The 53,254-nt window shown below is 55.5% G+C and carries 49 protein-coding genes and 1 pseudogene; 20 read left to right on the top strand and 30 right to left on the bottom strand.

All coding sequences use genetic code 11. The features are described 5' to 3' along the window. The first annotated feature begins 850 nt into the window (after positions 1–850). On the top strand, positions 851–1,450 hold the full coding sequence (locus VNX88_24955) for a hypothetical protein (protein ID HWY71940.1): 600 nt from the start codon (positions 851–853) through the stop codon (positions 1,448–1,450). 134 nt (positions 1,451–1,584) lie between these two features. Here the strand turns inward: VNX88_24955 and VNX88_24950 are convergent, their stop codons facing one another. Then, positions 1,585–2,436 carry a pirin family protein gene (locus VNX88_24950; GenBank protein HWY71939.1) on the bottom strand — a complete coding sequence of 284 codons (852 nt, stop codon included), beginning with the start codon at positions 2,434–2,436 and terminating at the stop codon, positions 1,585–1,587. 68 nt (positions 2,437–2,504) lie between these two features. Next, positions 2,505–3,410 carry an NmrA/HSCARG family protein gene (locus VNX88_24945; protein ID HWY71938.1) on the bottom strand — a complete coding sequence of 302 codons (906 nt, stop codon included), beginning with the start codon at positions 3,408–3,410 and terminating at the stop codon, positions 2,505–2,507. A 183-nt stretch (positions 3,411–3,593) separates the two neighbouring features. On the opposite strand from VNX88_24945, the gene VNX88_24940 reads away from it, so the two are divergent. Then, positions 3,594–3,965 carry a MarR family transcriptional regulator gene (locus tag VNX88_24940; protein ID HWY71937.1) on the top strand — a complete coding sequence of 124 codons (372 nt, stop codon included), beginning with the start codon at positions 3,594–3,596 and terminating at the stop codon, positions 3,963–3,965. 73 nt (positions 3,966–4,038) lie between these two features. Here VNX88_24940 and VNX88_24935 read toward each other — a convergent pair whose 3' ends face one another. Then, positions 4,039–4,497, bottom strand: coding sequence for a hypothetical protein (locus VNX88_24935; GenBank protein HWY71936.1), 459 nt, complete (start codon positions 4,495–4,497; stop codon positions 4,039–4,041). 280 nt (positions 4,498–4,777) lie between these two features. Between VNX88_24935 and VNX88_24930 the strand changes: the two genes are divergently transcribed. Next, positions 4,778–6,811: an ATP-binding protein gene (locus VNX88_24930; GenBank protein ID HWY71935.1), complete on the top strand. Its 2,034-nt coding sequence runs from the start codon at positions 4,778–4,780 to the stop codon at positions 6,809–6,811. Positions 6,812–6,946: 135 nt separating this feature from the next. Here the strand turns inward: VNX88_24930 and VNX88_24925 are convergent, their stop codons facing one another. From VNX88_24925 to VNX88_24915, 3 genes are all read right to left on the bottom strand, one after another. Next, the gene (locus VNX88_24925; GenBank protein ID HWY71934.1) at positions 6,947–7,663 is read right to left on the bottom strand and encodes a hypothetical protein; all 717 of its coding nucleotides are present in this window, start codon (positions 7,661–7,663) and stop codon (positions 6,947–6,949) included. Beyond that, positions 7,663–8,754: a nucleotidyltransferase domain-containing protein gene (locus VNX88_24920; GenBank protein ID HWY71933.1), complete on the bottom strand. Its 1,092-nt coding sequence runs from the start codon at positions 8,752–8,754 to the stop codon at positions 7,663–7,665. Before VNX88_24920 ends, VNX88_24925 begins: the two co-directional genes overlap by 1 nt. A gap of 95 nt (positions 8,755–8,849) precedes the next feature. Next, the gene (locus tag VNX88_24915) at positions 8,850–9,815 is read right to left on the bottom strand and encodes a nucleoside hydrolase (protein HWY71932.1); all 966 of its coding nucleotides are present in this window, start codon (positions 9,813–9,815) and stop codon (positions 8,850–8,852) included. Between the two features lie 228 nt (positions 9,816–10,043). Here VNX88_24915 and rbsK point away from each other — a divergent pair, with 228 nt between their 5' ends. Next, positions 10,044–10,970, top strand: a complete 927-nt coding sequence (gene rbsK, locus VNX88_24910; protein HWY71931.1) for a ribokinase — start codon at positions 10,044–10,046, stop codon at positions 10,968–10,970. 132 nt (positions 10,971–11,102) lie between these two features. On the opposite strand, the gene VNX88_24905 is transcribed toward rbsK, so the two are convergent. Then, positions 11,103–11,447, bottom strand: a complete 345-nt coding sequence (locus VNX88_24905; GenBank protein HWY71930.1) for a hypothetical protein — start codon at positions 11,445–11,447, stop codon at positions 11,103–11,105. 381 nt (positions 11,448–11,828) lie between these two features. Next, complete coding sequence (locus VNX88_24900; protein HWY71929.1) at positions 11,829–13,472, bottom strand: MASE1 domain-containing protein; 1,644 nt, start codon at positions 13,470–13,472, stop codon at positions 11,829–11,831. Positions 13,473–13,833: 361 nt separating this feature from the next. Between VNX88_24900 and VNX88_24895 the strand changes: the two genes are divergently transcribed. Together VNX88_24895 and VNX88_24890 are read left to right on the top strand one after the other, a co-directional pair. Beyond that, the gene (locus VNX88_24895; GenBank protein HWY71928.1) at positions 13,834–14,580 is read left to right on the top strand and encodes an SDR family oxidoreductase; all 747 of its coding nucleotides are present in this window, start codon (positions 13,834–13,836) and stop codon (positions 14,578–14,580) included. 22 nt (positions 14,581–14,602) lie between these two features. After that, positions 14,603–15,202, top strand: coding sequence for a TetR/AcrR family transcriptional regulator (locus tag VNX88_24890; protein ID HWY71927.1), 600 nt, complete (start codon positions 14,603–14,605; stop codon positions 15,200–15,202). A gap of 333 nt (positions 15,203–15,535) precedes the next feature. Here VNX88_24890 and VNX88_24885 read toward each other — a convergent pair whose 3' ends face one another. Beyond that, positions 15,536–16,057: a DUF4136 domain-containing protein gene (locus VNX88_24885; GenBank protein ID HWY71926.1), complete on the bottom strand. Its 522-nt coding sequence runs from the start codon at positions 16,055–16,057 to the stop codon at positions 15,536–15,538. Positions 16,058–16,849: 792 nt separating this feature from the next. On the opposite strand from VNX88_24885, the gene VNX88_24880 reads away from it, so the two are divergent. The 3 genes and pseudogenes from VNX88_24880 (at position 16,850) to VNX88_24870 (ending at position 18,824) form a co-directional block, all read left to right on the top strand. After that, on the top strand, positions 16,850–17,962 hold the full coding sequence (locus VNX88_24880; GenBank protein HWY71925.1) for a DUF3300 domain-containing protein: 1,113 nt from the start codon (positions 16,850–16,852) through the stop codon (positions 17,960–17,962). A 277-nt stretch (positions 17,963–18,239) separates the two neighbouring features. After that, positions 18,240–18,557: pseudogene (locus tag VNX88_24875) on the top strand (DUF2950 family protein). A 99-nt stretch (positions 18,558–18,656) separates the two neighbouring features. Beyond that, complete coding sequence (locus VNX88_24870; GenBank protein ID HWY71924.1) at positions 18,657–18,824, top strand: DUF2950 family protein; 168 nt, start codon at positions 18,657–18,659, stop codon at positions 18,822–18,824. A gap of 52 nt (positions 18,825–18,876) precedes the next feature. On the opposite strand, the gene VNX88_24865 is transcribed toward VNX88_24870, so the two are convergent. The 9 genes from VNX88_24865 to VNX88_24825 all read right to left on the bottom strand — a co-directional run bounded on the left by VNX88_24865 (position 18,877) and on the right by VNX88_24825 (position 27,016). Next, the gene (locus VNX88_24865) at positions 18,877–19,926 is read right to left on the bottom strand and encodes a sigma 54-interacting transcriptional regulator (GenBank protein ID HWY71923.1); all 1,050 of its coding nucleotides are present in this window, start codon (positions 19,924–19,926) and stop codon (positions 18,877–18,879) included. Between the two features lie 62 nt (positions 19,927–19,988). Beyond that, on the bottom strand, positions 19,989–20,366 hold the full coding sequence (locus VNX88_24860) for a response regulator (protein ID HWY71922.1): 378 nt from the start codon (positions 20,364–20,366) through the stop codon (positions 19,989–19,991). A 155-nt stretch (positions 20,367–20,521) separates the two neighbouring features. Then, positions 20,522–21,148 carry a response regulator transcription factor gene (locus VNX88_24855; GenBank protein HWY71921.1) on the bottom strand — a complete coding sequence of 209 codons (627 nt, stop codon included), beginning with the start codon at positions 21,146–21,148 and terminating at the stop codon, positions 20,522–20,524. Next, the gene (locus VNX88_24850) at positions 21,148–22,668 is read right to left on the bottom strand and encodes an ATP-binding protein (GenBank protein ID HWY71920.1); all 1,521 of its coding nucleotides are present in this window, start codon (positions 22,666–22,668) and stop codon (positions 21,148–21,150) included. The genes VNX88_24855 and VNX88_24850 overlap by 1 nt, the downstream gene beginning before the upstream one ends. Then, positions 22,652–23,836, bottom strand: a complete 1,185-nt coding sequence (locus tag VNX88_24845) for an ATP-binding protein (protein HWY71919.1) — start codon at positions 23,834–23,836, stop codon at positions 22,652–22,654. Before VNX88_24845 ends, VNX88_24850 begins: the two co-directional genes overlap by 17 nt. Positions 23,837–23,880: 44 nt before the next feature. Then, positions 23,881–24,273 carry a hypothetical protein gene (locus VNX88_24840; protein HWY71918.1) on the bottom strand — a complete coding sequence of 131 codons (393 nt, stop codon included), beginning with the start codon at positions 24,271–24,273 and terminating at the stop codon, positions 23,881–23,883. Then, entirely contained in the window at positions 24,270–25,286 is a 1,017-nt protein-coding gene (locus tag VNX88_24835; protein HWY71917.1) for an NAD(P)-dependent oxidoreductase, read from the bottom strand. The genes VNX88_24840 and VNX88_24835 overlap by 4 nt, the downstream gene beginning before the upstream one ends. A 316-nt stretch (positions 25,287–25,602) precedes the next feature. After that, positions 25,603–26,568, bottom strand: coding sequence for an aldo/keto reductase (locus tag VNX88_24830; protein ID HWY71916.1), 966 nt, complete (start codon positions 26,566–26,568; stop codon positions 25,603–25,605). 1 nt (position 26,569) lies between these two features. After that, positions 26,570–27,016: a response regulator gene (locus tag VNX88_24825; protein ID HWY71915.1), complete on the bottom strand. Its 447-nt coding sequence runs from the start codon at positions 27,014–27,016 to the stop codon at positions 26,570–26,572. A 694-nt stretch (positions 27,017–27,710) separates the two neighbouring features. Between VNX88_24825 and VNX88_24820 the strand changes: the two genes are divergently transcribed. Continuing rightward, positions 27,711–28,007, top strand: a complete 297-nt coding sequence (locus tag VNX88_24820; protein ID HWY71914.1) for a hypothetical protein — start codon at positions 27,711–27,713, stop codon at positions 28,005–28,007. A gap of 332 nt (positions 28,008–28,339) precedes the next feature. After that, positions 28,340–29,815, top strand: a complete 1,476-nt coding sequence (locus tag VNX88_24815; GenBank protein HWY71913.1) for a multicopper oxidase domain-containing protein — start codon at positions 28,340–28,342, stop codon at positions 29,813–29,815. 471 nt (positions 29,816–30,286) lie between these two features. Here VNX88_24815 and VNX88_24810 read toward each other — a convergent pair whose 3' ends face one another. The 5 genes from VNX88_24810 to VNX88_24790 all read right to left on the bottom strand — a co-directional run bounded on the left by VNX88_24810 (position 30,287) and on the right by VNX88_24790 (position 38,000). Beyond that, entirely contained in the window at positions 30,287–31,168 is an 882-nt protein-coding gene (locus VNX88_24810; protein HWY71912.1) for an aldo/keto reductase, read from the bottom strand. A 197-nt stretch (positions 31,169–31,365) separates the two neighbouring features. Then, the gene (locus tag VNX88_24805; GenBank protein ID HWY71911.1) at positions 31,366–31,875 is read right to left on the bottom strand and encodes a hypothetical protein; all 510 of its coding nucleotides are present in this window, start codon (positions 31,873–31,875) and stop codon (positions 31,366–31,368) included. A gap of 184 nt (positions 31,876–32,059) precedes the next feature. Continuing rightward, the gene (locus VNX88_24800; GenBank protein HWY71910.1) at positions 32,060–33,592 is read right to left on the bottom strand and encodes an efflux transporter outer membrane subunit; all 1,533 of its coding nucleotides are present in this window, start codon (positions 33,590–33,592) and stop codon (positions 32,060–32,062) included. Next, entirely contained in the window at positions 33,589–34,812 is a 1,224-nt protein-coding gene (locus VNX88_24795) for an efflux RND transporter periplasmic adaptor subunit (protein ID HWY71909.1), read from the bottom strand. The genes VNX88_24800 and VNX88_24795 overlap by 4 nt, the downstream gene beginning before the upstream one ends. 29 nt (positions 34,813–34,841) lie before the next feature. Continuing rightward, positions 34,842–38,000 (bottom strand): efflux RND transporter permease subunit, encoded by a 3,159-nt coding sequence (locus VNX88_24790; GenBank protein ID HWY71908.1) that lies wholly within the window; start codon positions 37,998–38,000, stop codon positions 34,842–34,844. 320 nt (positions 38,001–38,320) lie between these two features. Here VNX88_24790 and VNX88_24785 point away from each other — a divergent pair, with 320 nt between their 5' ends. After that, positions 38,321–38,956 carry a hypothetical protein gene (locus VNX88_24785; protein ID HWY71907.1) on the top strand — a complete coding sequence of 212 codons (636 nt, stop codon included), beginning with the start codon at positions 38,321–38,323 and terminating at the stop codon, positions 38,954–38,956. Here the strand turns inward: VNX88_24785 and VNX88_24780 are convergent. Beyond that, on the bottom strand, positions 38,923–39,291 hold the full coding sequence (locus VNX88_24780; protein HWY71906.1) for a hypothetical protein: 369 nt from the start codon (positions 39,289–39,291) through the stop codon (positions 38,923–38,925). The genes VNX88_24785 and VNX88_24780 overlap by 34 nt on opposite strands. Positions 39,292–39,419: 128 nt before the next feature. On the opposite strand from VNX88_24780, the gene VNX88_24775 reads away from it, so the two are divergent. Next, positions 39,420–39,755 carry a hypothetical protein gene (locus VNX88_24775; GenBank protein HWY71905.1) on the top strand — a complete coding sequence of 112 codons (336 nt, stop codon included), beginning with the start codon at positions 39,420–39,422 and terminating at the stop codon, positions 39,753–39,755. 1,705 nt (positions 39,756–41,460) lie between these two features. Here the strand turns inward: VNX88_24775 and VNX88_24770 are convergent. Continuing rightward, on the bottom strand, positions 41,461–42,081 hold the full coding sequence (locus VNX88_24770; protein HWY71904.1) for a DNA starvation/stationary phase protection protein: 621 nt from the start codon (positions 42,079–42,081) through the stop codon (positions 41,461–41,463). A 295-nt stretch (positions 42,082–42,376) separates the two neighbouring features. Between VNX88_24770 and VNX88_24765 the strand changes: the two genes are divergently transcribed. The 5 genes from VNX88_24765 (at position 42,377) to VNX88_24745 (ending at position 44,989) form a co-directional block, all read left to right on the top strand. Continuing rightward, complete coding sequence (locus tag VNX88_24765; GenBank protein HWY71903.1) at positions 42,377–42,850, top strand: DoxX family protein; 474 nt, start codon at positions 42,377–42,379, stop codon at positions 42,848–42,850. 9 nt (positions 42,851–42,859) lie between these two features. Continuing rightward, on the top strand, positions 42,860–43,339 hold the full coding sequence (locus VNX88_24760) for a MarR family transcriptional regulator (GenBank protein HWY71902.1): 480 nt from the start codon (positions 42,860–42,862) through the stop codon (positions 43,337–43,339). Positions 43,340–43,353: 14 nt separating this feature from the next. Next, positions 43,354–44,058: a pirin family protein gene (locus tag VNX88_24755; GenBank protein ID HWY71901.1), complete on the top strand. Its 705-nt coding sequence runs from the start codon at positions 43,354–43,356 to the stop codon at positions 44,056–44,058. Positions 44,059–44,239: 181 nt separating this feature from the next. Further along, the gene (locus VNX88_24750) at positions 44,240–44,548 is read left to right on the top strand and encodes a type II toxin-antitoxin system prevent-host-death family antitoxin (protein ID HWY71900.1); all 309 of its coding nucleotides are present in this window, start codon (positions 44,240–44,242) and stop codon (positions 44,546–44,548) included. 3 nt (positions 44,549–44,551) lie between these two features. After that, positions 44,552–44,989, top strand: coding sequence for a putative toxin-antitoxin system toxin component, PIN family (locus tag VNX88_24745; GenBank protein ID HWY71899.1), 438 nt, complete (start codon positions 44,552–44,554; stop codon positions 44,987–44,989). Here the strand turns inward: VNX88_24745 and VNX88_24740 are convergent. From VNX88_24740 to VNX88_24720, 5 genes are read right to left on the bottom strand one after another with little or no spacing between them, the layout of a single operon-like run. Then, the gene (locus tag VNX88_24740; GenBank protein ID HWY71898.1) at positions 44,986–45,801 is read right to left on the bottom strand and encodes a formate dehydrogenase accessory protein FdhE; all 816 of its coding nucleotides are present in this window, start codon (positions 45,799–45,801) and stop codon (positions 44,986–44,988) included. The genes VNX88_24745 and VNX88_24740 overlap by 4 nt on opposite strands. Continuing rightward, positions 45,798–46,466, bottom strand: coding sequence for a formate dehydrogenase subunit gamma (locus VNX88_24735; protein HWY71897.1), 669 nt, complete (start codon positions 46,464–46,466; stop codon positions 45,798–45,800). The genes VNX88_24740 and VNX88_24735 overlap by 4 nt, the downstream gene beginning before the upstream one ends. Beyond that, positions 46,463–47,356, bottom strand: a complete 894-nt coding sequence (gene fdxH / locus VNX88_24730; GenBank protein HWY71896.1) for a formate dehydrogenase subunit beta — start codon at positions 47,354–47,356, stop codon at positions 46,463–46,465. Before fdxH ends, VNX88_24735 begins: the two co-directional genes overlap by 4 nt. A 10-nt stretch (positions 47,357–47,366) precedes the next feature. Then, entirely contained in the window at positions 47,367–50,039 is a 2,673-nt protein-coding gene (gene fdnG, locus VNX88_24725; GenBank protein HWY71895.1) for a formate dehydrogenase-N subunit alpha, read from the bottom strand. A gap of 48 nt (positions 50,040–50,087) precedes the next feature. Beyond that, a complete protein-coding gene (locus VNX88_24720) occupies positions 50,088–50,669 on the bottom strand; it encodes a twin-arginine translocation signal domain-containing protein (GenBank protein HWY71894.1) in 582 nt (193 codons plus the stop codon). A gap of 397 nt (positions 50,670–51,066) precedes the next feature. Here VNX88_24720 and VNX88_24715 point away from each other — a divergent pair, with 397 nt between their 5' ends. Both VNX88_24715 and VNX88_24710 read left to right on the top strand, forming a co-directional pair. After that, the gene (locus tag VNX88_24715) at positions 51,067–52,131 is read left to right on the top strand and encodes a multiheme c-type cytochrome (GenBank protein HWY71893.1); all 1,065 of its coding nucleotides are present in this window, start codon (positions 51,067–51,069) and stop codon (positions 52,129–52,131) included. 491 nt (positions 52,132–52,622) lie between these two features. Continuing rightward, positions 52,623–53,254: hypothetical protein (locus tag VNX88_24710; protein ID HWY71892.1), on the top strand; the 632-nt coding region annotated here is incomplete at its 3' end.

Below are 53,254 nucleotides of genomic sequence, written 5' to 3'. Positions count from 1 at the left end.
ACCTGCTGAAACTGTTCCGTCATCGAACCAGCCTCATGCCGGCCTGAGGCCATCTGTACACAGGATGGAAGCTGATTCCCGTTCCGACACTCCCAGACAGTCGATTACGTCTCAGCTATGGAGTTTCTCTCCGACAGGCTCCAAGAGTGTCCCCAGCAACGGTTTGAATCTCTCAGATAGGCGCAGGCTGATCACGTGAGTCTCAGTCGACGCCGTCGGTCGATTCTTTGTCGGGGAGTAATAGCTCTAAGTCTTGAATGAATGTAACTACGATCACCACGAACGATCCCACAATTCCCAAAAGGAAAAGAGTAACGAGGAACCCGGCCAGAAGTGATACAAGACCGCTCACAACATCTTTATTGTAGGTATGAAGGCATAAGGAGTTCGTAAAGCAGAACCGCATGCGGTAGCGGGCGGGTGCCGTTGATGTTGCGGTAGCAGGCGGGTGCTTGTCACGAGCCTCCGCTGCGGTAGGAGACTCCGGAGAAAAAGCGCTTACCCCGCCCCGCGAACCCCGAGCGGAACGGGGCACCCGAATTCTGTAAGTCTTTAGCAAAAAGAGGAAAGGCCGGGGCACCCGTGCATCTAGGAATCCCAAAACAGAAACCAAACAAGCGAAATGAGAAAAAAGGGTGCGCCACCTGTCACTGCGGCTTGGTGGCTCGCAAGCACTTATGAAAATTCAAACTGAGACACTACCGTTTGGCTTGTGTCCTTTCTTCGCAGGAGAAGGCAGGTGTAGAATGGCCACCGTTTTCGGAGCTACAACACGAGGCTGGTGCTTGAGCGCGGCTCGTTGATCTTGCGCTCTGATCGCTGAGCAAGAATCATCCTGCAGGAGGCACTTATGGCTGCCATACCTTCTCCGGCGCCTGGCGGATCCCAGAAGCTCTATTACTTTCTTGTTCTCGAACCCATGTGGCGGGGCCAATTAGATGCGCTGGCTACCGCGGAACGGGAATTTCGATGGCATCTGCTAGCCGTGGAATGCCTGCGAATTGCCAAGGGGCCAGGCTCAGACCCATTGGATATCGCCGAATTCTGTCGCAAGTGGCAAATTCCGCTTACTCTTCCCATGCTTGGCCCCACTAGCCTGCTTAGGAAGATTGGCAAACTCGTTGGCGGCTGGCCGTCGACTGCCGCTGTTTTCGATCCAACCGGCGCAATCAACATGGGAATCAAGGTGATCGGAAGGATGGGACCACTAATCGGCCAGATTCAGATGCGCAATGCCATGCTCGTCGGTTTGGATGAGGATGTGATCTCCAAAGCAGATCAGAGTTCTGTTCTGTCGATCCTGGAGTCATCGGCGACACCGCAGAACCTGATGAATCGTGTTGCCGAATCTAAAGCCAGGCTGGAGAAAGTCTGGAAGGAGACCACAACCTTGGCGGAAAAGATGAATGCTGTGCGGAACGAACTGGGTTTACCTGACACAGGCTTTTGATCTCATTCGGCTGGGTGGCCATCCTACTCTTTTTTAGTGTTTCAATCTGAAACTCCAGAAAAGCGGGGTGGCGGTGGGGCAAAAGACTGACGTTCTATAATGGGAAACGGTGGGCCACTCGTCCCTCCTGTTGTTCAAGGTCTGTCGTGCTGAATCAGGCGTGTCTCGATTTCCGAGATCCGTGCCTCAGCCTCGCGCAGCGCCTCTGTGCTTGTGTGCACGGAGTGGGAGCCTAAGACAAGGTTGTGATCATGCGGTACGGCCGAACCAAGGACGAACTCTGCATCGGATTGGGCCTCGAATTCGATCGCGGCGTTCGACGAGTTGAAGGCCACCAGTTCGCCCTGCAGCAGCTCGTTTGGGACCAGAACGGAACCCACGCCCACCGCGGTCCACAGGACAGTGTGTCCGGCGGGCGGCTGGTAGCTCCAGCGCTCTCCGGCCTTCAAATGCACTGCGAGATAGTTCATCGGCGACGGAGCTTTGATCGAACTGGTCGCGGTTCCGTAGCTGCCGAGGAGAATACGCGCGGGCCCGTCGTGGGGAATGACCTCCGGTGACAAATAGACGCTCTCCGATGGTCCCAGCTCAAGATCGGGCGGCAAGGCGATCCAAAGCTGGAAGCCCCGCGTCCGTCCCGATTCGCCGAAGCCGCCACCATGCCAGACACCGCCGCCGGCCCGCATCCATTCGATACCGCCGGCACGCAACAGGCCCGTCGCTCCGTTGGTGTCTTCATACCTAACGCTGCCCTGCGCAACGTAGGTAACGGTCGCGATTCCCGAATGTGGATGGAGCCCAAGACCGGAAAAAGGTCTTCCGTGAGTATCGAAGATGTCAAGGAATACGAAGGGTTTCAAAATACGGCCAAAGTCGGAGGGAGACATCAGGCGTGTGATAGGCCCGTGACTCTGTCCACTTGTGCGTTTGGCGATGCGGGAAAGAGGACGAGTAGCGCTTATGTCGTGTGATTTCAGGTTAGACATTGGATTGGCCTTTCTTAGTTCAATTGTTATGACTTCGCAGGAGCAAAGTTCGACGGGCGTAAGCGCATTTAAGGTTTCTGAATCGGGACATTCAGTCGCGCCCACGTCGAAAACTTGGTCGGTTGCCGGCCTGCCATCTTGTTTGCGAGCGCAATCCGGTCGGACGAATCCGAGCCTAAGTAGGTATGAGCCTGGAAGTAGCTGAGCATCTCTGCTACCTCGGCGGCCCCAGGAAAGAGCGTAGCGAAAACTTTCTTTGGGACTTGCATAAATGAAAATTTATGTCCCAGTCGATTTAGCGTTTCAACGATTCCATTGAAGCTCATGAAATCTCCGACGAGAGGCAGATACTCGCCATTGCCTGCCTCATCGGGGTGTGCAAACGCCCCAGCAACGATGTTGCCAAGTTCGCTGATGTCGCCCATGTGGATGCAGCGTGCACCTGGATCGAGAGGAAGAGCCCAACCCACGGATCCATCCGCCTGCTTTTGCGGAGCAAGAACGCCCAGCAGGTTCTGGTAGTACATAGGCGCGATGACGAATGTGTGGTGGGCAAATCCGGCTTCCTTGACGATCCGATCGATCTTGGCCTTGCCGGTAAAGTGGGGAACGTTGAACTTGGCGCCGCTAATCGCTTCCACATCAGGCAGCGTTGACCAGATAAAGTGTTTGACACCGGCATCTTTGGCAGCACGTACGGCCGCGGTTGCCTGCTTGACCTCGTCGGTGCCACCTTCCCAAAAATTGGTGACCAGAAAAACGCCGTGTGCCCCATCCAATGCAGCTTTCAGGGTTTGCGGGTGGTCTAAGTCTGCTTGGACGACCTCGTCGGCGAGTTCGCGATCCTTGCCTGGATTGCGAGTCAGTGCGCGCACTTTGAATTGGCCGCTGGCTTGCAAGGCACGTACTACTCCGCCTCCCTGCTGTCCTGTGGCGCCGAATACTGCGGTGAGCTTTTTATTGTTGGATACCATGTTGATTCGCTTTTCTCCGAACGCTTTCGGGAAGTACATTGATATCGATATAATTGATATCAAGCAGTATGATGTCCAAGGATGCGGAAAGGACGCAGAGAAATGCAAGACACCTCTGGAGTTCATGTCTGGTGGGTGCTAGTAAGAGCTTTTCACGCCCTGAGGGCTCGCGCGGAAAAAAGCTTGAACTTGAGCCAGGCCGGGCTCGGCGACTCGGATTTTAGCGTCCTTGAAGTGCTACTCCACAAGGGACCTTTGCCGGTCAATACCATTGGTCCGAAGGTGTGGCTCACGCCGGGATCGATCAGTGTCGCGGTCGACCGGTTGGAGAAGAAAGCCCTTGTGAAACGTAAGAATACGGATGACCGGCGCGTACGCCTGGTGGAGCTTACGGCCAAGGGACGCGCGCTCATCACCAAGACTTTTCAAAAGCACGCGACCACGATGGAAGAGGCCGCCAGCGTCCTCTCAAAAGAGGAGCGACTGATCTTGCTGCGGCTGCTCAAGAAACTGGGAAAGGGCGAGAACGAGATGAAGGCTCCTGCTTCGCTGTAGCAAGGCCAATGACGCCTGAAAGGGTGGGCCACCCGTCTGCCGTTTGGGAAAAAGCGGGTCATCTGTCCAACATTCATTTCTGCTCGGCTCTATGGAGACTGATGTTCCGCCACAGCCTTCCATCACGGAGGGTGTACGTCCCTTCGATCGTGTCGCCTGTCACTTCAAGATGGAGGGAACTGCCATTGGGCAGAGAGCAAGCGATCACGTGAGTCTTGACGGTATAGGAGCATTCGCTGCTACCCATGCTCACTTCCTGGCCATCGACGATCTTACCTGCCGAGACCATCAGAGGATCTTGGGCGCGTGCGTTCGCGGCGATGCGGTACAGCGCGGTCTCGTCATTACAGGCACTCGGCCTAACCACGCATCTGGACTCACCACGCCAGATCCCAACCGGCCCCTTGTCTGATTTTGGATTGGCTCCACTCTGGCCGAACAGTGAAAGCGGGGGTATCGCTAGAGAACCGACCATAAATGCGATGGAAACCAGCGTGTATTTCGCATTGATCGAGGCTGATTGCGCAATCATCGTGACGCGCTCCTGGTCCGCAAAGGATAGCACTGTACTAGGGAAATCGGGCGGGCCACCCGCCAGTTTCGGGTCGAGCCATGGAGCCAATCTGAGAGACGCGTCGCGGAATTATGCCGCGAATTCCATAACTGCTCCTTGACAGCAGTGCCTATCATAGATGTAACGCAAATCGGGACGAGTAAGAGCTAGGCGGGCACATTTGCCTGACCGGTTCTAATTTTCCTGAAGCGGAATTTCACTGACGGCTCGATCGAGATCGAGACCGAGGAGAAACCGAATGAACCGCAAAGGCACATCTGTGTCTGCGTCCCCTTCTTTCCACTTGGGGGACAACCCTGTAAACGCCTATCAAGCGCGAATCTACGCACAAGAATCCTCACCAAGCAGCGTCGCTGTCATTTTGGAGCTAACCGAAAACGCGCGAGACAACGCGACTGAAGTAACTCTCACCTTAGACGTCGATAGTTCGACATATAAGGATGGAACTCACGTACTCGTACCTAAGCGACTCATCTGCGAGGACAACGGGACAGGTCTTACCCACTCGGAATTCCTTAATAGTTTTTGCGGAGCCTTCTCCGACTCCGACGTTCATCGGGATGTAGATCGTGCTGGCAGAAACGGCGTCGGCACAAAAACTTACACGTCGATTGCAGATCGAGTCATTGTGCTCACCACCACGGGTCGGCCATCCGAAGGATTGGATGAACATTCAACCCAGCTTTCCTCTACCTTACCGAAGGGACTCGAATTGCCCAAAGACGGGGATGCCGACTCGGTGTGGCGCGCTTATGAGTTTCGCTTGCATTCGCGTAGTGCGCTGCCACCTCTGTGGACGAAGGCGAGTCCAATGGAAATGGGCACGAGAGTGGAATTAGTAGACATCCGCGAGGGAACCGAGATTTCTTTCGAGATGCTGCTTGAACGTCTGTCCTACGCTCGTGAGTGGCTGCAGAACAGTGCGCACACCTTTGTTCTTCAACTCTCCGGCAGTGTTCCACAAGGACTAAGTGGAAGCAGGCGAATCAATCTGCGGCCTTGGGCACCTCCCGTGAAGAATTGGCTCGTCGAAGCGAAAGGCCGATCAGATCAGAACCTGCCGATCTTTGATCCGACTAGTAAGGAGTCTGAAGTTGTTGCGGCGAGTTCCCGATTATCAGAAGCAGTGGAGTTCGACTTCAGGGTGGTTGGTCGCAACAACGAAGGCCAGATGCAGAATTTGGACAAGCCTGCCCTTCTCTTGGAGGTTTGTGGCGCGCTTCCATATGCACCGAACTTGGAGGGAGTTCAAAGCGCGCGTACCTTGCCGCTTTTGACGTTTCTTGGACTAGAACACGCCTCCTCCATTGGTGCCTTCTGCAATGCCGTCTGCGGTTACGCGCGGGTCAATTCTCTTGGTTTAAAGAATGCACTTCGGAACAACAAGACAACCTTAGCTTCAGGGCCGGGTACCGCGGAGGTCGAAGCTCTCCGGGAATATCTCCACTCCGTCTTTCGTGTACTTCATCGCGCTTGGTATAACGCAACGCGGTCCAGTCAAGATGAGGCAGCCAAGGATGCATTGAGGGAGGCAGAGGTCGAAGTCAACCTGGCCCTTAAGGGTGTCAACCGCAACCCCTTCAAGAGCGGTGATATTACACGTGGCATCCCTAAAGATAAGACGCATCCAGTCCCGCCACCTGCACGCCGGCATCGCTGGGAGTGCGGTGAGTGCGAAAGGCGCTGGCTTGCGGACGCTACATTTGTGCCCGCCGTGTGCGCACAATCATCTCCAATTTCAGGAATTGACGAAGGGTGTGGTTCGTCAAACATTGGTCTGGCGAAGAATCAACCGCGCGTTGGTGATTGTCGTATACGTATCGAGCAATTAGGAGATGCGAAAATTCCGGCTTCATTCCAGTTCGAACGAGAGGATATCGATCTGGATGTTCCGGTTGTCCGCGTTAATCTTGCAAGTCCGCGGTACATCGAACTACGGGGCAGTGGATCGATGTCTGGTCAGGCGCAGAAGCGGCTGAAGCAATATTTAGTCGACGTTGCTTTGGTGGCCATTGCGGAATACAACGCCGAAACGAGGGGAACGTCATTTTCTCAGGAACTCGGGGATCTCTACTACAACAGAATGCTGCGGTTCGTAGGCATCAAGGAATATGAGTCGCAACTGAGTAAGTTACTCGAAAATACGACGCCTGCCGTAGAGCAAACTGAGCTTATTGGGCCTCCAAGAGGCGCAGTCAATTCCTGCGTAGCCAACTTATTGAAGTGCCCGCGTCCCATTTTTCTTGGGACGCGGGATTCGCCACGACAATGACCGAGCAAGGTGAGCGGGGTAGTTCACTCTTGCCCACGTTTCAATGTTGACTTGCAAACGTCTAGCTGGCGGGCACGTGGCGCACCAAGTGCACGCAGTTCGCGCGTAAGTCTGCACCTGTACGGGCTAAGCGAGTCAATCGCCCGCTAACGCTATTCTCACAGCAGGGCGCAATGCGTTGATTGCATTCTCGACTTCGGCAAGAACGTGATCTTCTGTAACGCGACTCTCCAGAATGACAGGAACGTCTTCCGGAAGCAGATGCGCTACTTGCTGGAATGCGATCTTAGAAGCAAGCGAGAGAGGATCGTGTTTGCTTTGGCTATTTACTTCACTAACATGAAGCTCCGCGATCCGGGGGCCAAATCGTTCCAAAATGGCAGCAGCTTCGCTCATTGTGGGGTCGACTTGGCGGGCGTGGCCGATGTCGAAACACATTCGCGCATCTGGTAGACGCTCGAAAAACAATTGCAAATCTGGAGCCCGCTGACCGATGGGTTTACGCTTATCCATGTTCTCAACAAGCAGAAGCGGACCGAATTCTGTCCAACGTTCCAGGTTATGCATCGCATCGGGATGGACGATCACGGGCCACTCTCGTCTTGCAACTTCTCGCAAAAGAATTACAGCCTCAGGCTCGAATTCGGGATCAATTGCGCTGGGTGCGTGGAAAGAGATGTAGTCAAATTGACTCAGGTCAAGCATTTCCAGGCTTTCAATCAGCGGCCTAAGCTCATTCTGACGAAGAGCGGATAGCTCCACAGCGGCTAGATCTGTGTGTGAAAGCATCTCGAGTGCCCCGCGAACATTGGCGAGTGCCAACGCTCCGGTCGAGAAACCGATTGGACCCATCAGAAGACTCCGTACTTGCGAGTGAGCGGTTCAATTGACTTGTTCTCAAAGAACACATTGTCCAAGGCATGCTCGAACCGCTCACTCATCGAGCGAACACGATCAAACAACTTATCACTTCGCGAGTCTTCAGCGCGCAATTTGTCGAGGGCTTCGCGTTCCGAACTGCTATCAAGCATTGCAAGAAAATCTGCGTAGGAAGAGAGCAGATCGTCAGTGATCTTGTCCGGTACATCGTAAAGCCGCATCGCTTTGACCAAGACTTGAAGCGGAGTCAGGCTGACGTTTTCACGCAAGTGATTCACGAGAGCTAGTTTTATACCATCATTGTCTGTGCGAATCCTAGAACGCAATTCGGTATCCAATTGACATCCGAAGCAAATCAGTAAGCCAGCGGCAAAAATGAGTTTGCGCGACATGCGCAGCTTCGCATTGCGTGTGCCCCAGCCTTTGCCACCACGATCGCGTTGCTTGCTAGCGAAATCCACGGCCATGGTCCGCCAGAACCTTACGATGTCGTTCAGCAGAAACCTTGGAACCCGGTATGAGTTGCCGTCTGGGGTGAGAAGATGATTGTCTTCCTCCAAGTATCGATTAATTACTGCCTTCAAAACTCGTTCGTAAGCATCCGTCCTCTTACCGATCGCCTTCGATTCAAGCAGCAGCAAAATTCGCTGCGTCATGTTCCTGTTCGTGTCGTGCTGACCGCCAATTTGGTGAAGTAGTTCATGGCTGAAGGCGATGTTGCCAAACGTGCCGGTTTGTCCTGGTGGCTTGAACTTCGGGTTGTTGTGCTCGTCCTTTTGTTCTTCGATTACCGACTGAATTCTTTGTGTGATAAGCAGATGGGCAGGATCGGCTTGGCCGTCGATCAAGTACGTCCAATCCAAATCACTTCCTGACGTCCACTCATCACGGGCGAGGGAACCGAATACGACTAGGCTTGCATCTTCGCTGGTGTATTCACCCACTGCGTGGGAAAGAATGCCGTCGAGCTCTTTGCGTGTCTCGTTCGCTTTCTCGGCTGCAGCCCGAAGCTGTGGATATTTTGCGAGCCGATCCGTGGGGGGAGATACGTCTGTGGCTGACATGAACGTTGCATTCTAACAATCGCCCGGATTCTAGCCAAAGGCAATCGCCTGCGCCAGTCTTACGCAACGATTTGAATAACACTCACGCCAACCCCTTACTGCAGCGCCGCAAAGAGGGCTTGTTTCCAACGCTTGCTATCGATTGTCCAGAAGATTTTGGCTTTGGGTCCGGCTCGCACTACCGGACTCCAGACAGGCTGATTCCGTTCATCATTGGCCACATTGAGTCGATCCACAACCGTCATTCCGCGAGTCAACTCACTGCGTGTCTCTACATCCACATAGTGGAAGCTCGATTCAGTGGCAACGCTCGGATCCAGCGCGATGCACATGGCGACAGGGTCAGGGAGGGAAATGCCATCTTCTCCGGTCTGCAGTTTGTAAGCCCTGCGCGCGTGACTATTACATTCAATGGCAAAGTGAGCGACTTTGTTTTTGAAAGTCTGAATGTGAGCAATGTCGTCGTCACGAACAATCGCTTCTCCCCGTGAAAGATGCCAACCCACCAGTTCGATCGGAAGGCCGCTGCGCATCACGATCTGCGCCGCCTCAGGATCCACCCAAACGTTGTATTCAGCAGCCGGTGTCACGTTCCCTTCACAGCACGGCGCGCCTCCCATCACTACACACCGTCCTACGTTTGCGGCAATCGCAGGCTTCCTTGCCAGAGCCAGCGCAAGATTCGTGAGCGGCGCCAACGTGACGATCACCAGGCCAGGATTCGCTTCGATGGTTTCGATGATGGCATCCACCGCGTGTAATTCTCCGGCAGATCGACGTGGCCGCGGATAGTTGTGCTCTCCAAACCCGTCGCTCCCATGAAACCAGGCAGCGTTTTGATGCTCACGCAGAAGCGGCTTCGCGGCCCCTGCGTACACCGGAACATCGGCTCCACAGAGTTCAACCGTGTAGAGCGCGTTGCGAGTGGCTTGCTCGACGCCGACGTTGCCGGCGACCGTTGTAATCGCCGCTACGCGAACACCCGGAGCACGCAGCGCCATGATCAGAGCTACTGCGTCATCAGATGCGGTGTCAGTATCGATCAGAAAAGTAGCGTTCATATGGTTCTGACGGGTACTCGTTTAACAGGAGGGTTTCACAGAACGAAGAAACAGCCAAGTGGAGTCAGTACCGTTCGCGGTAGCGAATGGGTGCGGCTCTCGTCTAGTCTCAGCGGCTTACCCATCCGCTACCCTCACCCCATCCGCCGCAACACCAGCGGCGGCCGGGGACCCCGATCGCGGACGGTACTGACTTTGTGCGCCTGTTACAATCGGCAACTCGCTCGCATGATTTCTTCCCACATCACCATTATGGGAATCTTCGTTGCGGATCTGACCTTCCGCACGCCGCGGCTGCCGGTCTGGGGCGAGACCGTGCTGGGCTCTGAATTCCGGATGGGGCCGGGCGGCAAGGGATCGAATCAGGCGGTTGCGGCGGCGCGTCTTGGCGCGCAGGTCACCTTCATCAGCAAAGTCGGACGCGATGCTTTTGGCGATCTCGCACGCCGCACCTGCGCCGAGGAAGGCATCGACGCGCAGTTTCTTTTCGCCAGCGAAGACGCCGGTACCGGAGCCGCCAGCATTGTGGTGCACGAAGGCAAAGGCGAAAACGCCATCGTGGTAGTTCCGGGAGCGTGCAACCAGCTCACAGCAGAAGAAATCAACCGTGCGCGCAATCGCATTGCGGAATCAGCGGTGTTTCTCACCCAGCTCGAGCAACCTGTCGCGCTCGCGGAGCACGCCCTCAGGCTCGCGCGCAGCCTGGGAGTCACCACGATCCTCAATCCAGCCCCGGCGACCACGCTCCCGGCTTCTCTGTACGCGCTTTGCGACTACTTAACTCCCAACGAAAGCGAAGCGTCCCTGCTGACCGGATTGCCAATCGAAAGCCAGGATCAAGCGGAGCATGCAGCAGACTCGCTGCTCAATCGCGGCGTCCGCAACGTAATCGTCACACTTGGAGAACGCGGAGCGCTGGTTAGAAACAAAGAGATAACCATGCTTGTAGATGCAGTCCATGCCGGACCCGTAATCGAAACCACCGGCGCCGGCGATGCATTCGCCGGCGGCCTCGCAGTCGCCCTGGCTGAAGGCCGCGACATCGTTCAAGCAACGCGCTTCGCCTGTGCCGTTGCAGGCATCTCCGTCACGCGCCCGGGAACCGCGCCATCGATGCCGAAACGGGACGAGGTGGACCGGCTTTGTAGATTTTGAACTGGACGGGTGGCCCAGTCTCGCGTGCTGTTCGGCTGGGTGGCCCAGCCTTCTTTTGATTCGGCGTTTTTTAGAGATGTCCCATTACGGAACTGTGGTGCCCCGTCCTTCGCTGGCGTTGCGAAGGGTGGGTTAGCTGTACTGGTGGCTACACGATTTGACTTCTACGGCTGTTCCATTATCGAAATTCGGGAAAAGCGTATCGCCATCCTTTTCGTAGCCCCACCCTTCGAACGCGAAGGATGGGGCACGCACCGTCGACTTTGCTGCCAGATGAACGCCTTCCGCATCAGAAAGGCGCATCATTAATCCCCACCCGAAGAAGTTGTTCGCGATTGCTACCACGACCTCATTGTCGCCCGCTTCCAGAGGCAACGTGAAGGAACCATTCTCGAGCGAACATCGCCCGTCGGGAAATTTTCTCGCTCCTTCCTGATCGAACAGATTTCTATCGGCATACTGCAGTTTCCCGTTCACGAATACCCACAGTTCGCGCGTCCATCCAATATCTGCCTTCTTTGTCTGTTTCGTGTCGGAAGTTATCGTGGTCTTCAGCCACGCTACGGCTCGGTTCGGATGGTGATCGCGATCGGTTCCGCTGCCTGGGCAATCGGAAGTGCTGACAGGAAGAAGACTACGCAGAGCGCCATCCTGTTCAGCGCAGCTTTGCTACGCTTCATTGAAAACTGCTCCTTAGTTGATCCGCTTTAAGAATTCCGTAGGCGGTTAGACGTCGCGGTACTCCCAAAGTTTGAGCAAATTGCGGGATGAAAAAGTCGAACAACCTGGGGGCCGAGTGCCCCAGAAGGAAGCGAGGAAAACGGGCTGAGAGAACTGGTGGACCGGATCCTGAGTTTCTTACCCTGCTATTTCTACGTAATTACGAAATTGTTCCCCCAAATCGAGAGGGACGCGAGCGTGGATAGTCGTACCACGCTTGGGTTGTGATTCGATGGAAAACGTTCCGTTCAGAAGTTTCAACCGCTCTTGCATGCTAATGAGGCCAAGGCCTTCGGTTTGCTTCAACGCTGCCCCATCAAAGCCCACACCAGAGTCCGCGACCGTGAGATGAATGTCATGGGAAGTTCCCCACAGCCGCACCTCGAAGTGCCGTGCCCCACTGTGTTTTGCGGAATTGTGGAGGGCTTCCTGCAGAACTCGGAAGAGGCAAATAGAAATATTGAGATCCAAAGAGTCTGGTAAACCCTCGGATTTGAAATCGATTTCCACCTCCTGCTGCTTGCCGAATTCCTTGCAGAAGCTTCTCATGGCCGCAGTTATGCCCAGATATTCCAGTTTCGACGAGTGCAACTCGTGCGACAAGGATTGAAGATCATTCGCTATCTCGGACGTCCGCCCAAACAATTCGTTCAGAAGCGTACGCACTGGCGCAGGTACGTCGTCGGACTTTTTCTGGAGCTGATCTAGCTCGTTGGCAACTAGTGCAACCCGTTGACTGATGTCATCGTGAAGCTCCCTGGCGATCCGGGTACGTTCCTTCTCCTGTGCGTCTATCAACCTGCGGCTCACGCTTACGAGCGCTTCCGCGGCAAGCTTGCGATCCTCTGCGAGAGCAGCAAGAACCAGGAAAGGTGTCGCAGCGAAAAATAGAAATACCTGTAAAGACAATATGCTGCTGTGCGCCCCCTGCCCGTGAAAAGGACCCCGATCATGCACTGCACCCCAGATTGCCAACAGGGCAAGGACAAAGATCGAGCTGGTAATCCCGACTGATCCAAAACGCAAGGCGGACCACAGCAGAAATGGCAAGAGTGAATAAAGAAGTACCGGCGAGTTGCCCATTCCAGGAGCGATGAAGGTGATATACCCCAGGAGAACTGTTCCGGCAATCAGCGTAGCCGCTTCGAGATGATAGGAACGTGGTTTTCGTACGCAGGCAGTGCCTTCACTTATCCAACTCAAGATGGCCGGAGTCAGAGTGACGAAGGCGAGCACCTCGGAAAGGAAGCTAATTCTCCAACTGGTCCAGTAGGGGCCTGCGATGCCCCGCGCGCTGATAAACGCTGCCGTGAATGGCGCGAGAAACACCGCAAAGTAACAGTACTTGGCTAAGGAGTCTACGTTGTTCAGGCGGGGCACGCGGTCAAAGTAGTATCTGAGGCCAAGTGCGGCAATGAGGACTTGGACCGTGTCGGCCGGAATAAACCACGCAGTGGAAGAAACCGGCACGCCTGCGTGAAGATCGTAGAGAATGAAACCTGCGAACGAGGCAAGCATAAGTGCTGGCCAGACTTTCCTCCGTACCAGCACCATGACTGACACCAAGATCGCGCAGCCTGGCCACAGCGGCCATGCCGTCTGGGGATGGAGGATCAGAGCCCCTTCCATTCTCGGGACGAGATAGGAAAGAAGGCCGACCAGGCACACCAGCCCGATTGTCGAGACCGGAGAATCAATATCTGCTGTGGCGGACCGCACGCGGCTGGGAGTACTCCCCATTTGGTTCACTAGGGCAGCGCTAAGCAGGACAGCATTCGCCACGCACCAGTTTTTCGGACTCTATCTTAAGTTCAACCATTTGAGCAAATCAGCTTGTTGACGGAACCTCCTCTGGCCGGGTGTCACACCCTATTCTCCGTCATGGTTTTGACTTTTGTGAACGATACATCGCTGTGGGGCGCCGCACTCCGCGTTTGTTCGCGGGGTGCGTGTATCGAATAGTTACTGGATCGCTGGGTGCCCCGCCTTTGGTTCCTCAGCGAGAACCAAAATCAGAAAGTGCTGGGTCGAAGACGGGCACCCGGCGTTTCTCGTTATTGATCTGCAACGGAGAGAAGATCTGAATCTTATTCTGGATAATATAATCCAATAAGGCCGGGCGGGCTCGCTCCGGAGGATGGACATGACGGAAAAGTACGGTCGATCATTTGCAGGCAAGGTTGCTCTCGTCACAGGTGGTTCACGAGGGATTGGCGAAGGAATCGTGAGGCGGCTTGCTTCAGATGGCGCTGCCGTCGCATTTACCTATTTCAACTCGGAAGAGAGGGCAAAGCGACTCGCGAGCGAAATAGATGCTGCGGGAAGCAAGGTACTCCCGATCAAGGCGGATAGTGCCTCTGCTGGGGACATTCGCGCAACCGTGAATCAAGTCGTGAAAGAGTTGGGGGAAATAGATATTTTCGTTAACAACGCCGGAATTCTGATCCGGGGAACGATCGACAGCTACAGCATTGAGGACTTCGACCGCATGTTGGCCGTTAATGTCCGCGCAGCATTTGTCGGTATACAAGCTGCTTCCCAAGCCATGAAGGATGGAGGAAGGATCATCCTGATCGGCAGCAACACTGCCGTACGGGCAGCATTTCCCGGAGCGAGCGTTTACAGCATGACCAAAGCCGCCCTTACCGGATTGGTGCGAGGGGCCGCTATCGATCTCGCTCCTCGGACTATTACGGTCAATAATATTCAGCCTGGTCCCACGGCGACTGACATGAGTGCGCCTCACGCTGAGGCGGTGAAGACTTTGGTTCCACTGGCGCGAATGGCGGATGTGTCGGAGATTGCGGGTTTTGTTTCGTATCTTGCATCCGATGAGGCCGGATTCATCACAGGCGCCAGCCTCACAATCGATGGGGGATACATCGCATAATTGAGAGCGAGGAGAGTTGGATATGGCACGACCGAAGGAATTTGATCGAGAGAGAGCTCTTCATCGTGCCATATCCGCCTTCTCTCAAAAAGGCTTTGCCGCCACGTCGACCGACGAGCTGATGCGCGCAATGGAGGTGGGTCGGCAAAGCATGTATGACACTTTCGGGGACAAACGCGCCCTCTTCTTGAAGGCTCTCGAAGTCTATGTCTCGGAAAACGTTCGAGCCATGAATGTCGAGCTCCAAGCTCCAGGGTCACCGCTTGCTGCTATCCGGAGCGCATTGGTTCATTTTTCAGAACGCAAAGATCTTTCCAGTACAGATGGTTGCATGGGGATTAATGCCATCTGTGAGTTCGGGATGCGAGATGAAGACGTGACGCGAATTACACGCCGTGCCGCCAACGCACAGCGTCACACGTTCATGAACACATTGAGACGAGCTCAGAGGGAAGGCGAACTTGATGCTCAGGCGGACATTGAGAGTCTTGCCGATTTCTTTGAAAGCGCGCTGGCAGGAATAAGGATTGCTGCGAAAGCGGGAAAGACTCGGCCTGCCCTAAGACGAATCGCTGAGGTTGCGTCCGGCGCGTTTGCCGATGTTAAATCATCGGTCCTGTGAAGTCGGCCAGTGTTTACAAATCCACTCCACTTCGACGTAAGACCGGCTTGTCGGAGACTGACTCCAAACATCTCATCGCCGGGTTCTATAAAAGGGCGATGTCAAGAGCAAACACTTCTCTGGATCAGATCGGAGAGAGGAACTCGGCAATCAGCTAAACCAAATCGATTTGCTTTTTCATCCCATATTGGTGCTCCCCCGAAAGGCATTTGTATACTGCGATCAAAGTTGGACTCGCCGGAGAGGTAAAAGCGGGTGCAACGAAGCGCCAAATTTCAAGTCAATTCCTGACAGCTTCTGTGCTTGACGCAGTTCAGCGTCGCACCCGATTCATTACGCTTTTGGAGGATAGTTCTTGAACATCTTCTGCACGCCCTTATCCAGGTTCTTGATGTTCTTGTCGGACTTGTTGGAGAGCGTGTCGCTGGCAGAGCCCCGCCACAACAGTTCCTTCGTGCTGGAATCGAACATGTCGACGATGAGCGTACCGACCTGGTAGGTCTCAGTCGTCGTAGTGGCGTCCCCAAATCGTCCTCCCCAACGCCAACCGCCGCCGAAGCCGTTGTAGAAGGTGTCGAGTCTTTGCTGAGTGTTCGTCATCTCCACGGCCACGACGGAGATATCGCCGCCGGACTCAACCTGCGACAAGCCCTTGGCAGTCAGCGCGGTGCTAACCGCAGACTTGATGCGATCGACCAGGAGCGGGTCTTTCGTCTGGATCTTCTCAAACGAAAATGTTTTGTACTTACTGAAGTTTGCGTCGCGGTCATAGTCCGTCTTTACTTGCTGCGCAAGCGATGCCGCAGTAAGAACGAATACCAGTAGACTCGTTAAAATTGCTTTTCGTGTATTCATGATTTTCTCTTTCCTTTTTCTAGAATCCTGATGCGCGTTGTTCCCGGCCTCGCGCTGCCGCTCAGGCTGCAAGCGGACACGCAGGATGGCTGCAGTCGCAAGCGATCTCAACTTCGTCGCTTCCCGCATCCTGGCAAGCCTGTCCACAGTACTTGTTACCGTTCGTGATTTCACATCGACACGGGATGTGCGCACATTTCTTCGGTCTCTTGTTGGCCATTGGTGAACCTCCTTCCACCAAGCTCCGCACGTCTACAAGAGCAAGAGCAGTTGATCTGCCAAACGGGCGTTCCGCAGGAACTGCTAGATAGCCGATGTGCGGGGAGCCTGGAGTCTAAATGCGGACGTCCACGATCAATTTGTTGACAGGGTTGACAGGCCTTTTCGCCGATGTAGCTCGCAAGTGCGTTGAAAACCCTCCTGAAACGGCACGGCGAGGTTTGGTGATCTGCGTGCCATAAGCGAAGAGTTCGCGCCTGAGTTGTCGGCGAAGCTAGAAGGGTTGGATTGTTGATGAAGGAAGAAAAGAAGATGTGCGCTCGGATTGCTTGTTTTTGTGCAGTACCACTTTGGGAGGAGTTCTGCAGCGAGTTGTGTCGTCAGGCAGGAAGCGATGGTGTGGAAGTGGCGTGCGAATGCGACCATCCCGACTGTCCGATTACGGCTCGGCAGTTTATCCCCTCTATTGCCGCATGAGGGTAGCCGTTGCCGGCAAGAGATTGGGACTGGTCCGTGAAAGGCTGAGAGTGGTCGCTGCGGTAGGTGTAGTTACTCTCGGCAGGAGGTTCAATTATGAAATTCCTAAAGCAGTTTGTATCAATTGTTCTTTTCGGCGGCCTTGTATTTGCCGCGGCATTGCCGAGCTTCGCCTATCAAGCAGACGAATCTCTCACGACTGCGCCAACGGTGGCAGCGCAGCAAACTCCAGCGCAGTTGCAGCAACTTGTGGCGCCGATTGCGCTGTATCCGGATGCTCTGGTAGCGCAGATTCTGGCGGCCGCTACTTATCCCGACCAGGTTGTGGAAGCAGACCGATGGATGCAACAGCATCCTGACCTTAAAGGAGACCAACTTGGCCAGGAAGTCGACAAGCAATCTTGGGATCCGAGCGTAAAGGCGCTCGCTGAATTTCCTTCAGTGCTTGCCAACATGGATAAGAACCTTTCCTGGACTTCATCACTCGGCGACGCCTACATCAATCAGCAGCAGGACGTGATGAACGCTGTCCAGGCGTTGCGCAAGCAGGCAAAGAAAGCGGGGAATTTGAAGAGTACGGCGCAGGAGAACATCACTCAGCAGGGACAGACAATTGTGATCGCGCCAACCAACCCCGAAATTGTTTACGTTCCCGAATACAACCCGTGGGTTGTGTATGGGACACCGCTCGCGCCGTGGCCGGGATGGTATTGGTATCCCGGACTGTTCGTTCCCGCACCGGGAATCATGTTTGGCGTAGGTTATCCCATCGGATTCTTTGGCGGCTTCGGCTGGGGCTGGCATTACTGGGGATCTGACTGGCATCACCACACGATTATCTACAACCGCAACGTCTACATCTCTCACAGCAGAACGTTTGTAAATCGCAGCTACTACGCCGGTCGCGTGCACGACAACTTCAACCATGGCGGCGGATTTCATGGTGGAAACGCATTTCACGGAGGCGATGTTCACGGTAATGGCTTCGGCGGTCACTCGGCACCGCAGGGTGGATTCGCAGGCCATGGCCAGGCAGGCACGCATTCTGGCGCGTTCGGTGGCCTTGATCACGGTGGTGTAACCAGAAACTACTCAATGCGTGGGCAGTCGAGCTTCGGCGGCGGTTTTCATGGAGGCGGCGGCTTTCACGGTGGTGGCGGAGGCTTTCATGGCGGAGGTGGCGGTCACGGTGGCGGAGGTCATAGATGATTCGTTCCACTCTACAAAGGCTGCTGCTAAAACGGAGAGCAATCATGAATAAAACGAAGTTTGCGTCGGAAAACGCTTCCGAATTCGGGGTTGGTCGCAAGTTAATGCTGGGCGTGTCCATCCTGTTGCTTGTGATTTGGGCTCGATTCAGTCCTGCTCAGGCAATAAAACCGAAGACGTTCTCTTCGGAGGGGGCAGCCTCTCACGCCCTCTACTTAGCTGTTCGAAATGAAGATGAGCAGCCGGTGGGCGCGATTCTCGAGCGGGAAAGGAAGTCACCTCTTCGAACGACGATATTGAAGACAAGCTCGAGCGCGAGCGCTTCAGCCAGAAGTATCAGGAAATGCACCGTCTAGTTCGAGAGTCTGATGGAAAAACCATACTTTACATCGGCGCAGAAAACTGGCCGTTCCCGATCCCTCTGGTCTCAAAGAACGGTAAATGGCATTTCGATTCCGATGCCGGAACCCAAGAGATGCTGTTCCGAAGAGTGGGAGAGAACGAAACCAACGCAATCGACGTCTGCCGCGCATTTGCCGCGGCAAGAAAGCATGAGGCGCAAGCAATTGGGGATGACGAGATCAACCAATACGCACAAGGCCTTGTCACTCTTGGCCCTCCGGATCCGAAAAAAGATGCGTCTCCTTTCCATGGCTACTACTTGCGAATCGCTAGCGAGGAAACCCCAGATGTTGTGCTAGTGGCGTTTCCTGCGGAGTACAGACAATCGGGCGTCATGTCCTTCATCCTCACGCAGGATGGCGTAGTTTACGAGAAGGATCTTGGGACTGACACGCCAAGACTCGGGCCGGCGGTTTTGAAAGAACACAATGCCAAATCGACGTGGGACGTGGTGAAATGAGGATTGCCATCGAACGGCGGCGGTCAAAAAGTCTCTTTCTGACGCCGCCCATTCACTTAATTGGAAATGGACTCGGAGATGGCATCCGCGAACTGCCGTCATGCGATGCGTCCTCGGCCTCAGCCCCTTCTGATCGTTCGAGCCCAGGACGGGAAATCCCGAGCTTCTTCATCTTGTGAATCAGGGTAGTGCGTTTCAGGCCAAGTTTGGCAGCTGCGCCCTTTGGCCCGCCGATTACCCAACGCACCGCTTCAAGCGTGCGCAGAATCAGAGTGCGCTCCGAATCCTTCAGCGTAGTTCCAGCTGGAGCAGGAGTGACCTCCCGCGGTCCTGCGGCGGGCAAAGGATTGGGAAGCACTCCATCATTCGCCAGAATCACCGCGCGTTCGATCAGGTTCTGTAGCTCACGGATATTCCCCGGCCATTCGTACGAGCTGAGCGCGGCAAGTGTTTCTTCAGGAACGTGCTCGATTTCCTTCCCCATCCTACGGCTAAACTTCTCCACAAAATGGCTAACCAAAGCGGGAATGTCTTCGCGGCGTTGCCGCAGAGCGGGCAACTGGACTGGAAAAACATTTAGACGGTAATAAAGATCACTGCGATATTCGCGTCGCTTCACCATGTCTGCGAGATCACGATTCGTAGCGGCCACCAGCCGGACGTCTACCTGGTGAGTCCGAGTGCTACCCAAACGTTCAAATTCCTGCTCCTGCAGAACGCGGAGCAGTTTGGGCTGCAGGGCCGCCGGAATATCGCCTACTTCATCGAGGAAGAGTGTGCCCTTGTCGGCCAACTCGAAGCGGCCAATCTTTTGCGCTATGGCTCCGGTGAACGCGCCTTTCTCATGGCCGAAGAGTTCACTCTCCAGCAGATCCAGCGGAATAGCAGCGCAGTTGAGCTTTACGAACGAGTGTCCGCACCTTGAGCTGATATTGTGAATCGCGCGCGCGATCAGCTCCTTGCCAGTGCCGGTTTCTCCGTGAATTAAGACAGTGGAGTCGGTAGGCGCCACTCGTTCCACTTGTTCGAGCACCGATTCCAAAACAGGACTATTGCCTATAATCTGCTCGAACCTGCGGTCGTAAGAATCTTGTTGACTCATTCCGGGTCTTGCAAAAGCTCCCACTGAGAACCTCCTGGCGGGTGAATGCTTCGTTGTAAAGCTCAGCTCTCCAAAGCCGCTCGAACACTTTCGAGCAGGACCTCATCGTCGAACGGTTTTGCCAGGAACTCCACTGCGCCGGCTCTCAGCGCCTGCATTTTCATTCTTGCGTCCCCGTGTGCCGTAATGAAAATGGTCGGAATCCTGCAATGTTCAGCATTCAGCTTGGCCTGTAGTTCCAGACCGGACATTCCTGGCATGCGAATATCCGCGATCAGGCACGCGGTCTGGTGCTGGTGGCCAGACTTGAGGAATTCCTCGGCCGATGCATACGCATGTGCCGGAAACCCCTGCACTTTCATGAGACCCTGCAGTGCGCTCCGCATCGAGTCGTCATCGTCAACAATCGCAACTAGTTTTGTCTTACCCTGATTGGCCATATCAAGAACTTAGCAGTGGCAATAACAGCGGCACAATCATCCTTTGGTATGAGTGGTGTAATACCGTGGGGCCAGCTTGGCATTTTGGGAAGGAGTTGAGGAAGGGAGAACGAGAGCAGGCAAGGTCGCCTTCCGTAACAAAGCAGGGCTACAACTTACTTCTTGCCAGACGGAAGCTCGAGTTTCGCCGCCATTCTGACGAGTTCCGCTAGGGACTCAGCTTGCATCTTGCGCATCACATGTCCGCGCTGGATTTTCACCGTGATTTCACTGGTCCCGAGCTCAGCAGCTACTTGTTTATTAAGCATGCCGGAAACTACCAGGCTGATAACCTCGCGTTCGCGCGCGGTGAGCGACTCGTAGCGCCTTCGCAATTCGGCGAGCTCGCTCTGTGCCCGGCGAGTCACGCGATCACGATCCAAAGCCTGGTGGATCGCATCCAGCAAATCCTGATCCCGGAACGGTTTGGTCAGGAACTCGATGGCGCCGGATTTCATCGCCTTTACCGACATGGGAATATCTCCATGACCGGTAATAAAGATGATGGGAATTTGAATGCCCTTATCCGCAAGTTCGTGCTGAAACTCGAGACCGTTCATTCCGGGCAGCCTGACATCAAGGATCAGGCAACTCGGAACATTCAGCCTCCGAGCGCGCAGGAACTCGGGCGTTGTGCCGAAGGTTTCACAACGCAAGCCAACTGATTTCAGCAGCCCCTGGATCGACACACGCACGCCTGCATCGTCATCGATCACGAACACGATAGGCGCGTCGCCAGGCATTATGCACTAGCCTCATCTTTGACCGGCAGAGTGAAGCAAAAGCGCGCGCCTCGTGGAGAGTTGTTCTCTGCCCACAAGCGGCCACCATGTGATTCAACGATCGAACGGCTAATGGAAAGTCCCATTCCGGTTCCATTGGCTTTCGTGGTGAAAAACGCATTAAAGATCTGGTCTCTCTCTTGCGGGGGCAATCCTGTTCCGGTATCGGTGACCGAGATCTGAACATGATCGTTCCCAGCTGGCTCCGATTTGATCGTAAGCTGTCTCTGCAGGTTCACTGCCTTCATGGCGTCGATGGCATTCAGCATGAGGTTCATCAAAACCTGCTGCAATTGAACTCGATCTGCCACGATTTTCGGAAGATCTGAGGCACAATCGGCCTGGATGGAAATTGAATACCGGTTGGCTTCATTGCGTAGCAGCACGAACATCTCTTGAATGACTTCGTTTAGGTCAACTATTTCCTGGTGCGGACCGCTCTTCTTGAAGAGTAGGCGGATGTGGCTGATGATGTCGGCGGCTCTCCTGGCGTCTTTGGCCATTCTTAGCGCGGCTTCCTTCGCTTCCTCCATGTCAGGAGGGTTACGCGTCAGCCAGCGCAGGCAAGTGTTGGCATTGGTGATGGCGGCAGAAATCGGTTGATTCACTTCATGCGCCAAAGACGCGGTCAATTCTCCCATGGTGGTTACACGGCTTATATGCGCCAGGTCCGACTGGGCCTGGCGTAGTTTCTCCGTGTCCAGCACGTGATTGGTGAGGTCATGGACCATCACGAGCGCGGCCTCAACACGCTCGGAATCCGGACGCAGGGTCGAATAGCTCAGGGATAGATATCGCCGGCGTCCGAGTACGTCGCTGAACCAGTCGGCATATCTGAAATCCTCTCCCGCAAAACATCGATCCAGGTTCCGCTTCAGCTTCTGTTCGAACATCTCGCTTCCCACCAACTCCTCGACATGCATGCCGATTATTTTCTCGGCAGGCACTCCCCAATTTCGTTCATACACTGGGTTAACTCGGCGATACCTATAATCACGCCCAATAATGGAGATCCCATCTGGAGAGCACTCGAACACCTGACCGATCAAATACTCCACCTGCTTCCGTTCGGCAATCTGGAGCCTCAGATCCTCATTGGCCTGAGTCAGATCTGCGGTACGCTCGGCGACTCCCACTTCAAGCCGATCACGCGCTCTCGTAACCATTGACATCAGCAGTGCAAAGATCACGAATACGAGGTCATAAGCCGCGACTGCCAGGGCGCCCGCTCCTGGATCGAGGGAGTAGCGGACGATCGACGCGAGCAACGCTGCCAAAATTCCCGGCTTTGCGCCGCCGTACCAGAAAGTGATCGCGATTGCAGACAGGGCAAACGCGGCGAAGGGCTGTGGCAAATGGAAGTACAGAAATATCCGTGCCAGGCCGAGCGCCACGGCGATGGAGAGTAAGGCTAATCCGTAGCGCAGGGCGGGTGAGGCTACCGGCAGCGCGATCAATTTCGATTTACGTGCGGAGATCATATGTCGCAACGTCAGTGGAGAGGGTAAAACAAAACCTCGCGCCACGGGGAGAGTTGTCGACAGCCCACAAGCGCCCGCCATGCGATTCGATGATGGAGCGGCTGATCGACAGCCCCATCCCGGTCCCATGATCCTTCGTTGTAAAAAAAGCATCGAAGATCTGATCCAGCTGCTGCCGGGGCAGCCCTACTCCCGTGTCACTCACAGAGACCAGGAAGTGGTCGCTTTCCGGTTGCAAGCGGATCGTCAGTTCTCGAGGACCGTTCGCATCCTTCATGGCGTCGATACCATTCAGCATCAGGTTCATGAACACCTGCTGTAGTTGAACGCGATCTGCCATAACTTTGGGAACATCCGCTGCAATCTGCGTACGGATCGAAATCGAGTGACGGTTCGCCTCACTGCGAAGCAAGACCATCATCTCTCGAATCACGTTATTTATATCCACCAACTCTCGTTCCGGAGTCCCTTTTTTGAAGAGCAGTCGGACGCGGCCGATAATGTTTGCAGCACGCGTTGCGTCTTCCACAAGTCTCGATGCCGCCTGGCGTGCTTCGTCAATATTCGGGTGATCACGCGTAAGCCACCGCAGGCAGGTTTTGGCATTGGTGACTGCGGCGCCGATCGGTTGATTTACTTCATGTGCCAGAGAGGCGGTTAGCTCTCCCATAGTAGTCACCCGGCTGATGCGCGCCAGGTCAGCTTGGGCCTGGCGCAGCTTCTCCGAGTCCAGGATGTGGTCTGCGATCACACGCTTCAGTGCCTCGTTAGCTCGAGTCAGCTCAGCGGTTCGCTCCGCGACACTCAGTTCAAGCTTGTCGCGAGTTTGCGTAACCATGGTCATCAGCAGCGCAAAGATGACGAACACAAGGTCATAAAGAGCGAGAGACACCGCGCCGATTTCAGGGTCAAAGGAGCGCTGAGTTGCGAGATGGGAGTAGCGGACGAGCGATGCGAGCACCGTGGCCAGAATGCCGGGCCAAGTGCCGCCGTACCAGAATGTGATGCCGATTGCCGATAGCGCAAATGCGGTAAACGGCTGCGGTAAATGGAAGTATAGAAAAGTGCGCGCGAGGGCGAGGGCTACCGCAACAGAAGCAGGAGCTAATCCATAGCGCCAGAGAATCGACTCTGCTGGCGCAAGCGATTGTGTATTACTGGTCGCCACTCATGCACCTCGGCGTCGAACGGCTTTTGCTCGATGCAGATAGGTCAAGCCACCTCCCGCAATGAATCGCGCCGATGACGGTCCCCAACCACCGCCAAGGCCTGCAACACAGCGGAGGTGAGATTTGCGAGCGGCGGCGCCGTACTTACGCAGGCATCCACGTGTGACGGCAAGGGACTGATCGTTTTAGGAGACAGAAGAATGATCGGAACATCGTGGCAAATCGCACGCAGGTTTCGGGCTAAGTCAAGGCTGTTCTTTTCGCTCTCGCCGCGATCCAACAGGACGACAGCCGCGCAATGCATGATGAACAGTAAAGCGGCAGCTTGTGTTGAGGCGGTACTGACGACGCGATAACCAGTTGCCTTGACCGCAGCGAGTACCGAATTGCCGCTCATCTTCTGTGTGGATATGAAGAGAATCGTTTCGTGTTTCATTGTTTTCCCTCCGCGCCTTCTGGGCGGATCGGGGTGCCTAGTAGCGCTGCATAGTCCACAAACGTTGAGCGCGCTTCGTGCTCATCGGCCGCGTCTGTCTGGGCATGTTCCCGTAAGGAATGAAGACCCGCCAGTGTCTGCATGAACTCGACAACGCTTGAAAAGTCCGCATCGGCCTGGGTACGAAACTCGGCGGAATTGACCTCGAAGGCTGCTGCGGTCGCAGGCATTGGTACTTTCACTTGAGCTGCGGTCTTAAGGATCAAACGGAAATCCTTATTCATGAGTTGGACTGGGAATTGAGGGCTGTAGTCATTCTTTTCCACTCTCTCGAGCTTTCCCGCCAGAGCCGGAGCAATGACCGCCGTCTTCGCCAGAACGTCCAGGAGCAGACTGCGATCGAGGCCGGCTTTTTCCCCGAAGGCCACTGCTTCTGCCACGGCTTGCATACCCACACCGAGCAGCGTATTCACGACAAGCTTCATCGTGGTTCCTGAACCGCTCGCGCCGAGGTAGAAGTATTGCCGCGCGATGACCCGCAGAATGGACGAAACAGAATGGAAGGTCTCTTCATCGCCGCCGGCCAGCAATGTGAGCGTCCCTTGTTCGGCTGCCGGAGTGCTTCCCGAAATGGCAATGTCCAATATGTCCAGGCCGCGATCGTTTCCAAGACGCGAGAGTTCGCGGGACGTATTTGGGGAGATAGTGCTCATCTCCAGAACAATCGAGCCAGGGCGCGCATTGCCAAGCACTCCGTCCGGTCCAATGTAAACGGTGCGTACAGCCTCATCGTTCGACAGGCAGGAGAGGACTACATCGGACTTATGTGTAAGATCGGCGATGCTGCTTGCCGGATCTGCTCCGTATTCCGCGAGCGCCGACGCCTTTTCGAAGTGGATGTCATAAGCGCTCAGGGCGTACCCATGGTCGATCAAGCGTCGCGCTATTCGCGATCCCATGTTGCCGAGCCCGATAAAACCGAGCCTTACCGATTTTGTAATTGATGAACTCACTGTGACCTCTCGAAAGCTTGCTGAAGAATTTCCGCGGCCTAACCGCGACATTGTGTTCCCTGTGTCAGGCGTAACGCTTTGTTCGTTCCTTGAGTTTCGCTTTGTGCTCAGCTGAATTGGACTGCAAATAAACTGGCTGCGGTTTTCGATCTTCTCCGAACGATATCCAGCTCCAGCACCAGACGAAGAATGCTATCGCGCAGAATAGAAGAGCTACGAGTGAGAAATCGAAGATGAATACGTAGTACATGTCACCACCTGTGCCTATGAGTGTTGAGCGCGGCGGCCATCGCATGGGCGACTGCCGCTATCCTGCTCACGCGACCGCTACTTCATTCCTGAGAGCGAGGTCGATCTGTGCGGCTTCGAAGACATCGATCCGAAATTCGCCGGCTCCGATGATTCCATCTACCTGCTCAGAATGTCGGACGCCGACGATCGCAGCGGTTACCGCGAAATTGTGCAGAGTCCATGCGATCGCTACTTCACCCGGAGTTCGGCCGTAGCGATCGCCGATCTCGTGCAGCAGCTGTACGATGCGCAGGTTGCGGGAGAGCAACGGCTCCTGGAAATTTGCATTCCGCTTTCTCCAGTCATCTGGCGCCAGTTGCGCGATGCGAGCCCGCGTCATGGCGCCGCTCAGCAATCCCGAATACATCGGGGAGTACACGATCACGCCGATGTTGCTTTTCAGAGCGTAGGGAAGGATTTCATCTTCCGCTTCCCGCGCCAGAACGGAGTAGGGAGGCTGCAGCGAAGTGATCGGCGCAATTTTCTGCGCACGTTTCATCTGACGCACATTGAAGTTCGAGACGCCGATGTAGCGGACCTTGCCTTCCTCTTTCAGGCGCGCCATTTCGGTCCAACCCTCTTCTATGTCGGCGTCGGGATCGGGCCAATGCACCTGATAGAGATCAATGGCGTCGATATCGAGTCGCCTCAGGCTGTCTTCGACCTCGCGTCGTATGGATCCGGCCTTCAGGGAATGGCCGACCTCGCCGTTGTGGTTCCACACCATTGAGCACTTGCTAAAGACGAACGGTCGCTTCGAACGCGCTTTCAGAGCACGTCCGACGACTCTTTCGGAGTGTCCGAGGCCGTACACTGCGGCAGTGTCGATCCAATTGATGCCGCGATCCAGGGCCTCATCAATTGCGGCGAGCGAATCGTGATCCTTTTGCGGTCCCCACCCAAATTCCCAGCCTCCGCCACCCATTGCCCATGCGCCTACACCGATGGGCGTGATGTCCATATCACTGTTACCAAGTCTGCGTGTTTCCATGTCAGTTTTCCGTCCTTCTCATTGTGTTCTCATCATTGCCAAACTCAGGCAGAGCCCGGAATCGATTTTGCGGAAGCAGTGCCTCCACCCCCGCGAGGAGCGCATGCACGTAGTCCGACTTCTGCAGGAACAGATCGGCGAACGCGAGCTCACGCTTCGGTACGTCAAGCCATTCAGAAAGAAGAATGACTTTCATCTCGGGATTCGCGGCCTTGCAGAACGCCGCCAGCTCTGCGCCATTCATCACCGGCATCCGGTAGGAGAGCACCGCCAGATCTATTTCCTCGGCTTTGGCGATCGCGGCGGCTTCCAACGCGTCAGAGCAAGCCAGCACCTCGTACCCTTCATGGCGCAGGATCGTTGCTTCGGCGTAAGCGCCGAACTCGTTGTCGTCTACACACAGAACGCGATACCGAAATCTCGACCTGTTTGACTCTTTTCGCCTCATAGCGCTCTCCTTCCAACCCATCTCGCTGTGCATGAAAGCAACTTGAATTCCAAACGGTTCTGTTTGTTTCAGCGTTCGCGAACTGACGAGGAATGATCGAGTTGGCGGGAGCGGACTCGATTCACGTATCCGCGTTTCTCGAGATTTTGGTCGACGAGCCGACGTCACCGCCGTCACCGCATGAATTCCGGTCGCGCATGTGAATCCTGCGACACGGCGTCAGTCAATCAGTTGACACATGAACGCCGGCCAGAGAACCTCCGCGCACCGCACGCCGCTCCGCCCTTAGCGAAATTCGACGTTTTGAAGGCTTTTGCGCTAAAGACAGAGCCCAGCTGTCCCGTCCTCGCAGTGGAATGGAACGTGCAACATCCCTACCAGCCGGGACCAAGAATCCTGGTCGATACACGGGAGCCGAGCGGCCTCCTCCCTCGGTGTCTTGGCTCGGCTCCCCTGTCAAAGCGGTGTGGACAGCACCAGGCGATGGTTTGTTCAGGCTGCGTTCACTCAACAAGCATGGTTGGACTTAGAGGCATTTATATGACACGCAAACTTCTGGATATTTTGCTGATCTTGGCTGTAGCCAGTTTTTGCTCGCTGGCAGGGTTCGCTCAGGCGCCGGCGAAGCAGGTGGCCACCATTCACGTTCGTCTTCGAAGGCGCGATTCTGCCTCCAGGTACTTATGAGGTTGACATGATGGATTCAGGCATGCTGCTACTTGTCGATTCGAAGCACATGCCTGTCCAGGGAGAAGCAGCGACGCTTCCATTGCCACTGAAAGACACTCCGAAATCCGCGGAACTTATCTTCGTCGACTCCCCCGAAGGCTGCACGCTCGTGGAAGTTCGCACGCAAAAAGAGCGGCGATTGCTCACCTCGGACTATGGTCACGGGAGGTTTATCGGGCAGCAACTTCGCACCGTGCCGATCACTGCCGTGGCGGAAAAGTCGGCCCCGGTTCGGCAACAGGTTTCGACTCAAGGTCGTTGAGGAAGACGAGAAGTCGTCACGATCAGTCCTGAATTGCAGCGTGGGCCGAGACGACAATACTACTGATGACGGTCGCGTGCCATTTTGGCGAAGGCTGGGATTGCAACAGGCTGTCTGGAGCAAGGAAAAGATTCCTGATATTGTCATCCCTTCGACTGCCGCGAGACTTTCAGCACCATCAACTCTGCGATCTTGCGGTCGAAGGGATCTGCTGTTTGCTTATTCCCGCGAAAAAGCAGATCCCCCACTCCGCAAAATCAGATTGAGGCAGAAGCCCACGAGCGTGGCGGCGGAGCGGGGGATGACAGTATGAGCTGATTCGGCGCAAAGCCATGAAAAAGTTCGTTCAAAAACTCGCACGCTCTGCATCGCTGGCGATGATTGCTCTGCTTGGCGCAGCTGCAACCCGGCAGGATCGCATCCTGTCAGAACTACCTGAAGCGACGATCCCCGTGAGGCTGACGGCAGTATCAGATCCCGTCACAGGTAAGTCTGCATTTGGATATGCGGACAAGGACATCCCACCGGTGATTCGTGTCCAGCCTGGAAGCACCGTGAATGTGGAATACACGAATCACCTTGCTGTGCAATCGAAAGAAAAGTGTCTGGATCTTCCGTGCATGAACATGACGAATCTTCACTTCCATGGATTGCACGTTTCGCCTAACAAGCCACAGGACGATGTTCTTACCATGATGGCCATGCCTGGAGAGACTTTGCACTATGCGGTCCAAGTACCGGCAGAACAGGCCCCGGGACTCTACTGGTACCACACTCACCCCCATGGAGAGAGCTACCAGCAGGATCTCGACGGCATGTCCGGCGCCATCGTCGTTGAGGGTATCGATCGATATGTGTCCGAAGTAGCGAACATGCGCGAGCGAATTATGGTGCTGCGCGATCTTGTTCTGCCCAGCGATGCCGCCGACAAAAACAAAGTGATGGAAGCAGTCTCGATGCAGACCACACAGTGCGGCACTGCTCCTGAGGATCCAGAACGGGCGTTTACTGTGAACGGAACCTTGCGCCCGCAAATCGACATCGCGCCGGGAGAGCGTCAGTTTTGGAGAATTGTGAACGCCAGCCCGGATCGTTATGTCGATCTGGAACTGGATTCAGAACCGCTGGGAGTGGTTGCACTGGATGGCATGCCACTCGCCTACCACGATCCGTCGACTCTAAAGCGGTCGATGAAGCACGTGCTGGTTCCACCAGCAGGGAGAGTGGAGGCAATCGTCACTGGACCGCCAGTGGACTCTCACGCCGCTTTGCGCACAAACTGCTTCGACACAGGCCCGGACGGCGATTCCAATCCCGCAATGGTTCTGGCCGATATCGTCCCGGCGAAGGCGTCGAGTCCCCCGGCTCATCACTCGCTGCGTGGCGCACCTGTCCATATGGTTTTCTCGCCCACGGTCCTTAAGCGCGTCGAAGATACTGAACCGAAATTCGTAGTCAACTTCACGGAAGACAAACAGGGCTTCTACATCAACCAGCAGAAGTTCCACATGAACGATGCCCCCATGCTGACGGTGCATGTCGGTTCGCTGCAGCACTGGCGCGTCGAGAATCTGTCCAAAGAGGTACACCCGTTTCACATTCATCAGGTCCACTTCCTGGTGTACGCCGTCGGGAATAAGCGACTGAAAGATCCGGTATGGCTCGACACCGTTGACGTCCCATACGGCGGCTCAGTGGACCTGGTGATGGATTTCACCGATCCAATCATCCGCGGCATGTCGCTCTTCCACTGCCATCTGCTGAATCATGAAGACAAGGGCATGATGGCGAAGATCTTGTTCAAGTGAGTTCTGCCCAGGGTGGCGAACAACGTACGACTTCGCCATCAGCTCTGAATCCAAGCAGCTTAATAGAGGACATAATTGCCAAGGATCGTTCGTCTTCAAGAGATGGGTAGGGCTGGAGGTGGTGAGGAGCAAGAGAGCCGTCAAAGCAGTCAGCAAGGCTCGGTAGAGAGGGAAGCGGAGCTGCGCCGTTCAGGTTGCTTTGTCCGGCTTCAGCGGAGCCTTGTTTTCGATATGCACTTATTAAACACTGTCATCCCTCAGAGCCGCTGCGGCATCGTTCATGAGCCCAAGAACTTAAAAGCGGCTTTGGGGGATCTGCTGTTTGCGTCGAACTGAAAAAACAGCAGATCCCCCGCGCCGCAAAACCAAGCTTCGAGGTACCACCAACGTCGCGGCGGCGCGAGGGATGACAGTTCTTGAAGAACTCCATCCCCCATAATTCCGTGCCGAAGGCCAGCCCTCTTCCGTTCCTTATCGCGATGCGACCAACTGCGGAACACCTGCGAGGCTCTCGTACTCTTCATCCGTGAGCTTCAGCGAGGCAGCCGCGACATTCTCCTCGAGATGCTCGACCGAGCTGGTTCCCGGAATGGGCAGAATAAGGGGGGAGCGGCGCAGGAGCCAGGCTAATGCGACCTGCTTCGGAGTTGCCTGATGCGCCTTCGCGATTTCGTTCAGCACATCTCCGGCGACCTTGCCTGCCCCGAGAGGAAACCATGGAATAAATGCGATTCCATTGCTTTCACAATAGTCCACGACGTAGTCCCATTCGCGGTCGGCGAAGCTGTACCGGTTTTGGACAGAGGCAATGGGAACAATCCTGCGTGCACGCTCAATATGCTCCCTGGTCACGTTCGACAATGCGACCACTCGAATCTTCCCCTGGTTTCGCAGCTCGGCCAGAGTTTCAACCGAGGCATCAAAGGACACGACCGGATCCGGAGTGTGGAGCTGGTAGACATCGATGCGGTCCACTCTCAATCTCTTGAGGCTGCCTTCCACTGCCTTACGCAGGTGAGCAGGAGTCGCGTCATGGGTCCACTGATTTGGGCCTGGACGGTTCCAGCCGCCCTTAGTTGCAATCACCAGTCCTTGGGGATAAGGAAACAGGGCTTCGGCAATTAATTCTTCACTGACGTTGGGACCGTAAGAATCCGCGGTATCGATGAAGTTGACGTCCAACTCTACCGCGCGGCGCAGAACCGCGAGCGCTTTGTTACGATCCCGCGGCGGACCCCAGATACCTTCCCCCGTGAGGCGCATCGCTCCAAAGCCAAGGCGATGGACCGAAAGCTCGCGTCCGAGAGAAACCTTTCCAGCTAAGCTTGCAGAAACTTCTTTCTTATTCACCATAACCTCCATGAAGTAGTAGTTTCACATCTTGCGCTGATCCCAGAGCCGCTCTTAAGTCTAGACTCAAACTGGAATCCGCGGGTTTGCCCAAGTGAGTATCGGAATACGTCGAACGTTCTCTCCTATCGTACGAGTCTCATAACAGGAAATAAGTCTGCCCATCTTTCCGAATAATTCCCCTTGTGGGAGAGCCATGGTTAGATGGCCTTCTCGTTGGCTCTAACTGTATGGACGTCGTTGTGATAACCGCTCCCGTTGAGTCCTGCCGCTGGCGGCGGATTTTCAGGCTGTGGGGCGTCTGGCGTCTGGCTCATTTGTTCTGCCAGCATGTCATGCAGGCTGCTGAGTACCTGAAACTGCATCATTGCTAACTGGTATGCCTCTTTGCAGAGGTATTCGCCCTGGTCCTCGGTAATCTTCTTTTGCTGCACGGCCTCAGCGATTTGACTCACTTCAGCATTGAAGCCTTGAGCGGTCGAAGCCATCGCTTGTTCGTACTCATTGAGAAGGTCGGCTGGTCCCAGCGGTACCGGTGTAGGAATTGCAAGAACGTCTGCCAACTCTGCGGCATCGCGATCGTGAACGCCAGTCAGTATCGGTGGCGTTGGAGTGGCTCCTTCCTTACTCAATCCATGCACTTGGGCGGACGCTGCGAATGGGGTTGTGATCAATGCCAGGACGATCGTTAGAATCCGATGGTTCTTCATTTTTTATTGATTCCTTTCTGTTGAAACTGCCGTCGCTTCGCGACATTCAGTGTCCTAAGGGCAAATGGCGTGCCATTCGGAAGAGATTGAAAAGTCACGTAGTCAAGACCACAACAAACGCAAACGGTGTCGGCATCTGGACATCTCTGTCAATCTGGAGTTGGGGCTGGATGAACCCTGTTATTTAGCTCGAAGCTTTTTTCCCGATGGCCTGTTGATGTTCTTGTCCCACAAGCTTCCCGCAACATTCCGGACGTTGAGGAAGGCTGGAGCTGTCCCATCCTCCACCGAGAGCCTGGACCAACTGGACGGCCGCAACCATTCGCCGACCGAGAATGTTCACGGCCGTAACTTCGTCGGCGAGAGCCGCACTTTGAGCAACGGTCACTTCCAGATAGCTAGTGACGCCGCCGTTGTACCGCTGGACGGAGAGGTCCAGGGACTTCTGCGCAGCGACCACTGCCACATGCTGAGTCTCAGCCTCCTTTTCCAGAATGCGCAGTGCGGCGAGATTGTCTTCCACTTGCTGGAAACTGGTGAGCACGGTTTCGCGATAGGAAGCGACCGTTTGATCATGAGCCGCAATGGCCTGGTCAGAGGCTGCGTGGCGTCTGCCTCCATCAAATATCGTGTATAGCGCCGACGGCCCTACCGCCCACAATGCGCTCGGACCGGACAACAGTGTCGTAATGGAACCGCTCTCAAATCCTCCGGCGGCCACGAGGTTCAAAAGGGGATAGTAGGCGGCCTTGGCGACACCGATGCGGGCGTTCGCGGCCGCCACAAGTCTCTCAGCGGACGCTATGTCGGGACGGCGCTCGAGCAGCTCCGACGGCATTCCTGCCGGAATTGCAGGCGGCGGCGTGCGCAGCGGCAGAGGCGGAAGGCTGAAGGATGCCGGAGGTTTGCCGATCAGAATGGCAACGGCATGCTCGAATTGGGCCCGGAGCACACCGACATCGATTGCCTGAGCACGCGTTGTTTCAAGCTGCGTCCTGGCCTGCTCGACTTCAACCTCGGAGCCAACTCCGCCTCGAAACCGGTCCTCATTGAGTCGCAGCGCCTGCTCATACTGAGCGACGGTGGAGTTCAGAAGTTGTTCCTGCGCGTCGAGGCTGCGCGCCTGGAAGTAGAAAAGAGCCAGTTGCGCGTGCATACTCAAGTTCACTGTTGCCAGATCGGCCGCACTAGCTTGCGCCTCTGCTCGAAAAGATGCCACGTTGTTGCGAACGCGTCCCCAGGCGTCGATCTCGTACGACAGTTCAAGTGGCAGTTGGATGTCGGTGGTCGTCTTACCATTGGAAATAGCGCTTTGAGCTGGACGGTTGCTCGAAACTCTCCCGCGTGTCACTGATGGAGCGGCGGTGATCGTAGGGAAGTAGTCGGCGCGGTTGTAGCGGAGCAGCGCACGAGCCTGCGTGTATTGAGCCTGCGCGATCTTCAAGTTTTGATTAGAGACATTGACTTGCTCTTCTAGCGCATTCAGTTGAGGATCTTGGAATATTTCCCACCAATTACCGCCAAGCTTCTGCTCACTGGGCTCAGCAGCTTTCCAGTTGCCAACCTCTTTATAAGCCGGCGGAACATCGACAGGCGGACGTTGGTACTTCGGCCCGACTGCACAGCCACTAAATAAGATTGCAGTAGCAATGCAGATACTTCCCAGGCTGAGATTCCGGATTTGAATTCCAGGCCTTTTATCGCGACGTGAGTTCATTGCCCACCTCCTGTTATTGCGGCTGGCTGCACCACTTGTACCTTTTGTCCAGTGACGATGGAGTCTGGCGGATTGGAGATGACCGGATCGTTGCCGGTCAGGCCAGAAACAATCTCAATTTGGTCCCCGAAGTCGCGGCCAGGAGTAACCGCAGTGAGCACGGCGTTACCATTCTTCACGACTGCGACCTGCAATCCTTGCGAACGAAATATGAGAGCCGAGACTGGCAACAGGTACGAGGAGCCCTGTCCATCGACCTTCAGATGGACCTGGGCGTAAGCGCCCGAGAGCAGCTCGCCGCCAGGATTGTCGACGTCGATTTCCACAATCAGCGTGCGAGTTGCGACGTTAATGGCCTCTGAGGTACGCACCAGCTTGCCCTGAAATTTTCGTCCGGGAAACTCGGCCAAAGTCAGATCTGCCGTCATGCCTGGTTTGGCGTCCTGCGAGTACTGCTCCGGAACATTCACGTAGACACGAAGCTTGCCCGGCTGAGAAATGTGGAAAAGATCGGTCGATACTCCTCCGCTGTTGCCAGAGGCGATCAGCGCTCCGATATCCGTATTGCGTGCGGTAATAATTCCGTCAAAGGGCGCATAGATTTTCTCGAACGATTGCAGAACCTCAAGCTGCTTCACATTTGCCTGGTCGGCTTCGACGATTGTCCGGTTGGCGTTGTAAGTGCCTACGGCGTTATCGACATCCTGTTGTGCCACTGCATGCGTAGCCAGCAAACCCTGGTACCGATTCTTCGTGATTTCCGCGAGCTTGAGATTAGCCTGGGCAGTAGCAAGATTGCTGCGCGATTGCTCCAACTGCTGGTCCACTTCGGGAGTGTCGATCTCCGCCAGCAACTGTCCCTTTTTGACATGCGCCCCGATGTCTACATACCAGCGTCTTAGATAACCGTTCGTGCGTGAGTAAATTGGAGCACTCACGAAGGGCTGAACATTCCCTGGCAGCACGATCTCCTGCGCCGACGCCGAATGTTGCGGAGAGACCACCGATACTGATGGAACCGCCAACTGTGCGGTTTCAGCCTGCACCGTAGCGCCCTTGTGGCGGCGCGCGACAATGCCGAACGCGGCTACTCCAGCAAAGACAAGGAAAATCGCGATACCCGCGATCCAACCTCGTTCGGACCGTCGCTGAGGTTGCTCAGCGCTCAGTGTTGGTGCTTCTTGGGGAACATTGATTTCTGTTTGTGATTGCGTTGCCATAATTATTCCTATTCCGGTTCGGGAATCTCTTAATGTTGTTCTCCGGCCGCGTCTTGTTGCCGCAGACTGTGGACGACGCTGAAGACGGCGGGGACGAAGAAAAGCGTGGAAACAGTGGCGAAGAGCAATCCACCGATTACGGCGCGGCCCAAAGGAGCGTTCTGCTCTCCACCCTCTCCGAGTCCCAGCGCCATGGGCGCCATTCCGATGATCATCGCCAAAGCCGTCATCAATACCGGCCTAAATCGCATGTATCCGGCTTGCAGGGCTGCTTCAGCGGGGCTGCGTCCTTCACTCAGTTGTTCTTTCGCAAAGCTGACTACCAGGATGCTGTTGGCCGTTGCGACACCGACGCACATGATGGAGCCGGTCAGAGCGGGAACGCTGATGGTGGTTCCCGTCATGAACAGGAACCAGACAATTCCCGCCAGTGCCGCGGGCAAGGCCATCAGAATGATGAAGGGATCCAGCCATGATTGAAAATTCACCACGATCAGCAGGTACACCAGCGCGATGGCGAATACCAGTCCAGTCAGCAGGCCCAAAAAGGACGAGCGCATGGTCTGAATCTGGCCGCGAACGATAATTTTCGATCCACGTGGAAGTTCCTTCTGGCTGGCGTTGATGATGGAGAAGATGTCTTTCGATACTCCGCCCAGATCGCGGCCCTGAACGGAACCGAAGATATCAATCACCGGAGCCACGTTGTAGTGCGAAACCACGCTCATGTCTGAAACGCGGGTCACGGAAGCGAGGCTGGCAAGAATTGAAGGCGGCGCAGTGCCTGTGCCCGTTACGGGAATGTTGTTCAGATCCTGGAACGACTGAACGCGATACTGCGGCGTCTGCGTTGCGATCGAGTAGCTCACGCCATTCTTCGGGTTCAGCCAGAAGGTAGGCGAGGTTTGAGAACTACCGCTGAGGGTCACCAACAGGTTGGTCGCAACGTCTCGCTGGGTATATCCGATGTCGGCCGCCTTCGTGCGATCCACATCGATATGCAGCTTCGGCTGATTGAAGGTCTGCTGAATGCGCAGATCGGAGGTTCCTGAAACTTCCTTAACGCGTGCCAACAGTGTATCGGCAAATTGCCGATTGGCTTCCAGATCGTTGCCCACGACTTGAATGTCGATTGGCGCGGGTAATCCAAAGTTCAGAATCTGCGTGACCATATCCGATGGCAGGAAGTAGAACGTGACACCGGGAAAATCCCGCGCCAACGTGAGCCTCAGGTCATGCACATATTTCGCGGTTGGGTGATGCTTTGGAGCAAGAGCGACGATGATGTCAGCGTCCTGCGTCCCCACCGGAGCCGAATTACTGTAAGAAAGATTGATTCCGCTATAAGGCAGACCGATGTTGTCGATGACTCCGGCAAATTCCTCGGCCGGTATCTGCTTGCGGATCTCGTTTTCCACGTGATCGCACAAGGCAGCAGTTTCTTCAATCCGCGTTCCGGTCGGGGCACGCAGGTGCAATGTGAACTGGCCACTGTCCACTGCGGGGAAGAAGTCTTGTCCCAGCCACGGCAGTAGAGCGAAAGAGAGAAAACAGGCCAACAGAAAGCCACCCACAAAAATGCGACGATGATTGATGAATGTCTCGAGCAGCCCACGATAGGCGCTGCGGATACGCTCGAACCCACGCTCGAACCAGGCTTGAAACCGCACGAATGGGTTCCTGCTGGGTTCATGTCCACTTCCCTCCTCGTGTGCCTTGAGGAAGTACTTGGCCAGAGTAGGCACGAGCGTCCGCGAAAGCAGATAGGAAGCCAACATGGCAAATACCACAGCCTCTGCCAACGGCACAAACAGATAACGCGCGACACCAGTTAGCAGGAACATCGGCACAAACACGATGCAAATGCTGAGCGTCGAAACCAACGCGGGTATCGCGATCTGCTGCGCGCCATCGAGAATGGCTTCTTCCAATTCCTTGCCTTCGCTGAGGTAGCGATGGATGTTTTCAATGGTTACGGTTGCATCGTCCACTAGGATTCCAACGGCGAGCGCCAACCCGCCAAGCGTCATGAGATTAATGGTCTCGCCCAGTGCGCTAAGCGCAGCGATCGAAGACAGAATTGAAAGAGGAATCGAAATCGCGATGATGACAGTACTGCGCCAGCTTCCAAGAAACAGCAGAATCATGGCCGCCGTAAGACAGGCAGCGATGAGCGCCTCACGCACCACGCCGGTGATGGCTCCGCGTACAAAGACAGATTGATCTCCCAACATGCGAATCTGCAGATCCCGTGGGAGCGTGTTCTTCACGCTGGGCAAGAGCTGCTTGATACCGGCGATAATGTTCAGAGTTGAAGCATTGCCGATCTTTTGGATCGTCATGAGCGTCGAGCGCCGGCCGTCCACCCGCACGATATTGGTTTGCGGCGGGAAGCCATCTCGAACGAACGCGACATCATGGATGTAAATCGTCCTGGTCCCAACGATCTTGATGGGGAGATCGTTCAGCCCCTGGATCGTCGTGGGGCTTCCGTTCATGTCGACGTTGTATTCAAACGCGCCGATCTTCGCAGTTCCTGTAGGCAGAATGAGATTTTGTGCGCTGATTGCATTCACTACATCCAACGGAGACAGTCCATTTGCCTGAAGTGCAGTGGTGTTTAAGTCCACTTGAACCTGTCGCTGCTTGCCGCCGTACGGGTAAGGGATAGCAGTTCCCGGCACCGACGTGAGCTGAGGCCGGATGAAATTCAATCCGTAATCATTCAACTGTTGCTCGGAAAGCGATGGGCTGGAGAGCGCAAGCTGCAGAATCGGAACGCTGGATGCGCTGTAAGTAATAATCAGCGGCGGTGTCGTCCCCAGCGGCAACTGCTTGAGCTGAGTCTGCGATTGGCCGGCAATCTGCGCAATCGCCGTGCTGATATTCGCGCCGGGATGGAAGAACACTTTGATCACGGCAACGCCGTTCAGGGACTGCGATTCCAGATGCTCGATGTCATTGACCGTCGTGGTTAAGTTGCGCTCCTGAAGGCTGATAATCCGATTCGCCATGTCCGTCGGTGCCAGACCCGTGTAGTTCCAGATAATGCTCACAACGGGAATGTTGATATTCGGAAAAATGTCCGTGGGAGTGCGGAGTGCAGCGAGCGTTCCCATGATTAAGATCAGAATCGCCAGCACTACGAACGTGTAGGGCCGCCTAAGCGCGAGCCTAACAATCCACATAATTACCTCGTAACCTTCAAGTTGAATCGATATCCAGGGTCGCCCGGTGCGAAGGAGTTGGGCGAAACGCTTCGTTCTTTAGGAAAGCACTTGAGTTGCCAAGCTTGTGTTTGAAACAGGGCGGGTAAAGTAATTGAATAGTGGCGGTATTTTAGACAGCAGGACTGACTACGACAGTAAGCCATCACTTCGCAGTGACACGTGTCGAAACTTTGACGCTATAGTTCGATGGACCCAAGGAATTCATTCGCGTAATCGCATCAATAACTTGCGGCCAAAACACCGGCTGCTCCGCTCAGGGGTATGATCGAAGGATGCCCATGAATCAGAAATGCCCAGTCTGCAAGGGCCGGCGGACAGACGGAAACGGTAGAACGTGCCAGCAATGCGGAGGCACAGGAGAAGTCAGGCCACGCTCGGATGAGCGCGAAGAGCAGGTACATGTTCCATATCCGCACCGGCCCGCGCAGCAAAAGGAAAAATCGTTACGCAAGCGCTTGATCAGTCCGATCCGGCAGGTCGCGCCAGTCCCCGAAGTCCAATGGTTGGACTTGGACACAGCAGCCTCCGTCGAAGTGACTTCCGAGGATCCGCAGCATCCAATCGAAGGAGCCCTGGTGAGAGAGGATAAACGAGGATGGCGCGCGTCGGAAGCAGGCACGCAAACCGTAAGGCTAATCTTCGATCAGCCCCGGAATATTGAGCGCATTGAGTTGGCATTCGACGAGCACGAGGCAGCGCGCACACAGGAGTTCGTGCTGCGATGGATGCCCAATACGGGACAGCCGCATGAGATCGTTCGCCAGCAGTGGAATTTTAGCCCTCCAACCACCGTGCATGAGGCTGAGAACTGTTCCGTCCGGCTCTCTGGAGTGAGCACGCTCGAGCTAATCATCACTCCCGACATCAGCGGCGGAAAAGCTCACGCCTCGCTATCGCAATTACGTTTAGCTTGACGGGAGCGCCGTCGTCGCTCTTCTGTGAAGGCGAGCTCATATCGATGGCGGCGTCTAGTGCGGAGCGTAGCGACGACAATCAGGCCAAGATACGCTAACGCCGGCAAGCCGCCTGCAAAGAATTGTCCCCAATGCTTCGCACGGGGACGCATCCGGAGGAACCGGGCCATGTAGGCAATGATGAGCAGTATGTGGGCGACGCCACCGACGAACACCATCAGCGTGTCAGGCCGGCGCACATGGCCAGTGTGCGTGAGAATCCAAAACTCTCCCGCCCGGGCCTGGATTAGATGAGTAACGAACAAATTGAGGAAGTTCCAGAACGTAGCGAGCATAATCCCGCGCCAAAACCCCATGCACTGTGTCGCCGTGTGAGTACAACAACAGCGACATAAATCAGCGACTGAAGCAGGTGCGACGGCGTAGCTGTGGAACAAAGACGGCCGATAGAGTCAGCGCAAAGATGAAGAGTCCAGCCGCGACGGGAATTCACAACTGGATCTCGCAATCCTCCCCTGTCTCCCCACAGCCGCTCCCGAGCAAAGCCAAACTCAAGCTGCGAGCAAACCGCACCCCCGCTACGGCAGGGGGTTCTGACCTCACTTCACCCGATCACCCGATCTCTCTGCTGGTTCTGGCCGGCTACAGCCGCAAGAGTGCTCTCCAGCACCCGTTCCAGGAACTGCTTTCGTTGTTCGGCGGCTCTCACACGGCCAGAGAGACTGGCGAGGAACTCAAGGTCAACCGACTCCGGATCGCGCTGCAACTGACAGCACTGGTCGAACAATTTCCGTTTTAGGTGCGCCGCAAGAACCCTCAGCTCGGCGAGTTCGCAAGCGGCTTTCCTGGCATCGATCAATGGGGGAACCGACATTGCCTGCCTCCCGGGGAAGATCGTTGCTTGCTGATTTTCGAGGTGAACGAGGCAAACAAGAGAGCCAACGTCCCCGAATGCCTCCCGGCCATCTCACGTAGGACGCCAACTTATGCCAGCGTGTTGCTGCCAAAGTTCGGTGCACTGAGGCACTGGGAGCCCCGGCGTCCACGCAACCGGTGTTGCCCTGGCTAATCCCTAATTGCTAATTGCTTGTTTCTGAAAGGACTAAGGCATTCGGGGCCAAGTGCATTAAGGTTCCCGATTAAGGAATCGAATCTTTCGTACTAAGGTGAAATTCTCAGGATGGACGGCGATTCCGATTCACTGCTAATTCGCTGATCAGGCGCTGAACAGTGAATTAACAGCGAAAATATCAGCAAATTTAACAGTGAAAACGAATTTTCGCGCGAAACCCGCATAAACACTGGGGGTACCGGAGAGGGGCAGTGAATTAACAGTGAAATTGCAGTGAATGCCAAGACTCGTGAAGCATAAGACCGTCATCGTTCTGCGCCTCCCTTTCTTGTAAGCGGAGCAAAGCTGCGAAGCTCCGGACGACGAGCTGCGAAGCGATTGTCGATCTCCTCTTCCGTGGTACCCCGACTCGCTGGACGAAGTCAAGGTTCTTACCGTCGCTCGCTGTGGAAATTAAATTCAGGGGATGGGGACAGGTCGTTGTTGCTTTGCCGTTGCAGTTGGTTTAGCCAATCGACGATTGCTGTTCCTTCTCGAAACTCGAAACCTGAAACGCTGTTTGTCGTCTGGCCGTTCACTTCACCCGATGGCCCGATCACCCGATTCTGTTCGCCGATCCGTCGTTAACTTCACCCATCCGCTACCGCGAACGGTTCTGACTTCACTTCACCCGATCACGTCCTGAGCGGAGCGAAGGATCTGCTGTTGCTCGTTGGCTGGTGACTGGCCGCGATTTACTTCACCCATTCTGATTTCGTGACCTTCGCCGTTTCCGTAGCCTGCGCTGAGCAAGGCCGAATGGGTGACCGGAGCCTGCCCTAAGCGCAGTCGAACGGGTGTTCGCTCTAGCTGTTGCCGTTGCTTGGCTGTTCACTTCACCCATCCGCTACCGCGAACGGTTCTGACCCTGTCCCCTGGTTCTCCGTTGGCTGTTCACTTCACATCCTGAGTCCGCCGCGGCGGAAAGGATCTGCTGTTGGTCCTCTGTCTTCTCTGTCCTCTGTAACCTGTCCCCTGTTCCCTATGTTGACGGCAAATCATTCAATATCGGGAAGTTCCGTTTTGATAAATCGAGATTACCTCCCGTCTGTTCCCGGGATTTTCACTGTGTCATGCTGCGTATTGCTTCCACACCGTGTCATCCTGAGGCGTGATTTTCGCCGAAGGACCTTGCGGTTGGGGTTCGTGTTGGGTTTGAGGTTGGTTAGGGCAAAAGGCAAAAGCAACGGCAAAAGCAAACGCAAGGTCCTTCTGCCAACACCAGGCCTCAGGATGACACAGTGTGGAGGCCTCAGGCAGGCCACGGGAACGGAGGAGGTCTATCAATCGGTCTCAGCCGATTGCTCGTGAGTCAGGTACAGCTCAGTAGAGACGCGGTATGCGTCTCTACCGACATGCTCATTCTTGAACAATCTTCCTGCAGAGGACTGGTTCAGGCTGCGCCGGCCGTGACTTGCTTCACCTGCACAAGGGGCACGTTCACCAGGTGCTCACTCACAAACCAGACTTGCAGTTCGTTTCTGCGCAGGACCTCGCTAATCAGAAGGTCATTGGTTCCGTCGTCTCCTAATTCGGATGCGCGGCGAGCCAGCTTGCGCACTTCACCAATAATCACCTGGTGTGCATCGAGCAGCCGGGAGAGTTGCACCGGCACCACTTCGCGTCCGCGAGGAGGACGATCGATCTGAGTGGTTTCCGCAACATCGTGGGCCATCGCAATGCTGACGCCACCGAGCAGCTGGATGCGTTCCGCTATCGAGTCCACGAGTTCTGCTTGCTCGTCGTAATGCTTATCGAAAAGAAGATGGAGTTGGTAGAAGGTCGGTCCTGCAGTTTGCCAATGGGATTTCTTATACAAATCGCGAAGCGTCATGGTGTCAGCGAGCACTTGATTGAGCTGCGCCGTCATTTCAAGTCGGACCGGCTCTTCCAGTTCGAGCGGCAGTAGATGATTCACCGTTCCGTAGGCCTGAAGTTCATTGGCACTCTGATGCAACCTGGGTTGGGCGCTGAGCTTGGCAGTCGGACGATGATTGTTCCGTTTCGAGGGCATTGAAACTCCTTTCACAAATCGCGTCCTACATTCTATGCCGTGGCCTCCCGTCGCGAAGCCAAGCACTCTCTTTCGGTGATAAGTCGCGCCCAGCAGTTGCGAAAAATTTGTCGAATCCTCGTTGTTTCGGCATAGCTAGCCACCTCGGCTTTTGCAAACCCTGTCCCCGGAACTCTTTGTTCTCATATACCTCCATGAAAAGAATCTTTATATCGAGATATATCATCTGATGGTTATTCTGATTCGGCTGCCCTGAATCAGGACAATTTCGACGCCTTAAATAAGGAGGCTGTTCATGCTTCGCAAATTGATTTCGACCGAAAACAGTACTGCAATCACCGTTCTTCGTTTAGTTGTTGGCATCGTCTTCTTCGCTCATGGAGCCCAGAAGATGTTGGGGTGGTTTGGCGGCTATGGCTTTACCGGGACAATGGGTTTCTTTACCGGAGCCATGCACATTCCAGCCGTGCTTGCCTTTCTGGCCATCGCTGCCGAGTTCTTCGGTGGACTGGGACTGATCTTCGGTTTCCTCACCCGCATCGCCGCATTTGGGATCACGGTCAACATGCTGGTCGCAATAGCAATGGTTCACGCTCAATTTGGCTTCTTTATGAATTGGGCAGGTACGCAAAAGGGAGAAGGCATTGAGTACCACTTACTGACGCTGGCGGCCACGATCTTCCTGATGATCAAGGGAGGCGGCGCCTTCTCGATTGACCGCGCACTCTCTGCGACTGGTTCGAGCGTGGCGGCACGCCAGCGCGCCTGAGGGATCACGATGACCAAGAGCGCAGAGATCGACGCGGCGAAGCTTTGGCTGGTCCTCTCTAAAGCTCATCGCGCGATGAAGGCATTGGCTGAGCAGAGCATCGTTGGCACCGGACTTGGCTTCACCGACTTCATGGTGCTCGAGGCCCTGCTCCACAAAGGTCCGATGACGATTACCGAAATTCAGAGCAGAGTGCTGCTTGCGAGCGGATCCATGACGGCCGCGATAGATCGTCTGGAAAAAAACGCTCTGGTGACACGCAACTTCACCGCGGCTGACAGACGTGCGCGAGTGATTGAACTAACCGGAGAAGGCAGGCGCGTAATCCAGACGAGTTTCAAGCAGCACCTCAGGGACCTTGAGTCGGCAACCACACCCTTGAACGAAGAAGAGAGGCGGCAACTCTATCTATTGATTAAGAAGTTAGGTCTGCGCGCGGAAGAGGTAAGGGATAAGGGCGAAAAAAAGAAGTTGGTTGAAAGTTTGTAAGGGAGGTTAGAAACATGATCACTATTCGTAAAAGCGAGGAGCGCGGCCATGCCGATCATGGCTGGCTGAACTCATATCACACGTTTTCATTCGCAAATTACTTCGATCTCAAGAACATGGGATTTCGCAGCCTGCGCGTAATCAATGAAGACCGGGTAGCTCCGGGACAAGGATTCGGAACTCACGGGCATCGCGATATGGAGATTCTCAGCTACGTGCTCGAGGGGTCTTTGGCGCACCAGGACAGCATGGGACATAAAGAGGTGCTCGGTCCCAATGAGATTCAGCGCATGTCTGCTGGGAAAGGCGTGATGCACAGCGAGTTCAACGCGTCAAAGAGCGAGCCTGTGCACTTCCTGCAGATTTGGATCGAGCCCGCGACTACCGGAACTCCTTCCAGCTACGAGCAGATCGCGTTCAATCCTGAGGAGAAGAAGGGAAAGCTCAAGCTGCTGGCCGGCCCAAAGGCCGGGAATGGCGCGTCGAAGATCAATCAGGACGCCAAGGTCTTCGTTTCCGAATTAGGAAAGGGCGATTCCGTTTCCTATGACCTCGGCACAGAGCGATATGCCTGGGTACATGTGATTCGGGGCGCTGTGACTCTGAATGGGAAGACTCTTCAGGGCGGCGATGCTGCGTCCGTGAGCGACGAAGCATCGTTGACGATAACTGGTGAGAATGAGCAGTCAAGCGAGATACTGTTGTTTGATCTTGCCTGATTAAACGAAACATCTGATCCATGGAACGAGGCGCACTGCAAGCGATTGCGCCTCCTCTTTTTTGATGCGGTAGTTTCAACAAGTTGCGACTCTTCCAAAAGTGCTCAAGTGAAGCAATAAAAAAAATAGTCCACTATTGCATCTGCTGCAACTACAATAGTTGCGAGTGATGAAGAATTAAATGACCGAAAAAGTTTCCACTATCGATGTGCGTCAACGGATCGGCGATCTGCTAAATCGCGTGGCTCTACGAAATGATGAGTTCATCATTGAGCGGAAGGGCAAGCCTCTCGCTGCATTGGTGGGGGTCGAACGCCTGGAGCAGATGAGGCGATTTGCGCAACGCAACGCTCTTGAACTGTTGGAGCAACAGAAACCCAGCCCTTTGACTGATACGCAGGCAGCAAAGCTGGCAGCGGAAGCCAAGCTATGGTCCCGCCGGCGGACATCAAGGCCGCGCCGCAAGTCAAAGGACGGCAAGGCAAAGTAGCGCGTGCTCCGCGCCGTTCTGGATGCAAATGTCTTTATAAGCTCCGCGATTCGTCCTGAGGGACCGCCTGGAGCGATCATTGAACGGTTCCTGCGTCACGGTGCCTTTGAGTTAGTGTTGTCGCAAGCTATTGTCGACGAAGTTTTGCGCGCCCTCAAATATCCGAAAATTCGTAAATATCTTAGTCAAGCTTTCGATACTGAGCGATGGTTCGAGGATATTGTGGTTCTTTCCTACTTCGTCGCCGGCAAGTACGGGATTACACCCGTCAGCAAAGATCCTGACGACGACAAGTACATAGCGGCAGCACTTGAAGGTCGCGCCGATTTCATCGTCGCAGGCGATTCAGATTTGTTGAGCATAAAGCAATATCAACAGGTCCGCATTGTCAGCCCACGGGCGTTTCTGGATCTGCTGAGCGGTGATGCCGTTCCTCTTTAAATTCCCAACAAATTAGCGCGCAACTTGACGTAGTCGTGCTCCTGCGCCCACAGGTTCAATGGAATCGTGGCCAGTTCGTCCACTACTGGCACGGCGTGACCGTTCTTGGTTAGATCAACGGTTTTGATGTAGTACCGGCACGTGTCGCAGGCTTCGACGCGGACATGCTCGAATTGCGTCGCGGTATAAACTGCGAGTTTGTCCACTGTCTCTTCGCCACACGCTGGGCACACGATTCTGCGGAACGCCCATTCCGTCGCACACCGCGAACAAATCAAAGATCGCTTGGCTCCATCGCCTTCCGGTCTTAGCACGCCCACCAGCGGACGCGCATTACAGACCGGACAAATTGCGAGAGTCTCGCCGCGAGGTTGGGGCGAGCTGCGGTCCGCGAGAAACTCTGCGAGTGGTTGCAGGAACATCGACGCCAGCAGCGCTTCTCCGTCACCGGCAGCAGGCTGAAAATCTGGAGAACTCCACCATGAAGAGGTGAGAGAGTCCCGCCAACCAGGCACGCCCTGCGATTGGAGGTTGCTCGCCGAAGCGCGAATAGGACCGGGCGCGATCGTCTGGATTCGCGAGAGGAAGACTCCAAAGCTCGGCAGGATTGGATCGAGATTCAGGTCAGTGTCGAGGAGAGCGTTTTCGCGTGCATCGAGAGTTCCGCCGAACAATCTTTCGAACGAAAAGTAGAGTTCGCGCTGCAACATTGCGACTTCTTTATAGAAGCGCAGCACCTCTTCTGCAAACGGATGGGTCTCCGCCAACCTTTCAGCGCGCTGAATGCGCTGATCCCACTTCGAAAGCTTCATCGCTCTCGTCGTTGGCCCGTTATCTTTTCGTACCACAGGCGGTGGTGATGCCGGGCCCATTCACTCGTTACCTCGCCGCGGACGATCGCGGTATAGCTGCCACGAACCATGGCCGTGCCCATGTAAATGTGAATGATAAAGGCGCCGATCGTGGCCAGTGCGGCGATCACGTGGACCGTGATCGACAAGTGGCGGAGCCATGCCGGAATCGACTCCACAAACCACAATCCCAAACCGGAAAGCAGCAACAGGATGCCGCCCCACAGCATCACCCAGAAGAATATCTTCTGGCCCCAGTTGAAGCGTCCGATGGCGGGAAGCTTTTCGTCCTGGTTCTCGACGTAGTACTTTACCGACTTCTGCCACTGGCGGTCAGCATCGGTGATGGTCAGATCTGCCAGCCACATCTTCACCATCCATATGCAGCCGGCGACGTAAACCAAACCGACCCAGGGATGCCAGAAGCGGGCGGTAGGACCGCCGCCCACTATGGTCGCCATCCAGTACAAATAAGGTGACCAGAACGCGAGGCCTGTCCATAGGCAATAGGTATAAGCGAAAGCGGTTATCCAGTGGTTCACTCGCTCGGCGAACGTGTAGCGCAGGACGCGGCCGCCGCGGCTTTCTGCAGTGAGAGTTGGCGATATGGTTTGGCTTGTGCTCACGGCCGGCCTCCGCGTTCTTTGTCTTCCTGCTCACGCGCGATCTTCGGACCAAAACGGAGGTAGTGCAAACAAACGCCGAGTATTCCGCCCGCCAATGCCAGGTTGCCGATCCACTTCGCCGGACCCTTCCACAGACGCACAATCAATGGCACGTGAGGATCTTTAGGCAGGCCGCCGTACGCTTCGGGATTCGTGACGTCGTGGAGAACGTAGATCACGCCAGTGCCTCCCACGCCGGGCGGATCGTAGACTCCAGCCTTGTCGAATCCGAAGTGATCGCGAAGCTGCTTTGCACGTCCTTCCGCGATTCCGACCATGTCTTCCTTGGTGCCAAAGTGCAGGCATCCGGTCGGACACGACTTAATGCACGCCGGCTCCAGCCCCTCGTTGACGCGGTCAGAGCACAGCGTGCACTTGAACATCTTTTTGGTGCTGGGATTGAACTTCGGAATGTCGAAGGGACATCCGCTCACGCAGTAGCCGCAGCCGATGCAGTTCTGCTGTTGAAAGTCCACGATGCCATTGGAGTACTGGACGATGGCGCCGTCGGCCGGACAGGCCGCCAAACAGCCCGGATCGGCACAGTGCATGCATTGATCTTTGCGCATCAGCAGCATCGTGCTGCCATCTTCGCGCTCGTGCTCGTTGAACTTGATCAGATTCCAGTAGTTCCATGCAGTTTCGGGCATGGTCTGGTAACTGTTGTCGAAGTGGGTCTCGCTGAAGCTGTACCCATTCCACTCCAGGCATGCCACCTCGCACGCTTTGCAGCCGATGCAGGTTGTGGTATCGATCAGCTTGCAGACCTGCTCCGCGCGCTCCACGTTCGCGCCCGGCACCGGCCCGGGATGACCTGAGATCTTGCGGATTTGTAGTGTCGCCTGGCTCATCCTCAGTACCTCATGCCTTCTCGAGCTTCACCAGGAAGCCCTTGAATTCGGGTGTGTACGCGTTAGGGTCAGTCACCGTCGGTGTGAGGCGGTTAAGGAGGGTGCGGGCATTGCGGTCAGCGTCTTCCTGAATGCCGCGAAATCCTTGATGGATAGGAATCCCAATTTGGTACACCATCTTGCCGTCCACCGTCATCGGCTTGATCCGTTTGGTGACGAATGCTTTCGCAACGTAGTAGCTGCGCGCGCTTGTGACTTTCACGTTGTCGCCGCCCTTGATGCCCAGGTTGTTCGCGAGTTCGACGGGGATCTCGACAAACGGCTCGGGAATCAGCTGCACATTCACTGGATTGTTCTTTGTCCAATAGTGGTAATGCTCTGTCAGGCGATACGTTGTGCAGACGATGTCGAATCCATCCTTCGGCGTCCCATATTTGTCCGCCGGCGTGGTGAACTTCTTCACCACCGGATTGTTCTGCTGATTGGGATGCAGCGGATTCGAAATCGGGCTCTCAAAGGGCTCGTAGTGCTCCGGGAATGGACCATCAGCAAAGGCCGCCAGCGGCGCAAAGATGCGGCCCACTCCTTCGGCATTCATGATGAACGGACCCATGTGGTCCTTCGGATTCGAATCAGCCTTGAAGTCGGGAACGTCGTTTCCAACCCATGTCTGCGTGGCTTCGTTCCACCAGATCTGCTTGCGATCAGGGTCCCAGGGCTTGCCGGACACATCGCAGGAGGCACGGTTGTACAGGATGCGTCGATTCGCCGGCCATGACCACGCCCAATTCTGATAAACCCCGAGACCGGATGGGTCTTCGGTGCCGCGACGCGCAAGTTGCGGTCCCGCTTCGGTCCAAGATCCGCAGTAGATCCAGATCCCGCACGATGTGGTGCCGTCGTCCTTCAGCCACGCGAAGCCGGGCAATTGCTGCCCGGCCTTGATCACTTGCTGCGTCTTCGGATCGGTGAGGTCGGCAAGCGCCTTGCCGTTGTACTCTTTGGCGACCTCAGACAGCGATGGATGCTGCGGATCCGTGTACTTCCAAGTCAGATTCAAAATGGGATCGGGGAACTTGCCCCCGTCGCTCTTGTAGAGATCGCGAACACGCAGAAAAATTTGCGCCACGATGTCCTGATCGAGACGCGCCTGACCCGGTGGTGGTACCGCAATGTTCTTCCACTGCAGCCACCGCGAAGAGTTGGTCATCGATCCGTCTTTTTCGGCAAAGCCGGCACACGGCAAGCGATAAACAGTGGTCTGGATGCTCTTGGCATCGTCCGCACTGATGCCCGGCGAGCGCCAGAATTCGCTGGTCTCGTCGGGATAAATCTCGCCAACGACCAGCCAATCCGCTTTCTTGAGCGCTTCGATGTTCTTTTGCGAGTCCGGCCCAATCGCGACGCCGTTCATGCCGAAGGCAAACATACCCTGAACCTTGCCGCGGTACATGTTGTCCCACAGTTGCGTCCAGGAGTAGTTGCGGTCGATTTTGGGCATGTACTGGAAGGCGAAGTCGTTGTCTTTGGTCGCCGCGTCGCCGTACATCGCCTTGAGGTACGACACCGCAAACTTCGGCGTGTTCGACCAATAGTTGAACGAATCCCAGCTGTTCGGCTTGGAGGGCGTGGGAGTAATGCGCTTGAAATAGGTCTTCAGGTCGGCGTCGGTCGGATTCGGTACCTTCACATATCCCGGCCAGATGTCGAACACCCCGCCCATATCGGTCGCGCCCTGAATGTTGGAGTGGCCGCGGAGAGCGTTCACTCCCCCGCCTGCACGTCCCACGTTTCCCATAATCAACTGCAGCATCGCCGCAGTTCGGATAATCTGCGTACCAAAAGTATGCTGGGTCCAGCCGACGGCATAGATCACGGTGCCGGCCTTCTTCATATCGCCGTCTTTGCGAATTGAAGTGTAGAGATCGGCGGCTTTCAGAAATTGATCTTTGGGAACGCCGGTAATCCGCTCAACCATCTCCGGCGTGTAGCGCGAGTACTGCTGTTTCAGCAACTGGAAGACACAGCGCGGATGCTGGAGCGTCAAGTCATACGCAACATTCGGCGGAAGAATCGGCGCAGGCTTTGGCGCTTCTGTCGCTTTCGCTCCAGCTGGACCCCCTGCCTGATTGCCCTGGCCATGCCCTCCCGGAGTCTGTGGGCCGCCCGGACTCGCCTGTTGCGGCTCGTATCCCGATTCGGAACCTTTGGGCTCAGGACGATTGTTTGCCGCGGCAACAGTTGGACCTGCCATAAGAGCAGCCGCCGCGGCGTGGCTCATGTCGCCGCCTTCCTGGTAGTTCCACGTCGACTTGTCGTAGACCTGAGTGGCCGGATCGAAGCCGGAATACAATCCATCCTCCGGCAGCTTAAATCCGTCCTTCACGATGAACGCGGCGTTGGTGAAGTTGACGAGATAATCCTTCGCGATGCGATTGTTGTCGATCGCGTACTTGATCATGCCGCCGAGGAAAGCGATGTCAGCGCCGGCGCGAATCTGGCAGAAGAGATCAGCAGTCGCAGCGGTGCGGGTAAAGCGCGGGTCGACCACGATCATCTTGGCGTTGCGAGTGCGCTTTGCCTCGATCGCCCACTTGAATCCGCATGGATGGTTCTCCGCAGGATTGCCACCCATGATCAACATCATGTCGGTGTTCTTTATGTCGGTGTAGCCATTGGTCATGGCTCCGCGCCCAAATGTTGGTCCCAAACTTGAGACCGTAGGGCCGTGTCAAACTCTGGCCTGGGTTTCGATGTAGCAGACCCCCAGGCTGCGCATGGCCTTGCCGACGAGATAGTTGAATTCGTTCGTGTCGGTGCATCCGCCGATCCAGCTGATCGTCTCGCATCGATTCACGGTGTGTCCCTGCGCATCCTGCTGAATGAAAGTGTCGTCGCGCGTCTTCTTTACGCGATGCGCGATCTCATCAATCGCCTGATCCCAGGAGATGTCGTCCCACTGGTACGAGCCAGGCCGGCGCACCTGCGGCTTCAGCAGGCGGCGCGGATTGAGGATGTCCTGTTCCAGCGACGCGCCCTTCGGACAAAGCGTTCCACGGTTGATCGGATGATCCGGATCGCCTTCGACATGGATCACCTGCGGCGTCACGTTTTTGGCCTTATCGCCGATCGTGTAGATAAGGACGCCGCAGCTTACCGAGCAATAAGGACACGTAGAGCGCGTTTCTGTTGCGCGTGCGATCTTCAGTGCGCGAACTTGCGCGTAGGCTGGAGTTAAGTCAAATCCAAAAAGGGAAAGGCCAGTTCCCGCCAGGGCACTGACCTTAAGAAAATCTCTGCGTGTAGCGTTCACGGCTGGACCTTCCTTTCGCAAGGGGGTTAGCGACTTAGGGTACGACGTCCTGCCTTCTTCTGGCGAACTGAAGGACAACCGACGCTACAACGAATCAGCCGTCAGACTCAGCGGGCTTATTCTCGGCTTCAGATCGAAGCCTGTCAACGTCGGGAGCCGGGCTGGTCCCGCGGAAATTGTTACGATTCTGTTAAGACGGTCAGATGTATCCGCTTGGTTTTGTTGGAAACTCAGGGTATTCATGCTCTGTGGAAGGCCTTACATGACCTGGTGCCGGTTAGGCAGAACTTGTCTTGTGATTGCGCTGGCAGGCGCCTCCTCTCCAACCCTGACCACCTCCGCGCCGACTTCACTGTCGGCCGCAGATCCCCACTCCAGCTCAAAGGGTCCTGCGACCATGGCTGAACAACTGAGCACGCGAGAGCGTTTGCAGAAACCTGGCTGGTGGCCTACGAAGGGCACATCACGCCGGGAGGAGTATGTGGGGTCTGCGGTGTGCGCGCAGTGTCATTCGGGAATTGCGGCAACACAACGGCAAACGGCGATGGCCCGCGCGGCCAGCCCTGCCATTGACTCCGAAATCCTGCGCGCGAACCCCCTACATTTTCAGCTTGGGCCCTATACCTATGACATAACTCGCGGCGGAAAGGCGCAGACGTATTCCATCGCGGACGCCAATCGCTCGATCTCCGGCCCTCTGGGCTGGGCGTTTGGAATTCGCATGGGACAGAGCTGGTTCTTTGACTATGGGTCGCGGACGTTCCTAGTGCCGATTACTTATTATCCGGACACGAAGGAATTTACTTTCACCGTCGACCAGCCCCATACTGCGCCGTCGTCGTTGGAGAAAGCCATTGGACGCCCTCTGACTCCCACAGAGGTGCGGGGTTGCTTCGACTGCCATACCACCGCCGGCGTGGTCGATGGTCGCGTCGATGCTCAGCGCGCGATCCCGGGCGTGACTTGCGAGGCATGCCATGGTCCCGGCGCGAAGCACGTCGCCGCGGCCAAGGAAGGGTTGATCGAGCAAATCGCGGGCCTGATCATGAACCCCGATCATCTGAATCCCGTCGAATCTGTGGACTACTGCGGCTCCTGCCACCGTACGTGGTGGGACGTGACTCTGAACGAATCACCGGGCCCGAAGTCTCTGCGCTTCCAACCGTACCGTCTGGAAAACAGTCGTTGCTGGGGCAAAGGCGATGCCCGAATTACCTGCGTTGCATGCCACGATCCCCATCATCCGCTAGTTACCGAAGCAGCTTCTTATGACGAGCGCTGCCTCGCTTGTCACGTCACGGAAGGAAAAATTACCACGGATCATCCCGGAGCGGCCTGCCCGACGAGCAAGAAGAATTGCGTCACCTGCCATATGCCGCAATACAAGGTTGAGGACATCCCGGTGAAATTTACCGACCACCAGATCCGCGTGGTTCGTGCGGGCATCCCAATTCCGGAATAGCAAGCGGTTAATGTTTAGGCGCATTATTCGCCCGTCAACTGTTGCCGGTTCATTGCGAGGACGCCTGTAGCGAGACCCGGCCATTTGCTTGGGAAGGACGAGAAATCGATGACGCGCAAAAATGTCAGGCCCGGAGGGCCGGTTGGCTAAACGTGAGCCCAGTCCCGGAAGGGCTGGGTAACGTGAAGATTTTGAAATCGAGCGCCGGGGGCGCGGCACTCACCCGAACAGATATTTTGGGTCATAAGAAATTCGCGCCTTCCTCAACATCGTCAGAAATTCCTGTTCGAGGCTCCTTTCTTGTGATGTTCGCGCTGATTCCGAATGTAGGCGATCACCGTGTCTATTTGCGATGCGCTCACGGCGAAGGCTCTGAAGCTATTTACCAGGCTGTCCTAGGCTATCCTTCTTTCTCTTGATTTTTTAGCGAATCGTTCTCCAGCTTTCTGGGTTAGCACCGAACAGCTGGATATGACCGGTAGGAGGAAACGATGCGCCGCCTGCCTCGCCTCGCTTTTGTCCCAATCTTCTGCGCCACCTTTTTGCTCGTCTTTTCACCTGCACGCGCGCAGGAGAGTGCCCAAAACAAAGACACAACGCTGACATCCGACGTAAACCTCGTCTCCGTGTACTTCACCGTGCGCGATTCGCACAAGCGCCTGCGCGACGATCTTGACCAGCAGCAGTTTCAAGTGCGTGAAGACGGCCGGCTGCAAACGATCAAGTTCTTCTCCCACCATTCGGATGTGCCGCTGAACGTCGGCGTCCTGCTGGATACCGGCACCAGCACGCCGAGCACGCTGGCGTTTGAGGCGGAGGCAACCAGCATGTTCGTCGAACGCGTCGTCAGGCCAACCGATCTGGCTTTCCTGGTGAGCTATGCCAATCGCATTGAGACGCTGCAGGTGCCAACCTCTGACGTAGCGCTGCTGAAAGACCAGGCGCAGACAATTCGCTCGACTGCGCCGGTGGAGATCTCGCTGCCCGTTGGACGGAACCCGTTTCCTGCTCCGCGGATGCCACTCCCAGGTGTTCCGATCCCCGGTGTTCCGACTCCGCAACGCAACCGTGACCGCCCGGCTCGCCTCTATGATTCAGTGCGCTTCTCGATATTTCATTACCT

The sequence above is a fragment of the Terriglobales bacterium genome, from assembly GCA_035567895.1.
Classification (GTDB): Bacteria; Acidobacteriota; Terriglobia; order Terriglobales; family Acidobacteriaceae; genus Gp1-AA112.
This window is presented reverse-complemented; position numbering and strand designations above follow the sequence as displayed.

What these genes read in the sequence shown, in the direction of transcription:
- VNX88_24775 (HWY71905.1), top strand. Translation starts at nt 39,420, where the DNA reads ATGAAGAGTCCAGCCGCGACGGGAATTCACAACTGGATCTCGCAATCC.
- VNX88_24780 (HWY71906.1), bottom strand. Translation starts at nt 39,291, where the DNA reads ATGCTCGCTACGTTCTGGAACTTCCTCAATTTGTTCGTTACTCATCTA.
- VNX88_24950 (HWY71939.1), bottom strand. Translation starts at nt 2,436, where the DNA reads ATGTCTAACCTGAAATCACACGACATAAGCGCTACTCGTCCTCTTTCC.
- VNX88_24810 (HWY71912.1), bottom strand. Translation starts at nt 31,168, where the DNA reads ATGGTGAATAAGAAAGAAGTTTCTGCAAGCTTAGCTGGAAAGGTTTCT.
- VNX88_24865 (HWY71923.1), bottom strand. Translation starts at nt 19,926, where the DNA reads ATGAGTCAACAAGATTCTTACGACCGCAGGTTCGAGCAGATTATAGGC.
- fdxH (HWY71896.1), bottom strand. Translation starts at nt 47,356, where the DNA reads ATGAGCCAGGCGACACTACAAATCCGCAAGATCTCAGGTCATCCCGGG.
- VNX88_24885 (HWY71926.1), bottom strand. Translation starts at nt 16,057, where the DNA reads ATGAATACACGAAAAGCAATTTTAACGAGTCTACTGGTATTCGTTCTT.
- VNX88_24795 (HWY71909.1), bottom strand. Translation starts at nt 34,812, where the DNA reads ATGGCAACGCAATCACAAACAGAAATCAATGTTCCCCAAGAAGCACCA.
- VNX88_24855 (HWY71921.1), bottom strand. Translation starts at nt 21,148, where the DNA reads ATGCCTGGCGACGCGCCTATCGTGTTCGTGATCGATGACGATGCAGGC.
- VNX88_24880 (HWY71925.1), top strand. Translation starts at nt 16,850, where the DNA reads ATGAAATTCCTAAAGCAGTTTGTATCAATTGTTCTTTTCGGCGGCCTT.
- VNX88_24820 (HWY71914.1), top strand. Translation starts at nt 27,711, where the DNA reads ATGATGGATTCAGGCATGCTGCTACTTGTCGATTCGAAGCACATGCCT.
- VNX88_24800 (HWY71910.1), bottom strand. Translation starts at nt 33,592, where the DNA reads ATGAACTCACGTCGCGATAAAAGGCCTGGAATTCAAATCCGGAATCTC.
- VNX88_24935 (HWY71936.1), bottom strand. Translation starts at nt 4,497, where the DNA reads ATGATTGCGCAATCAGCCTCGATCAATGCGAAATACACGCTGGTTTCC.
- VNX88_24945 (HWY71938.1), bottom strand. Translation starts at nt 3,410, where the DNA reads ATGGTATCCAACAATAAAAAGCTCACCGCAGTATTCGGCGCCACAGGA.
- VNX88_24755 (HWY71901.1), top strand. Translation starts at nt 43,354, where the DNA reads ATGATCACTATTCGTAAAAGCGAGGAGCGCGGCCATGCCGATCATGGC.
- VNX88_24750 (HWY71900.1), top strand. Translation starts at nt 44,240, where the DNA reads ATGACCGAAAAAGTTTCCACTATCGATGTGCGTCAACGGATCGGCGAT.
- VNX88_24825 (HWY71915.1), bottom strand. Translation starts at nt 27,016, where the DNA reads ATGAGGCGAAAAGAGTCAAACAGGTCGAGATTTCGGTATCGCGTTCTG.
- fdnG (HWY71895.1), bottom strand. Translation starts at nt 50,039, where the DNA reads ATGACCAATGGCTACACCGACATAAAGAACACCGACATGATGTTGATC.
- VNX88_24790 (HWY71908.1), bottom strand. Translation starts at nt 38,000, where the DNA reads ATGTGGATTGTTAGGCTCGCGCTTAGGCGGCCCTACACGTTCGTAGTG.
- VNX88_24930 (HWY71935.1), top strand. Translation starts at nt 4,778, where the DNA reads ATGAACCGCAAAGGCACATCTGTGTCTGCGTCCCCTTCTTTCCACTTG.
- VNX88_24785 (HWY71907.1), top strand. Translation starts at nt 38,321, where the DNA reads ATGAATCAGAAATGCCCAGTCTGCAAGGGCCGGCGGACAGACGGAAAC.
- VNX88_24740 (HWY71898.1), bottom strand. Translation starts at nt 45,801, where the DNA reads ATGAAGCTTTCGAAGTGGGATCAGCGCATTCAGCGCGCTGAAAGGTTG.
- VNX88_24840 (HWY71918.1), bottom strand. Translation starts at nt 24,273, where the DNA reads ATGAAACACGAAACGATTCTCTTCATATCCACACAGAAGATGAGCGGC.
- VNX88_24815 (HWY71913.1), top strand. Translation starts at nt 28,340, where the DNA reads ATGAAAAAGTTCGTTCAAAAACTCGCACGCTCTGCATCGCTGGCGATG.
- VNX88_24915 (HWY71932.1), bottom strand. Translation starts at nt 9,815, where the DNA reads ATGAACGCTACTTTTCTGATCGATACTGACACCGCATCTGATGACGCA.
- VNX88_24805 (HWY71911.1), bottom strand. Translation starts at nt 31,875, where the DNA reads ATGAAGAACCATCGGATTCTAACGATCGTCCTGGCATTGATCACAACC.
- VNX88_24890 (HWY71927.1), top strand. Translation starts at nt 14,603, where the DNA reads ATGGCACGACCGAAGGAATTTGATCGAGAGAGAGCTCTTCATCGTGCC.
- VNX88_24920 (HWY71933.1), bottom strand. Translation starts at nt 8,754, where the DNA reads ATGTCAGCCACAGACGTATCTCCCCCCACGGATCGGCTCGCAAAATAT.
- VNX88_24830 (HWY71916.1), bottom strand. Translation starts at nt 26,568, where the DNA reads ATGGAAACACGCAGACTTGGTAACAGTGATATGGACATCACGCCCATC.
- VNX88_24760 (HWY71902.1), top strand. Translation starts at nt 42,860, where the DNA reads ATGACCAAGAGCGCAGAGATCGACGCGGCGAAGCTTTGGCTGGTCCTC.
- VNX88_24715 (HWY71893.1), top strand. Translation starts at nt 51,067, where the DNA reads ATGGCTGAACAACTGAGCACGCGAGAGCGTTTGCAGAAACCTGGCTGG.
- VNX88_24770 (HWY71904.1), bottom strand. Translation starts at nt 42,081, where the DNA reads ATGCCCTCGAAACGGAACAATCATCGTCCGACTGCCAAGCTCAGCGCC.
- VNX88_24895 (HWY71928.1), top strand. Translation starts at nt 13,834, where the DNA reads ATGACGGAAAAGTACGGTCGATCATTTGCAGGCAAGGTTGCTCTCGTC.
- VNX88_24860 (HWY71922.1), bottom strand. Translation starts at nt 20,366, where the DNA reads ATGGCCAATCAGGGTAAGACAAAACTAGTTGCGATTGTTGACGATGAC.
- rbsK (HWY71931.1), top strand. Translation starts at nt 10,044, where the DNA reads ATGATTTCTTCCCACATCACCATTATGGGAATCTTCGTTGCGGATCTG.
- VNX88_24955 (HWY71940.1), top strand. Translation starts at nt 851, where the DNA reads ATGGCTGCCATACCTTCTCCGGCGCCTGGCGGATCCCAGAAGCTCTAT.
- VNX88_24850 (HWY71920.1), bottom strand. Translation starts at nt 22,668, where the DNA reads ATGATCTCCGCACGTAAATCGAAATTGATCGCGCTGCCGGTAGCCTCA.
- VNX88_24925 (HWY71934.1), bottom strand. Translation starts at nt 7,663, where the DNA reads ATGGGTCCAATCGGTTTCTCGACCGGAGCGTTGGCACTCGCCAATGTT.
- VNX88_24765 (HWY71903.1), top strand. Translation starts at nt 42,377, where the DNA reads ATGCTTCGCAAATTGATTTCGACCGAAAACAGTACTGCAATCACCGTT.